The organism is Mesorhizobium sp. C372A, assembly GCF_030323245.1.
In the GTDB taxonomy this organism is placed as follows: domain Bacteria; phylum Pseudomonadota; class Alphaproteobacteria; order Rhizobiales; family Rhizobiaceae; genus Mesorhizobium.
Map to the genome: position 1 here is coordinate 4,985,019 of NZ_CP100475.1, position 55,837 is coordinate 5,040,855.

57 protein-coding genes and 3 pseudogenes (2 of these 60 only partly in view) are annotated in these 55,837 nt (G+C 62.8%); 19 read left to right on the plus strand and 41 right to left on the minus strand.

Features of this window, described 5'->3' with window-relative positions; genetic code table 11:
* The 15 genes and pseudogenes from NLY42_RS23905 to NLY42_RS23970 form a co-directional block, all read right to left on the minus strand.
* A protein-coding gene (locus NLY42_RS23905) for a site-specific integrase (RefSeq protein WP_050591155.1) crosses the window boundary here: on the minus strand, positions 1–14 show its 5' end (the start). The gene continues 1,174 nt to the left of window position 1, outside the view; the window shows 14 of its 1,188 coding nt (coding positions 1–14); the start codon lies at positions 12–14; its stop codon lies off the left edge, out of view.
* Positions 15–75: 61 nt separating this feature from the next.
* A pseudogene (locus tag NLY42_RS32035) lies at positions 76–218 on the minus strand (3-methyl-2-oxobutanoate hydroxymethyltransferase); the annotation flags it as partial.
* A gap of 52 nt (positions 219–270) precedes the next feature.
* Positions 271–563, minus strand: a pseudogene (locus NLY42_RS23910) (Rieske 2Fe-2S domain-containing protein).
* Positions 564–590: 27 nt separating this feature from the next.
* Positions 591–1,685: a fatty acid desaturase family protein gene (locus tag NLY42_RS23915; RefSeq protein WP_023685252.1), complete on the minus strand. Its 1,095-nt coding sequence runs from the start codon at positions 1,683–1,685 to the stop codon at positions 591–593.
* 118 nt (positions 1,686–1,803) lie between these two features.
* Positions 1,804–2,979, minus strand: a complete 1,176-nt coding sequence (locus NLY42_RS23920; protein WP_023756156.1) for an aldose 1-epimerase family protein — start codon at positions 2,977–2,979, stop codon at positions 1,804–1,806.
* A 10-nt stretch (positions 2,980–2,989) separates the two neighbouring features.
* A complete protein-coding gene (locus tag NLY42_RS23925; RefSeq protein ID WP_196814833.1) occupies positions 2,990–3,772 on the minus strand; it encodes an ATP-binding cassette domain-containing protein in 783 nt (260 codons plus the stop codon).
* On the minus strand, positions 3,769–4,773 hold the full coding sequence (locus NLY42_RS23930; RefSeq protein ID WP_050586906.1) for an ABC transporter permease: 1,005 nt from the start codon (positions 4,771–4,773) through the stop codon (positions 3,769–3,771). Before NLY42_RS23930 ends, NLY42_RS23925 begins: the two co-directional genes overlap by 4 nt.
* 61 nt (positions 4,774–4,834) lie before the next feature.
* Complete coding sequence (locus tag NLY42_RS23935; protein ID WP_023756158.1) at positions 4,835–5,776, minus strand: sugar ABC transporter substrate-binding protein; 942 nt, start codon at positions 5,774–5,776, stop codon at positions 4,835–4,837.
* A gap of 55 nt (positions 5,777–5,831) precedes the next feature.
* A complete protein-coding gene (locus tag NLY42_RS23940; RefSeq protein ID WP_286488853.1) occupies positions 5,832–6,746 on the minus strand; it encodes a sugar phosphate isomerase/epimerase family protein in 915 nt (304 codons plus the stop codon).
* Positions 6,747–6,800: 54 nt separating this feature from the next.
* A complete protein-coding gene (locus NLY42_RS23945; protein ID WP_286488854.1) occupies positions 6,801–7,889 on the minus strand; it encodes a Gfo/Idh/MocA family protein in 1,089 nt (362 codons plus the stop codon).
* A 35-nt stretch (positions 7,890–7,924) separates the two neighbouring features.
* Positions 7,925–8,986: an ABC transporter ATP-binding protein gene (locus tag NLY42_RS23950; protein WP_023689428.1), complete on the minus strand. Its 1,062-nt coding sequence runs from the start codon at positions 8,984–8,986 to the stop codon at positions 7,925–7,927.
* Position 8,987: 1 nt separating this feature from the next.
* Entirely contained in the window at positions 8,988–10,079 is a 1,092-nt protein-coding gene (locus NLY42_RS23955; protein WP_023753590.1) for an ABC transporter ATP-binding protein, read from the minus strand.
* Positions 10,076–11,032 carry a carbohydrate ABC transporter permease gene (locus tag NLY42_RS23960; protein WP_023753591.1) on the minus strand — a complete coding sequence of 319 codons (957 nt, stop codon included), beginning with the start codon at positions 11,030–11,032 and terminating at the stop codon, positions 10,076–10,078. The genes NLY42_RS23955 and NLY42_RS23960 overlap by 4 nt, the downstream gene beginning before the upstream one ends.
* Positions 11,029–11,889 carry a carbohydrate ABC transporter permease gene (locus NLY42_RS23965; RefSeq protein WP_023753592.1) on the minus strand — a complete coding sequence of 287 codons (861 nt, stop codon included), beginning with the start codon at positions 11,887–11,889 and terminating at the stop codon, positions 11,029–11,031. Before NLY42_RS23965 ends, NLY42_RS23960 begins: the two co-directional genes overlap by 4 nt.
* 81 nt (positions 11,890–11,970) lie before the next feature.
* Positions 11,971–13,584 carry an extracellular solute-binding protein gene (locus NLY42_RS23970; RefSeq protein ID WP_023753593.1) on the minus strand — a complete coding sequence of 538 codons (1,614 nt, stop codon included), beginning with the start codon at positions 13,582–13,584 and terminating at the stop codon, positions 11,971–11,973.
* Positions 13,585–13,939: 355 nt separating this feature from the next.
* Between NLY42_RS23970 and NLY42_RS23975 the strand changes: the two genes are divergently transcribed.
* Positions 13,940–14,968, plus strand: a complete 1,029-nt coding sequence (locus tag NLY42_RS23975; protein WP_023753594.1) for a LacI family DNA-binding transcriptional regulator — start codon at positions 13,940–13,942, stop codon at positions 14,966–14,968.
* A gap of 457 nt (positions 14,969–15,425) precedes the next feature.
* Here the strand turns inward: NLY42_RS23975 and NLY42_RS23980 are convergent, their stop codons facing one another.
* Together NLY42_RS23980 and NLY42_RS23985 are read right to left on the minus strand one after the other, a co-directional pair.
* Positions 15,426–15,830 carry an MAPEG family protein gene (locus tag NLY42_RS23980; protein WP_023682292.1) on the minus strand — a complete coding sequence of 135 codons (405 nt, stop codon included), beginning with the start codon at positions 15,828–15,830 and terminating at the stop codon, positions 15,426–15,428.
* Between the two features lie 194 nt (positions 15,831–16,024).
* Positions 16,025–16,957: a LysR family transcriptional regulator gene (locus NLY42_RS23985; RefSeq protein ID WP_023742812.1), complete on the minus strand. Its 933-nt coding sequence runs from the start codon at positions 16,955–16,957 to the stop codon at positions 16,025–16,027.
* 91 nt (positions 16,958–17,048) lie between these two features.
* On the opposite strand from NLY42_RS23985, the gene NLY42_RS23990 reads away from it, so the two are divergent.
* Positions 17,049–18,062 (plus strand): NADP-dependent oxidoreductase, encoded by a 1,014-nt coding sequence (locus NLY42_RS23990; RefSeq protein WP_023748840.1) that lies wholly within the window; start codon positions 17,049–17,051, stop codon positions 18,060–18,062.
* A gap of 61 nt (positions 18,063–18,123) precedes the next feature.
* Here the strand turns inward: NLY42_RS23990 and NLY42_RS23995 are convergent, their stop codons facing one another.
* The 5 genes from NLY42_RS23995 to NLY42_RS24015 form a co-directional block, all read right to left on the minus strand.
* Entirely contained in the window at positions 18,124–18,759 is a 636-nt protein-coding gene (locus NLY42_RS23995) for an SGNH/GDSL hydrolase family protein (RefSeq protein WP_023753595.1), read from the minus strand.
* A 130-nt stretch (positions 18,760–18,889) separates the two neighbouring features.
* A complete protein-coding gene (locus NLY42_RS24000; RefSeq protein ID WP_050591059.1) occupies positions 18,890–19,540 on the minus strand; it encodes an alpha/beta fold hydrolase in 651 nt (216 codons plus the stop codon).
* 405 nt (positions 19,541–19,945) lie between these two features.
* A complete protein-coding gene (gene rbsK, locus NLY42_RS24005) occupies positions 19,946–20,875 on the minus strand; it encodes a ribokinase (protein WP_023753596.1) in 930 nt (309 codons plus the stop codon).
* Between the two features lie 4 nt (positions 20,876–20,879).
* On the minus strand, positions 20,880–21,332 hold the full coding sequence (locus NLY42_RS24010; RefSeq protein WP_023669431.1) for an RbsD/FucU family protein: 453 nt from the start codon (positions 21,330–21,332) through the stop codon (positions 20,880–20,882).
* Between the two features lie 42 nt (positions 21,333–21,374).
* On the minus strand, positions 21,375–22,430 hold the full coding sequence (locus tag NLY42_RS24015; RefSeq protein WP_023753597.1) for an ABC transporter ATP-binding protein: 1,056 nt from the start codon (positions 22,428–22,430) through the stop codon (positions 21,375–21,377).
* Positions 22,431–22,702: 272 nt separating this feature from the next.
* Here NLY42_RS24015 and NLY42_RS24020 point away from each other — a divergent pair, with 272 nt between their 5' ends.
* From NLY42_RS24020 to NLY42_RS24030, 3 genes are all read left to right on the plus strand, one after another.
* A complete protein-coding gene (locus tag NLY42_RS24020; protein ID WP_023669429.1) occupies positions 22,703–24,367 on the plus strand; it encodes an ABC transporter substrate-binding protein in 1,665 nt (554 codons plus the stop codon).
* A 98-nt stretch (positions 24,368–24,465) separates the two neighbouring features.
* Positions 24,466–25,581: a carbohydrate ABC transporter permease gene (locus NLY42_RS24025; protein WP_023689462.1), complete on the plus strand. Its 1,116-nt coding sequence runs from the start codon at positions 24,466–24,468 to the stop codon at positions 25,579–25,581.
* Between the two features lie 9 nt (positions 25,582–25,590).
* Entirely contained in the window at positions 25,591–26,508 is a 918-nt protein-coding gene (locus tag NLY42_RS24030; RefSeq protein WP_023669427.1) for a carbohydrate ABC transporter permease, read from the plus strand.
* A gap of 231 nt (positions 26,509–26,739) precedes the next feature.
* Here the strand turns inward: NLY42_RS24030 and NLY42_RS24035 are convergent, their stop codons facing one another.
* Positions 26,740–27,483, minus strand: a complete 744-nt coding sequence (locus NLY42_RS24035) for a creatininase family protein (RefSeq protein WP_023753598.1) — start codon at positions 27,481–27,483, stop codon at positions 26,740–26,742.
* 3 nt (positions 27,484–27,486) lie between these two features.
* Positions 27,487–28,053 (minus strand): SIS domain-containing protein, encoded by a 567-nt coding sequence (locus NLY42_RS24040; RefSeq protein WP_023682302.1) that lies wholly within the window; start codon positions 28,051–28,053, stop codon positions 27,487–27,489.
* 184 nt (positions 28,054–28,237) lie between these two features.
* Between NLY42_RS24040 and NLY42_RS24045 the strand changes: the two genes are divergently transcribed.
* Positions 28,238–29,260 (plus strand): aldo/keto reductase, encoded by a 1,023-nt coding sequence (locus NLY42_RS24045; protein WP_023682303.1) that lies wholly within the window; start codon positions 28,238–28,240, stop codon positions 29,258–29,260.
* 90 nt (positions 29,261–29,350) lie between these two features.
* Here the strand turns inward: NLY42_RS24045 and NLY42_RS24050 are convergent, their stop codons facing one another.
* From NLY42_RS24050 to clpP, 4 genes are all read right to left on the minus strand, one after another.
* Positions 29,351–29,623, minus strand: coding sequence for an HU family DNA-binding protein (locus NLY42_RS24050; RefSeq protein ID WP_023669423.1), 273 nt, complete (start codon positions 29,621–29,623; stop codon positions 29,351–29,353).
* Positions 29,624–29,819: 196 nt separating this feature from the next.
* Positions 29,820–32,231 (minus strand): endopeptidase La, encoded by a 2,412-nt coding sequence (gene lon / locus NLY42_RS24055; protein WP_023682304.1) that lies wholly within the window; start codon positions 32,229–32,231, stop codon positions 29,820–29,822.
* 273 nt (positions 32,232–32,504) lie between these two features.
* Positions 32,505–33,779, minus strand: a complete 1,275-nt coding sequence (gene clpX, locus NLY42_RS24060) for an ATP-dependent Clp protease ATP-binding subunit ClpX (RefSeq protein WP_023682305.1) — start codon at positions 33,777–33,779, stop codon at positions 32,505–32,507.
* Positions 33,780–34,074: 295 nt separating this feature from the next.
* On the minus strand, positions 34,075–34,704 hold the full coding sequence (gene clpP, locus NLY42_RS24065) for an ATP-dependent Clp endopeptidase proteolytic subunit ClpP (protein WP_023682306.1): 630 nt from the start codon (positions 34,702–34,704) through the stop codon (positions 34,075–34,077).
* 308 nt (positions 34,705–35,012) lie between these two features.
* On the opposite strand from clpP, the gene NLY42_RS24070 reads away from it, so the two are divergent.
* Positions 35,013–35,603 carry a hypothetical protein gene (locus NLY42_RS24070; RefSeq protein WP_023753599.1) on the plus strand — a complete coding sequence of 197 codons (591 nt, stop codon included), beginning with the start codon at positions 35,013–35,015 and terminating at the stop codon, positions 35,601–35,603.
* Between the two features lie 107 nt (positions 35,604–35,710).
* Complete coding sequence (locus NLY42_RS24075) at positions 35,711–36,958, plus strand: cytochrome P450 (protein ID WP_023753600.1); 1,248 nt, start codon at positions 35,711–35,713, stop codon at positions 36,956–36,958.
* A 44-nt stretch (positions 36,959–37,002) separates the two neighbouring features.
* On the opposite strand, the gene NLY42_RS24080 is transcribed toward NLY42_RS24075, so the two are convergent.
* The 8 genes from NLY42_RS24080 to NLY42_RS24115 form a co-directional block, all read right to left on the minus strand.
* Entirely contained in the window at positions 37,003–37,305 is a 303-nt protein-coding gene (locus tag NLY42_RS24080) for a type II toxin-antitoxin system RelE/ParE family toxin (RefSeq protein ID WP_023753601.1), read from the minus strand.
* The gene (locus tag NLY42_RS24085) at positions 37,302–37,592 is read right to left on the minus strand and encodes a ribbon-helix-helix domain-containing protein (protein WP_023753602.1); all 291 of its coding nucleotides are present in this window, start codon (positions 37,590–37,592) and stop codon (positions 37,302–37,304) included. Before NLY42_RS24085 ends, NLY42_RS24080 begins: the two co-directional genes overlap by 4 nt.
* Positions 37,593–37,692: 100 nt before the next feature.
* Positions 37,693–38,025 carry a cupin domain-containing protein gene (locus NLY42_RS24090; RefSeq protein WP_502882124.1) on the minus strand — a complete coding sequence of 111 codons (333 nt, stop codon included), beginning with the start codon at positions 38,023–38,025 and terminating at the stop codon, positions 37,693–37,695.
* Positions 38,026–38,233: 208 nt separating this feature from the next.
* On the minus strand, positions 38,234–39,514 hold the full coding sequence (locus NLY42_RS24095) for an O-acetylhomoserine aminocarboxypropyltransferase (protein ID WP_023693295.1): 1,281 nt from the start codon (positions 39,512–39,514) through the stop codon (positions 38,234–38,236).
* A 167-nt stretch (positions 39,515–39,681) separates the two neighbouring features.
* On the minus strand, positions 39,682–40,203 hold the full coding sequence (locus tag NLY42_RS24100) for a CoA-binding protein (RefSeq protein WP_023669414.1): 522 nt from the start codon (positions 40,201–40,203) through the stop codon (positions 39,682–39,684).
* Positions 40,200–40,976 (minus strand): AAA family ATPase, encoded by a 777-nt coding sequence (locus NLY42_RS24105; protein WP_023693294.1) that lies wholly within the window; start codon positions 40,974–40,976, stop codon positions 40,200–40,202. Before NLY42_RS24105 ends, NLY42_RS24100 begins: the two co-directional genes overlap by 4 nt.
* Before the next feature lie 8 nt (positions 40,977–40,984).
* Positions 40,985–41,407: a VOC family protein gene (locus NLY42_RS24110; protein ID WP_023689472.1), complete on the minus strand. Its 423-nt coding sequence runs from the start codon at positions 41,405–41,407 to the stop codon at positions 40,985–40,987.
* A gap of 11 nt (positions 41,408–41,418) precedes the next feature.
* Positions 41,419–42,240: an enoyl-CoA hydratase gene (locus NLY42_RS24115; protein WP_023753604.1), complete on the minus strand. Its 822-nt coding sequence runs from the start codon at positions 42,238–42,240 to the stop codon at positions 41,419–41,421.
* A gap of 146 nt (positions 42,241–42,386) precedes the next feature.
* On the opposite strand from NLY42_RS24115, the gene NLY42_RS24120 reads away from it, so the two are divergent.
* From NLY42_RS24120 to rpsI, 3 genes are all read left to right on the plus strand, one after another.
* On the plus strand, positions 42,387–42,851 hold the full coding sequence (locus NLY42_RS24120; protein ID WP_023743589.1) for a PaaI family thioesterase: 465 nt from the start codon (positions 42,387–42,389) through the stop codon (positions 42,849–42,851).
* A gap of 217 nt (positions 42,852–43,068) precedes the next feature.
* On the plus strand, positions 43,069–43,533 hold the full coding sequence (gene rplM / locus NLY42_RS24125) for a 50S ribosomal protein L13 (protein WP_023669409.1): 465 nt from the start codon (positions 43,069–43,071) through the stop codon (positions 43,531–43,533).
* Position 43,534: 1 nt separating this feature from the next.
* A complete protein-coding gene (gene rpsI / locus NLY42_RS24130) occupies positions 43,535–44,017 on the plus strand; it encodes a 30S ribosomal protein S9 (protein ID WP_023669408.1) in 483 nt (160 codons plus the stop codon).
* 267 nt (positions 44,018–44,284) lie between these two features.
* On the opposite strand, the gene NLY42_RS24135 is transcribed toward rpsI, so the two are convergent.
* Complete coding sequence (locus tag NLY42_RS24135) at positions 44,285–45,184, minus strand: LysR family transcriptional regulator (RefSeq protein WP_023693291.1); 900 nt, start codon at positions 45,182–45,184, stop codon at positions 44,285–44,287.
* 91 nt (positions 45,185–45,275) lie between these two features.
* Between NLY42_RS24135 and NLY42_RS24140 the strand changes: the two genes are divergently transcribed.
* The gene (locus NLY42_RS24140) at positions 45,276–46,148 is read left to right on the plus strand and encodes an aldo/keto reductase family oxidoreductase (RefSeq protein WP_023753605.1); all 873 of its coding nucleotides are present in this window, start codon (positions 45,276–45,278) and stop codon (positions 46,146–46,148) included.
* Between the two features lie 200 nt (positions 46,149–46,348).
* Here the strand turns inward: NLY42_RS24140 and NLY42_RS24145 are convergent.
* Positions 46,349–46,568, minus strand: a pseudogene (locus NLY42_RS24145) (glycerophosphodiester phosphodiesterase family protein); the annotation flags it as partial.
* A 98-nt stretch (positions 46,569–46,666) separates the two neighbouring features.
* On the opposite strand from NLY42_RS24145, the gene speB reads away from it, so the two are divergent.
* From speB to NLY42_RS24160, 3 genes are all read left to right on the plus strand, one after another.
* Complete coding sequence (speB, locus tag NLY42_RS24150; protein WP_023669405.1) at positions 46,667–47,668, plus strand: agmatinase; 1,002 nt, start codon at positions 46,667–46,669, stop codon at positions 47,666–47,668.
* Positions 47,669–47,697: 29 nt separating this feature from the next.
* Entirely contained in the window at positions 47,698–48,624 is a 927-nt protein-coding gene (gene argC, locus NLY42_RS24155) for an N-acetyl-gamma-glutamyl-phosphate reductase (RefSeq protein WP_023700521.1), read from the plus strand.
* 61 nt (positions 48,625–48,685) lie between these two features.
* Positions 48,686–49,525 (plus strand): aminoglycoside phosphotransferase family protein, encoded by an 840-nt coding sequence (locus NLY42_RS24160; RefSeq protein ID WP_023739331.1) that lies wholly within the window; start codon positions 48,686–48,688, stop codon positions 49,523–49,525.
* 53 nt (positions 49,526–49,578) lie between these two features.
* Here NLY42_RS24160 and NLY42_RS24165 read toward each other — a convergent pair whose 3' ends face one another.
* Positions 49,579–50,703, minus strand: a complete 1,125-nt coding sequence (locus NLY42_RS24165; protein ID WP_023697425.1) for a COX15/CtaA family protein — start codon at positions 50,701–50,703, stop codon at positions 49,579–49,581.
* A gap of 151 nt (positions 50,704–50,854) precedes the next feature.
* Here NLY42_RS24165 and NLY42_RS24170 point away from each other — a divergent pair, with 151 nt between their 5' ends.
* Positions 50,855–51,070, plus strand: coding sequence for a DUF2842 domain-containing protein (locus NLY42_RS24170; protein ID WP_023669401.1), 216 nt, complete (start codon positions 50,855–50,857; stop codon positions 51,068–51,070).
* 15 nt (positions 51,071–51,085) lie between these two features.
* On the opposite strand, the gene NLY42_RS24175 is transcribed toward NLY42_RS24170, so the two are convergent.
* Positions 51,086–52,144 (minus strand): polysaccharide deacetylase family protein, encoded by a 1,059-nt coding sequence (locus tag NLY42_RS24175; protein WP_023753606.1) that lies wholly within the window; start codon positions 52,142–52,144, stop codon positions 51,086–51,088.
* Positions 52,145–52,235: 91 nt separating this feature from the next.
* Between NLY42_RS24175 and NLY42_RS24180 the strand changes: the two genes are divergently transcribed.
* Positions 52,236–53,465: a GNAT family N-acetyltransferase gene (locus tag NLY42_RS24180; protein ID WP_023753607.1), complete on the plus strand. Its 1,230-nt coding sequence runs from the start codon at positions 52,236–52,238 to the stop codon at positions 53,463–53,465.
* A 3-nt stretch (positions 53,466–53,468) separates the two neighbouring features.
* On the opposite strand, the gene NLY42_RS24185 is transcribed toward NLY42_RS24180, so the two are convergent.
* Positions 53,469–54,179 carry a GntR family transcriptional regulator gene (locus NLY42_RS24185; RefSeq protein ID WP_023697427.1) on the minus strand — a complete coding sequence of 237 codons (711 nt, stop codon included), beginning with the start codon at positions 54,177–54,179 and terminating at the stop codon, positions 53,469–53,471.
* Positions 54,180–54,443: 264 nt separating this feature from the next.
* Here NLY42_RS24185 and NLY42_RS24190 point away from each other — a divergent pair, with 264 nt between their 5' ends.
* Both NLY42_RS24190 and NLY42_RS24195 read left to right on the plus strand, forming a co-directional pair.
* Positions 54,444–55,544: an ABC transporter ATP-binding protein gene (locus NLY42_RS24190; RefSeq protein WP_023689478.1), complete on the plus strand. Its 1,101-nt coding sequence runs from the start codon at positions 54,444–54,446 to the stop codon at positions 55,542–55,544.
* A 34-nt stretch (positions 55,545–55,578) separates the two neighbouring features.
* A protein-coding gene (locus NLY42_RS24195; protein ID WP_023682324.1) for an ABC transporter substrate-binding protein crosses the window boundary here: on the plus strand, positions 55,579–55,837 show its beginning. The gene runs 1,031 nt beyond the window's last position; the window shows 259 of its 1,290 coding nt (coding positions 1–259); the start codon lies at positions 55,579–55,581; its stop codon lies off the right edge, out of view.

Consider the following 55,837-nt stretch of genomic DNA (forward strand, 5'->3'; position numbering starts at 1 on the left):
TTGATCTTACCCAAGGATCGCCAGCCTCGCTCTTGCAATGTCAATGCTAGACTGCGCGCCATATAGGGTTCAGCACAACTCCGGCGGCATCGAGACGATCGACCTCAGCCCGGTCGGCGGCCCTCGGCCACGTCCATGACCAGCACGCGCAGCATGGTCAGCTGGCGCTTACCCTCCATGGCGCGCCCGTCGGCGACGGTCTGTCTCTTTCGGCTCAGGAAAACGTCACTCTGAGTTTGCTAAACGCGGTGCTGGACCGGTTACCACGCGTCAGATCTGGATCATCACCTTGCCGGCCTCGATTCTCATCGGATAGATCGCGAGCTTGACGCAGACCGGCGCGCCCTTGACCTGGCCGGTCGCAGAGCGGCCAATGTGCTTCAAGGCATTCGATGACGTCGTCGATCACCAGCCCTTCGGCTAGATGCGCCTTCTCATGGGTCCAATATCCGTCGGTGGCGAAGAGCTCGTCATCGGGCGAGCGGCAAACCGCGAGGATCGAAGCAGATGACATCCTCTTCCTCGATGTCATCGACCGCGCACGCTTCAATCCAGTCGGCCATCTCCGGCTCCCGCACCATCCGCTATGGCTATTCAGCCGCCGCCGACATATCCACCTGGTGAAATTCGCCGCGATAGGGTCTGGCTGTCGGCGGCAATTCGCGCTTGAGATAAAAATCCTCGTACCGCAGCTGCTTCAGCAGCACCGGCCAGACCTCGCGATAGGCATGCCACATCGACGGGTTCGCTACCGGCAGGTCGTGCTTGATCAGCTCGTGCAGCCTCGGCAGCGCATGATAGGGCACCATCGGGAACATGTGGTGTTCGACGTGATAATTCATGTTCCAGTAGATGAAGCGGCTGACCGGGTTCATGTAGACGGTGCGGGTGTTCAGCCGATGGTCGACCACGTTGTCGGCCAGGCCGATATGCTGCAGCAACCCTGTCAGCACCATGTGCCAGCTGCCATAGAGGCGCGGCAGGCCGATCAGCACCAGCGGCAGCAGCGACCACGTGAACAGCGCCAGCCCGACTGTCGCCGCATAGATGGCGACATGCCAGCGCGCAGCGATCACCGCCTTGTGCTGCTCCATCTCGGGGATATAGCTCTTCTCTTCATCGGACAGCTTGCCGAACGCCTGGCGCACCAGCGCCGGCAGCGAATAGCGGAAATCGAGAATACCGGTGAAGGCGAGCGCCGCCCGCAGCAGATCTGGGGGGCGCATGACGGCGATTTCGGCATCGCGGCCGACGATGATGGTATCGGTGTGATGGCGGGCATGGCTCCAGCGCCATTGCACGGGGTTGCGCATCAGCATGAAGCTTGAGATCTGGTAGACGACATCGTTCATCCAGCGCGTCCGGAACGCGGTACCGTGGCCGCATTCGTGCCAGCGCGAGTCGCTGGACGAGCCGTAAAGCACGCCATAGACGAACAGGAACGGCACCACCCACCACGTGGCCCAGAACCATACGATGCCGGCGGCCGACACCAGGATCGCGGCGACCCAGATGATCGTGTCGCGGATCGCCGGCCCGTCGGAGCGTTGCATCAACTCCTTGATCGCCTTGCGCGGGACATCGGTGTGATACCATTCGGCCGAAGCCAATCCGGTCTCAATGGCGCGCTTGGTGCTTTCACCGACCAGGCTGTAGTCGCGCTTCCTGCTTGCCGTCATCGTCATCTCCGCTTTCCCGCCTGCGCTCCGCAAGGGCCGCCTGGGGCCGGCCGGGCCGCGCCTGCTTCCGTATTCCGGCGCACTTCCCGCCCGCCGCGGCAACCGATCGTGCGTTTCAAGCCGGTCACGCCTGCAGTCTCGCAAAAGCGCCCGACGGCGCAGGGTAATCCTGTTGCGGCTGCCGGGCGATCGACCCTATCCTCGCTTCCGCTTGGGCGATCTGGCCGGCACCGTCGAGCACCCGGAACACGGCGTCATAGGAGCGGCTTTCGCCATGGTCCAGCCAGATTATCTCGCCCCGTTCGCGCGCGGCGAGATTGCCCAGAACATGATGCGTCGAAGGTTCGATTCCCAACGCATATAGGCCGGCCTGGAAGTTCTGCCACTGATAGGTGCAGGGCAGCTGATCCTTGCGGGTAACGACCTCGAAGCCGAGGCCCAGGTGGTCATTGACGACGGCCACCGGCACCTCGCCCGCCGCATCGGCGCCAAGCTCGTGCTCCCAGACCTGCTCGCTGAACCCCAGCTGCGGCGCCGGCACGGTTCGGTAGCCGACTTTCTGCGCCTCGTAGCGTTCGCCGGCGTGCGCCGCCCAGACGACATCCCGGATCGGCGCCAGGTAGCGCGAACCCTCGTCGAGCAAGGGATGGCTGACATTGACGTGATAGAAATACATATGCGGCGTGCGGCTGAAACCGTGATTGACGACGCGGTCCGACAGGCGGATCTCGCTGCCGCCGACATCGGCCTCGATGCGGCGCAGCAACTGGAGATCCTCGCCGAACACGGTTGCCTGCTGGACAATGCCTTCCGCCCACAGCACGCACCGGTCGCCGTCCCAGGCCTCGCCGTAGCCGGTCAGCCGCGCCGGCACGGTGCCGATGCGGCCATGCAGCGAATGCAATACCCGCTTGCGCCCCGGATAATTGTAGCTTTCGGCCGGCACGTCTTCCCGGCCCAGTATATGGTCGAGGCCGCAGGTGACGAGCAGCCCCGAGAACGACCGGCCAAAGGCGAAGCCGTCCTCCCCTTCATGCTCGTGCAGTCCGGGGTGGCGAAAGCCGCTCGGCGAATGCCAGCCGATCGCCTGGCCCCGGAAGTCGCAATCGGCGATATCGAGCGCCCGGTCGACCAGCGCCGTGAAGCGCAGGCCGGAGCCGGTGCGGAACTCGAGCATCCGGATGCCGCGCTCCACGCCGTCGCCGAGCGTCATCAGCCGCACGCCGGCGAACTGCGACAGCATGCCGGACCGCTCGGCCACCTGCCTTCGCGACAGCGTCTTGCCGTAAAGCTCTACCATGCGACGTCCTTCACTTTGCCCTCGCCTCCTTGAGCAAGGCCGACATGTCGGCGCCGGTGATGATGCTTTCCACCGTCAACAGGTCGGTGTCGGCGACCGTCTGTTCCGCGACGATTTCGCCGCGGCGCATGACGATGATGCGGTCGGCGACCTGGAACACGTGGTGGATGTTGTGGGTGATGAGCAGCACCGAGTGGCCGGCGTCGCGCACCTCCTTGACGAAGCGCAGCACGCCGTGGGTTTCCTCGACGCCAAGATTGTTGGTCGGCTCGTCGAGTATGATCACCTTGGCGGCGAACTGCATGGCGCGCGAGATCGCGATCGATTGCCGCTCACCGCCCGAGAGGGTGCTCACCAGCGCATCTGCATCGAGCTTTTTCGAAATGCCGACCCGCTTCAGCAGCGCCGAGGCGGCGTTGCGAAGCTTGGCGAGGTCGAGGGGCGCGAACACGCCGAGCCAGCCGAAATTGACCGGCTCCCGACCCAAGAAAAGATTGCGCGCGATGCTGAGGTCCGGCGCGAGCGATGTGTCCTGATGGATAGTCTCGATGCCGAGGTCCATCGCGTCGCGCGTCGAGCGGATCGACGCCTTCTCGCCGCGCACGAAGATGTCGCCGTGGTCGGCCGGGAAGACGCCGGAGATCGCTTTGATCAGCGTCGACTTGCCGGCGCCATTGTCGCCAAGCAGGGCAACCACCTCGCCTTCGTTGAGGGTGAACGAGGCGTTCTTCAGCGCACGCACGTTGCCGAAGGACTTTTGCAGGTCTTGCAGACGCAGCACTTCCATCCTCAGCTCCTTGCGGCGTTCTTCTGCAGCAAAGCGTGCAGGATGAGCATGGCGAGGATGATGACGCCGACGAAGATGTTGTATGCCAAGCCCGGCACACCGATCAGCACGATGCCGTTGCGGATGGCGCGCAGCATCAGCGCGCCGACGATGGTGCCGAGGATGGTGCCGCGCCCGCCGGTGAGCGCCGTGCCGCCGACCACCACCATGGCGATCACTTCGAGTTCGTAGCCGGTGCCGGCCACCGGCGAGGCGGCCGAAATCCGGAACGCGCTGATCATGCCGGCCAGCCCGGCCACCACCGAGGTCAGGATGAACAGCCAGATCTTGACCGCGTCGGCCGGCACGCCGCGCGCCACCGCTGCGTTGCGGTTGCTGCCGATGGCGCTGATCCAGTTGCCGAGCTTGGCGTAGCGCAGGATGTAAATCGCCAGCAGCGACAGGCCGATGAACCACCAGAGCGAGGTGTAGAACCGGAACGAGCCTACATTGAAGCTGCCGGCAAGCAGCGTGACGAAGAAGCCGGGCTGGTCCCACGACTTCAGGGGGAATCCCTGCGTGATGTAGAGCGCCGCGCCGCGCACGACGAGCAGCATCGACAGCGTGACCAGGAACGAAGAAATGCCGATCTTGGTGACGATCAGCCCGTTGATGGCGCCGATCGCGATGCACAGCACAAGCCCGGCCAGGAGGGCGACGCCGATGTCGATACCGCCATTCTGCACCAGCAGCATCACCACGACGGGCGCAAGGCCGAACACGGCGCCGACCGACAGATCGAACTCGCCCGCCGTCAGCAGCAGCGTCATGCCGAGAGCGATGATGCCGAGCTCGGGCAGGAACGCCATCATGTTGGATATGTTGAGCGGCGACAGGAAGTTGCCGTCGGCGATGGCGAATACAACGAGCAGCACGATGAGGATGATGAGCGAGGAGAATTGCGGCGAACGCAGCAGCGCAGACCTGCCCTTCGCTCGCTGCGTGTCGTCGTCTGCTGTGATTGCCATATCTGTCAGGACCATGCGTTTCGTCCGGCGCCCGCCATTTCGGGGCGGGCGCCGATTGTCGTCACTTGTTGTAGAGTTTCAGGATCGGCTCGACGCTCGAGGCGTCGTAGAGGCTGAATGTGTGAATGTCGTAGCCAATCGGCTCGCCAGAGGCCGCAAGCCCGAGCAGCGCCACCGGCATGAAGCCCTGCGCCGACGGGTACTGCCAGGCCGCAGCATTGACGAAGCCGGACTTGACCGCCTCGGCCGTCTCCTTTGAGTTGCCCCAGCCGACGACCGGGACCTTGCCGGCCGACACACCGGCCCCGTCGAAGACGCGTTTGATGCTTGCTGCCACGGAATCGCCCAGTGCAATGATTGCCGGCGGATTGTTGGCGACCATGTAGTCGGTCATCTTGGCGATGATGCCGGCCGGGTCGGTGCCGCAATCGACCACGTCGTACTTGATGCCGAGCGGATCGAAGACGCTGGCGATGCCCTCGGTCTCGAGCTGCTGGTAACTGGCGCCCGGCACTTCGACCGGCAGGAACACCTTGTCGCCCTGCTTCACCATCTTGTGGTCGACGAGATACTTGGCCCAGATGACGCCCGCTTCCCTGAGGTCGGCCCCGACATAGGCCTGCCGCCCGATCGCCGGATCATCGGTGTTGAAGAACACGATCGGTATGCCGGCGGCCTTGGCGGCCTTCACCTCCTCCGTCCACAGGCCGGGCTGAGCCGAGGTGGTAGCGATGCCGTCCGGCTTGGCGGCGAGCGCCGAGTTGAAAGCCTCCTTCTGCGCCGCCATGTCGCCGCCGCTGAACGAGATCTTGCAGGTCACCTTGAGCTGGTCGCAGGCCTTGGTCGCGCCGGCATTCCAGTCGATCCAGAACGCGTCCGAAGGTCCACCATGCGACAGCAGATAGAAGGTCTTCTGGCCGTCCTGCGCGAATGCCGGCAGGCTCAAGGAGACCCCGGCTACCAGCGTTGCCGCGGCAGCCACTTTCAATGCGAATTTCAACATTCATTCCTCCCTTGGTTGGAGTTGCGCCGCCATGCGCCGGCGGCGCAACCGGCGCTCACAGGCCGTTGGCGCGGAACTTCCCGTCGAGGAATTTCTTCGCGCGCGGCACGTCGTCTTCCGAGAGATGCTCGATGATGACCGGGATGTTTGGGTGCTTTTCCGCCAGCCGCTGCAGATAGAGATCGTAATTCAGCGATCCCAGCCCGGGCGCCGGCAGCTCGATCTCGCCGACGCCGCGGAACGTGTGGCTCTCCATCGCATCCTCGTCGCCGATGTCGGCATGCTTTTCCGACTTGTCGCTGCCCGAACGCTTGACGTCCTTGGCATGCGCGATCTTGATCTTGTCGGTCAGCGTGTCGAACACCTGGTTGAGGATCTGGTCCATTTTGTCGATATTGTGGGTCTCGAAATAGTTGGTCGGATCCATCAACAGGCCGAGGCCGGGATGGTCGACCTGGGCGAACATCTTCACCGTCTCCTCGACCGAGCCCACGACGTTGTTGACGTAAGTCTCGAGGAGGAAGACCGCGCCGTGGTCGTAGGCGGTCTGGGCAAGCTCGGCGATCACCTTGCGGCATTCCTCGAAGCCTTCCTCGGTCTTGTTCTTCGGGTGATGCACCCAGTCGGATTCGGTGTTGTAGGTACCGGTCTCGGAGATCACGTAGGGCGAGCCGAAGCTGCGCGCATTGCGGATGATTTCCTTGAGATACCCGACGCGCTTATCGCGCTCGGCCTTGTCGGGATGAATGATGTTGGTGTAGCCCGACACGCAGCAGATCGGCAGGTTGTTGTCGCGGAAGACGTCGCGCACCTGCTTGGCCTTTTCCTCAGTGATCTGCCCGGCCGACAGATCGATATCCCTAAAATGCAGGTCGAGCTGCACCGTGTTGAAACCGAGCCCGCGGATCTTCTTTGCCGTCTCTTCGAGCCCGTACGGGAAATAGCCCGTGAAAATACCTGCCTGCATCATGATGTGAATTCCTCCCTGTAAGCGATTCAGCCGCCACACTATTCGGCGGCATGTTCAGTCGATCGATATCTCGGACATTTTGACGGTGCGGCCTTGCGCCATCGAGCGGTAGCCCGCCTCGACCAGTGCCATTGTCTTGACGTTATCGGCGACGGAGAGCGCCGGCGGCGCGCCTGTCTTCACCGCATGCTGCAATTGCTCCATCACGCCGATGAAGGCATGCGGGAACCACATCGTGTCCCAGCTCGGGCTGACCCACTTGCCATCCGTCGTCTCGGTCGAGGCATAGGTCAGCGTCGAGGCCACGCCTTTCGGCCAGCCGATCGTGCCTTTGGCGACACCCTTGGTGCCGTCGACGCGCCAGTTGATGTGCTGGTCGTCCAGATAGCCCTCCTGGCGCGGTCCGGACCAGACATCCTCCAGCGACACGGCGAGCACGCCGGAGGGAAAGCGCAGCGTCGAGACGGTGATGCCGTCGCAATGCTCGAATGTAGTGCGCGGGTCCTTGCGTGTCAGCGTGGCGATTTCCGAGGGATCGCCGAACAGGAAGCGCAGCACGTCGAGATGATGCACGCTCATATTGGCGAGCGTCAGCCGGTCGTAGTCCTGAAGGAACGTCTGCCAGTGCGGGATCGCATGCATGTCGATCTGCGCAAAGACGATGTCGCCCAGTGCGCCGCTGTCGATGATCTGCTTCAGGACGCGCATCGACTGGTCGTAGCGCATGTTCTGGTTGACCGAGAGGATCTTGCCGGACTTTGCGGCTTCGTCGCGCAGTTTCACGGCTTCATCGACCGACAGCGCCAGCGGCTTCTGCGCCAGGATCGCCTTGATGTGAGGCTGCTTCAGCGCATGGCGGATCAATGCCGGCTGCTGGTCGGGTGGAAAGGCAAGGTCGACGATCTCGATCTCGGGATTCTCGATCAGTTGTTCCGGCGTGTCGTGGACGGTCGGAATGCTCCAGCGTGCAGCTACCTTCTCGGCGCTGGCCTTGGTGCGCGAAGCGATGGCAACGACTGGGAAACCGGCCTGCCCATAGGCGGCAAGATGGCATTCGGCCATGATCATGCCGGCGCCGATGCAGCCGATCCGGTATTCTTTCGTGCGGACCTTCACGTCCGGCTCGAAGCCTTCGCTCGCCATGTCTTCCTCCCGCAATTCTGTTTTCGCAGCCGCGATCATCTGGCCAACGCGCCTCCGTCCTGCCCGAAATAATGCACCCGGGCCGGCTCGCAGGATATCGCTACCACCGCATCCGGCCTGATGTCGGGCTGGCCGCGCAGCAGCGCCTTCAGCCGCGCCTCTCCGGCGGCGAGCGTTACCACCGTGTAACCGCCAAGGGGCTCGACCTCGAATACGCGCGCCGGGCGGCCAGCGCCCCCGTCGACCCAGGGCCGGACCTTGATGTCCTCCGGCCTCAGCCCGATTTCGATCGCGTCGGCCGGAGCAGCGCGATCGTCGATGCTGACCGTGCCTTCGGCGGCCTCGACGCCATCTTCGCCGCGAACGGATTTGAGGATGTTCATCATCGGCGAACCAAGCAGTCGCGCCACATAGGTGTTCGCCGGGCGGTCGTAGATCTCGGACGGGGCGCCGATCTGTCGGATCCTCCCATTCTCCAGAATCGCGATGCGGTCGGCGATCGACATCGCCTCTTCCTGGTCATGGGTGACGTAGATCAGCGTCTTGCCGAGTTCGCGCTGGATGCGCTTGAGCTCGACGCGCGTTTCCTCGCGCAGCCGCGCATCGAGCGCAGAGATCGGGTCGTCCATCAGATAGGCGTTCGGGTCGCGCACCAGGGCCCGGGCTATGGCCACGCGTTGCCGCTCGCCACCGGAAAGCTGCGCCGGCGGCTTGTGAAGGATGTGGCCGATATGCAGCTTGGCGGCCACATCGGCGACACGCTTCTCGATCTGGGCCTCGGCGACCTTGCGCTCGACCAGCGGGAAACGCACATTTTCGCGCGCGCTCATATGCGGGAACAGCGCCAGGTTCTGGAACACCATGGCGACATTGCGCTCGGCCGGAGAGACGGTGTTGACCGGTTTGCCGCCGATCAGGATCTCTCCGGCGTCAGGCGTCTCCAGCCCGAGCACCAGGCGCAGGATTGTCGATTTGCCCGCCAGCGGCGGCCCGAAGAAGCAGAAGAATTCGTTGTCATTGACGGTGAACGAGGCGTCGTCGACGGCGAGCGTCGTGCCGTAACGCTTGCTGACATTGCGAAAGACGATATCGGCCATGTCAACCTGCCTTCATCGCAATGCCGCTGCGGGCATCGAAGACACGCACGGACGATGCCACGGGGGCGACGACGGCAAGCTCGCCGATCGACAGTCCGACAGCATTGTCGAACACCGCCTTCACGGCGGTCTCGCCATCGCCGAGATGGACGATGGTCCTCGCGCCGATCCGCTCGACGAAGCTCACCGGCATGGCGAGGCCCTGCCCGCTCTGCACCAGCGACACCTGTTCGGGCCGGAAGCCGTAAAGCACCTCGGAGCGCGATCCGCGCAAGGTGGCGGCCAGCGCATCCGGCAGCGTCGGCGTGACCCCCAGCTGCCCGAGATCGACCACCAGGCCCCGGTCGCTCTCCGCCGGCCTTCCCTTCAGCAGGTTCATGCCCGGAGCGCCGATGAAGCGGGCGACGAAGACATTGGCTGGATTGTTGTAGACTTCCAGCGGCGTTCCCACCTGCTGCAGCACGCCGTGATCCATGACGGCAATGCGGTCGGCCATGGTCATGGCCTCGAGCTGGTCATGGGTGACGTAGACCATCGTCTGCCTGAACTGGCGCTGCAGCTGCTTGAGCTCGGTCCGCATTACCGCCCGGAAGGCGGCGTCTACATTGGACAGCGGCTCGTCGAGCAGGAAGATCGCCGGCTCCATGATCGCCGAGCGTCCGATTGCCACCCGCTGCAGGATGTTGACCGAGAGCCGGTCGGCCTTGCGGTCGAGCAGCGGCGTCAACTGCAGCAGCTCGGCGATGGCGCCGACGCGGCGGTCGATCTCGGCTGTCGCCGCACCGCGCATCCGCGGCCCGTAGGCAAGGTTCTGGCGCACCGTCATGTGGGTGAAGATGGCGTAGTTCTGGAAAACGAAGCCGACGCCGCGGCGGCCCATGGGCACGCCGGCCATGTCGCGCTCGCCAAACAGGATCTTGCCGCTGGTCGGCTCTTCCATGCCGGCGATCATGTTCATCGTCGTCGACTTGCCGCAGCCCGAAGGCCCGAGCAGCGCCATGAACTCGCCATCGGCGATGTCGAGGTCCATGGTCTTCAGCGCCGTGAACTCGCCAAAGGTCTTGACCAGGTTGCGCAGCTGGATCGCGCTCATGCCGGCACCAGCCTTGCGCGCGCCATGCGCTTCATGGCGAATACGGCAACAATCGAAAGCACGACCAGGATGGCCAGCGCGATCGCCGCCACATAGCCCCAGATCAGCTCCTGCGTCGTGACCTTGTAGATGTAGACGGAGATCGTCTCCGTGGCGACGCCGGGGCCGCCGCCGGTCATGATGTAGAGCGTGTCGAAGATCTTGAAGTTCTCGATGACGCGGATCGCCAGCGCGATGATGATGATCGTCTTCATCTTCGGCAGCACGATGGTGACGAAGCGCTGCCACGGGTTGGCGCCGAGCAGGGTCGCCGCCTTGATCTGGTCCTGCGGCACGCCGACCAGGCCGGCAAGCAGGATCAGGAACATCAGCGGCGTCCACTGCCAGATATCGGCGATGATCACCGCGATCAGCGCCAGTGTGGGGTCAGACAGCCAGGCGATGGTGACGCGGGAACCGCTGAGTGCCGACAGGATGTCGTTCAGCGGCCCGCCCGACTGGAACAGCATGAAGAACATGTAGCCGGCCACCGCCGGAACCACCATCATCGGCATCAGCAGGATCGAATAGAAGATCCGCTTGCCCGGAAAATCGTCCGCGAACAGCGTCGCCAATGCCAGGCCAAGCAGGAATTCGACGGGCACGCACACGACCATGACGATGGCCGTGCGCCTCAGCGCGCTCCAGAAGCGCGCATCGGCGGCAAGGTCGGTGTAGTTGGCGAAGCTGTTCCACATCTCCCATGCGTTCCACCAGCCGAGGCCGGAGAGCGGCGACCACTCGGTGACGCTGATGTAGAACTGCATCAGCAGCGGGAAGACGGAGATGAAGAGCACCAAAACCTGCGCCGGCAGCGTCAGCCGGAATCCCAGCCGCGCTCCCTCGTCCCGCAGCGCGGGCTTGTCAAGCGCGGCCTTTGCGTCCTTTGAGACAGTCACGGTCACCGCGCTCATTGCTTGAGCGCGCCGAACGTCAGTCCGCGCACCAGATGGCGCTGGATGGCGATGCCCATGATGACCGGCGGCACCGCGGCGATAAGACCGAGCGCGGCCTTGGCGCCATAGAGCTGCCCGGTCATCGAGGAGGACAGCGAGGCCATGTAGACGGGGATCGTCACCCATTCACGCGTCGTCAGCAGCAGCGCGATCAGATAGTCCGACCAGTTGAGGATGAAGACGAAGAGGGCGGCGCTGGCCAGCGGTGCGCGCATCATCGGCAGCGTGATGCGCGTGAAGACGCGCAGCCGCGAACAACCTTCGACAAGCGCCGCTTCCTCGATCTCGCGCGGCATGTCGTCGAAGAAGGTCTTCATGAGCCAGAAAGCGAACGGCAGGGTGACGATGCCGTAGATCAGGGCCAGGCCAAACCAGCTGTCGGTGAAGTTCAGGAAGGCCCACATGATCATGACCGGGATCATCACCGCCATTGGCGGAAACAGCCTGAGCTGGATCAGCGCCAGCGGCAGGTTCTGGCCGGAGCCGAAACGCGACAGCCCGTAGGCCGCAGCCGTGCCCGCCGACATTGCGATCGCCGTGCCGAACACCGAAGACAGCAGCGACGACAGGATCGGCTTCAGCGCGGTGCGGTCGAGCGCCACGATCAGATTGTTGTTGGACTCGCCGAAGACGAACTGGAAATTGCCGAGCGTCGGGTTCTTCGGCCACCATGTCAGGTCGGCGCCGGTCGCTGACCATTCGGCGATCGGCTTGAAGGCCATCGACACCACCCACAGGATCGGTACCAGCGTCACCGCCATCGCCGCGAAGATCGCGGCGTAGCGGAATATCTCCAAGGGGACGGAACGCTTCATCTGGCTGCTTTGCTGGTGGCGTTGATTGCGGCGGGGAGGAACAGATGCTCCTCCCCTCCAGCGCTGATCCAGGGAGACGGATCAGCTGATCGGGTCGAGAACCGTCGGCCAGGCCTCCTTGTTCGTCCTGATGGCTTTGAGCAATTTGTCCTCGCCGATGCGGCGGGCGATCTTCTTCCACTCCGCTTCCGTGTCGGCCATCGCCTGTTCCGCTGTCTTGGCCTTGGTCAGCGACGCCATCAGATTTTCGTCCAATGCGTTGTGGAAGGCGGTGGCGCCGGGATAGTTGATCGTCGGCACCGTGCGGGCGACGGTCTCGCGCACCACGTCGATGTGGTAGGCGTGGTAGGTCTGGCGCACCAGCGGATCGGAGAAATCCGAGAGCCGGAACGGATCGAGATAGCCGCCCGGATTGGCGCTCATCCAGGCATAGATGCGGGCGGAGCCCAGCCACTGCAGCAAAAGGTAGGCGACCTCCTGGTTTTTCGACTGCGACGAGACCATGCCAGTCAGCGAGAACCACAGCACGGAACGGCTGATCAGCTTGCCGTCGACTTCGCGGCCGGGCGGCAGCATCGAGCCGATCTTGCCGGTGACGGCGGAATCCTTGTTGCCGGCATTGTCGAGGAATTTCGGCAGGTTCGAGAAGGCGCAGGTCATCGCCGCGCCGCCCTTGGCGAAATTTCCATACTGCTCCGGCCAGCCCCAGGAGATCGCGTCCGGCGAGTGATGAACGAGCGAGCCGACATATTCGTTGGTGGCGGCAATGCCGTGCTCGGAATTGATCAGCGGCTTGCCGTCGTCGCCGAACAGGAACTGATTGGGCGATGCCATCGAGACATAGCGCTGATACCAGTTGGTGTAGCCCCAACCCTGGTTGCGCAGGTCGGTGGAGCCGAACAGGCCCTTGTCGGGCCGCTGGAAGAAGCCCGCGATGTCACTGTGCTGCTTCCAGGTCTTCGGCGGCGCCAGATCGTAGCCGAATTTGTCCTTGAACGCCTTCTGCTCGGCGGCGTCGCCGAACAGGTCGGTGCGGTAGACCCAGGTCTGGAAGTCGCCGTCCAGCGACACGCCATAGTTGGACCCGCGATATTTGTTGAGCAGCGACACGCCCTTGGCGCCGTCGACATAGCCGGTCTTGGGATCGTCCCATTCGGGCTTGTACTGGGCGACGAAGTCGTCGAGCTTGGCGATGCCGCCGGTCTCGGCAAGGTCGCCGAGGCGGTTCCATTCCGTCGAGTAGATGTCATAGGCCCCACCCTTGGTGGAGATGTCCTGCATCGTCTTCGTGAATTCCTGGCCGTTCGGCAGGCCGACGATCTCAATCTGGATGCCGGTTTCCTTTTCCCACAGCTCCTTGATCGACGGCGCACCCGCCGGGAAAGGCTGTGTGAGTTGACCAATCGAGCCATCCGACAGGCCAAGCACGATCTTGGCCGGTGCCTTGCCAGCTCCCTTCAAGGCCTTGGCCGCCTCAACGGCACGGCCTTCCGGCGTGTCGGCGCCATATTGATAGCGCTGGGCGCCCTCGAAACCGGTGGGGCCGCCGACCATGCCTGGCGCCAGCGCGTCGGCCGCAAGGGCACGGCCGGGACGGATGAATTGCGGGGCGATACCTGCCGCGGCCACGAACACCGCCGCCTTTCCTCCGGACGCCAGCAATCGGCGTCGCGATATGCGGATCAGATCAGACATTGGAATTCCTCCCTCAGGGCCAATGTTTCCTCCACGAGCCCATTGAGGGATATTGACGGCAGCACCGGAAGGCTGTCAACATCATAAATACTCAAAATACATCGTAACACCGCAACCGCGGCGAAAATACGTCATGCAAAGGTCGACACACGGGCTCAATGCCTCGATATGATGGGAAATCTGCCTTTCTGGCACGCGACTATCACGCCGGGCGACGCGATTTAGCCCAACCTCCTTGCGCATCGGCTAAGGCTCGATACATCATTTCCCATCAGAATCGCTGATGGCTGGCAGTTGTGGCCGTCGGACGGGCTAGCGGCATTGTGCGATCTGACGCATTGAGGAGATGAAGACGGTGCGTTCCACCTTGACTGACATAGCCCGGGAAGCCGGCGTTTCGGCCGCCACCGTCGACCGCGTGCTGAACAACAGGCCCGGTGTGCGGGCGCGCACGCGTGAGATAGTGCTCGAAATGGCGCAGCGCCTCGGCTACATCGCGGAGGGCCCGAACGGAGCGCCGCCCAGGCCCTCACCTGGAGAGGTCATCCGTCTCGACTTCGCTCTGCCGGCCGGCACCAATTCCTTCATCAAGATGCTGCATCGACACATCGAGGCGCAGGCCTTGGCGCGCCCCGATCTCGACGTCCACATCGCCACCATAGAGGGCTTCAACCCCGACCGGCTCGCCCGCCTGCTGCAAGAATTGCGTGGACAGACACAAGGCGTCGGCGTGATCGCGCTCGATCATCCAACGGTGCGCGAGGCGATCCGCTCGCTGTCGGCCAATGACGTCAAGGTAGTGACCATCGCCTCCGACATCCTGCATGTTCCGAGAGTGGCCTATATCGGCATCGACAACCGCGCCGCGGGGCGGCTGGCCGGCTATCTGCTCAACCGATTCATGGGATCGGAACGCCCAAGCAAGGTGGCCCTGTTCGCCGGCTCGCTGTCCTATCGCGGCCATGAGGAACGCGAGATGGGATTCCGGCACATCTTGACCGAGGAGTCGCCCAATCTCGAGATCGTCGAGATGCGCGAAATGCTGGATGACCGAGAGAAGGCTTATTCGGAAGCATCAGCGCTTCTGGACCGGCACCCCGATCTTGCCGCGATCTACAATGTCGGCGCCGGCAACACCGGCATCGCTCGGGCGCTCAAGGAGCGTGGACGCGCCAAAGACATTCTCTTTCTCGGCCACGAGGTGACAGACGGCACCAAGGAACTTTTGTTGGATGGGACGCTCGATGCGGTCATAGATCAAAATCCGCGCGTCGAGGCGCGGGAAGCCCTCAACATTTTAAGCCACTCCGTCAGGCACCTGACCTATGAACCGCATCAACCACGACTTCAGGTGATCTTCAAAGAGAATATACCTGAAATCTGATCAATGGATCTGTGATCTTATCGCAAAGCACTGCGTTGGCGTCGCCACCGGTCCCAAATACCAACGAGAGCCCGAATGATCTCTTCAAAGCCGCCGATCTGGCACCATTCCGCGCGAAGTCGGAGGGCCGAGATCGGGTCGTGGTTGATGGTGCATGAGAAGGCCGCCGCCCGTTGCAACTCGGTCAGCCGTTCCGAACCTAAAAAGACCAAGTCCACTCATAGCACCTAGTCGCGAACGATTGGGGCGAAGAGGGTTCTGGATGCCGGCACGAAGCCGACGAATGGCATACGCCCGTCCGTCCGCGACGATCGCCTGAAGCATCGCACCGATCCAATGCGCTCGAGCAGATATGTTGCAGGCGACCTCGTGTGTTATACACGCACGCTGAGTTTTCGGGTCGGACACGAGATCGATGGTCGAGGGGCCCACTTTTGCGTCGGGGCTCCGCCACTCTTCAGATCAACAGCAACCAGCACCAATACGCACCAATCACCATTTGCACAGCGAACGCGGTGAACCTGAGACTGACCGCGAGTTGGCTGGTTGAGACGAGGTGGATCACCGACTGCACTATACGTGCGCCTAACATCGTGGAGGCCAAGGGATCCGTGACATCTGTCTTTGAAATGATGATCGCGACTCCGAGCAGACCTCCGAAGATTGGAAGCCCTTCAATGCAGTTGGCGTGGGCACGGGCTAACCTCCGCATAAACGGGGAGAGGGCTCCGTTATCTGGCGTAAAGCCGTTTGCCGGGACTTGCCCAGAGATCACCAGGTAGCTCCGGATAACTTCCATCACGATCAGCAGGGCCAGCGCCCACGAGATGAAGCCAGTCAATGCGTAAGCACTCGCCGACATGTGCCCTCCCCGTTGCTAGCACTCTAGGTCGTTGTAGCCGATCAACTAGTCTAATGCTATTCGACGAGGAGGGGCGGCCTGTAGTGGGGCCGAAACGGAATAGCAGCTTTTGGACGTTGTGCCCGGAATAGCTGCCGTTCAGCCAATCAGCAGGATTGACCGCTTTCGCCCTTTAGCGACCCTTCCGCGCCAGATCAGTCGATGCTTGAAGCTGCCATTCGCAGAGTGAAAGCGGCGTCGAGCATGGTCAGAAAGGCGCGCACGGCGGGGTTGGCGCGTCGGCTTGCCGGCCAGAGCACGGTGACATTGTTTCGCTCGACCGCGAACGTGGACAGCACTGGGACCAGTTCGCCGCGCTTCACATAGGGAGCCGCCATGAAGGAGGCGCCTATGCCTATCCCACCGCCGGCTGCCAGCATGATGAGCACGGCATCGCTGGCATCGGCGACCACACCGGAATTGGGCACGATCTCGATTTCACGGTCGCCAATCCGGAAGGGCCAGCGAAAGGCCTGGCCTGTGCTCTGATATCGAAGGTTGACGGTGTCGTGCCCTTCCAGGTGATCGGGATGGGTCGGTGTGCCGCGTTCCTCGAGATAGGCTGGCGAGGCGAAGCAGCAAAGCCGATGGGGTGCGATCTTGCGTGATAGTAGCCGGGTGTCAGCCAGATCACCGATGCGTATGGCGACATCGATCCCTTCCTCGATCATGTCCACCATCTGGTCACCCAGCCTGAGATCGACGATCAGGTTCGGATGGAGCCGACGGAAAGCCGGCAAAGCCGGAGCGATCAGATGCAGTCCGATCGGCAGCGACGCGGCCACGCGCAACGTGCCCGATGGTTCGGAGCGCGCGGTCATTGCCGCCTGCTCTATTTCCTCCGCCTCGCGTAGCAGACGCAGCGCGCGCTCATGCAGGTCGCGCCCTTCGGGCGTGAAGGTGAGCGAGCGCGTTGTACGGGTAAACAGCGACACTCCTAAATGCCGCTCGAGCCGCTGGACGCTCTTGCTGACCGCCGACGGGGAAATCGACAGCGCGCGCGCCGCTGCCGTGTAGCTGCCCAGCGATCCCGCACGCGCGAAGGCGATGATGCCAGTGAGCCGATCCAAAGTGATATGTTCCGCCATGGCATTACTTAACCGCCATCGGCACCGATTATCAACCGGCGGTCATGCCGCTAGATTCGCTCCAATGACATGGATGAGCGGAGATTTCACCATGAGCGATAAGATGAAGGCAGTCCGTCTGCACGCATTCGGTGGTCCCGAGATGCTGGTGTACGAAGACGCGCCTAGGCCGGGTGTGAAGCCCGGCGAGGTGCTTGTCCGAGTCCAGGCGGCCGGGCTTAATCCGCCCGACTGGTATCTGCGGGATGGCTATCGCGCACTGCCGCCAGAATGGCGACCCAACGCGTCCTTCCCACTGATTCTCGGCACGGACGTGTCGGGCGTCATTGAAGCGGTTGGCGCTGACGTCGCTGAGTTCAGCATCGGTGACGAGGTCTACGCAATGGTTCACTTCCCCGATAACTTGATGACGGGTAGCAATGCCTACGCGCATTATGTCAGTGTGCCGGCATCGCATGTTGCGTTGAAACCAGCCGGCATCGACCATATTCATGCGGCTGGTGCGCCGATGTCGCTTCTGACGGCATGGCAGTTCTTGATCGAACTTGGCCACGACGAGCCGAATCCGTTCCAGCCCTTACCGCATGAGCCGGTGCCCCTCGACGGCAAGACGGTGCTCATCAATGGTGCCGGAGGCGGTGTCGGGCATCTGGCCGTCCAGTTGGCGAAATGGCGGGGCGCGCGCGTCATCGCGGTGACATCGGCCAAGAACGAGGCGCTGATGCGCGATCTTGGCGTGGATCAATTCATCGACTACAAGACAACCGCGGCGGAAGATGTCGTTCGAGACGTCGACCTTGTCCTCGACGCGGTGGGCGGCGCGGACATGGAGCGCTTCTTCCATGTTCTGAAGCCGGGCGGCGCGCTGTTCCTGGTCAACCCACTGGGCTTCGCTGGTCACGAAGAGACAGAGAGGCTGGGGATCACGGTCTCATCCACACAGGTTCGATCCAATGGCGCGCAGTTGGCAAAAGCCGCCCGCCTGCTCGACGACGGCCTTGTGCGTGTCGTCATCGACAGCACATTCCCGCTGGCCGAGGCATCGCGCGCACACGAGCGCGCCGCCGACGGCAGTATTCAAGGCAAGATCGTGCTGGCCGTCTGAATTGTTGCTTTCAGTCCGACCGACCATCGGGAGTGCAGACGATCGGGCGCAATTACGCCGTTTAGCCGACGAAGACCACCGACCGACGTCCGGCTGAATCGTGCTCGACTACAAGTGCCGCGATGGCTGCCGCGATCTTCGCGCTGCCTTGCACTGACGGTTCGATGGGATTGGCGAAGTCCGCGTCATCATTCGATACCAAGCGCAGGTCGACGAGCGGCAAACCGCGCGAGAACGCCGCCCGGGTGATGACGTCGTTGAGGACCGTCAGGGCAGTTGCGGCAAGTCTACGACGCTGTGGGTCGGGAAAGCGCGCCTCGTAGATCGTGCAGACAGCGGTGGGTAGGTTTTGGCCCAGCGCCCCCTCGAGCATCGTACAGTAGTCGTGCTCGAATTCCTCCCGGATATCGCTGATCCTGTCCAGAACCTCGGCCACCGAACGGGCCCCCTGCTCCAGAATCCCTGCATGACGAAGAGCATCATTGCCACCGACGCTGACGACAAGATGGCTAGCATCCTGGGGGAGCCGTTCAAGCTGCCGCTCGACGCCGCTTGTGACGGCGCCGTCGACGGCGTTTAGCGTTGCACGCCACCCCTCCGGCAACCGCTCCCGCAGCTGCCGCACTACGTCGGGCCCGTGCGCGACATAGGCAGCGTTGTCAAAGATCGAATCCCCGAGAAGGACGACGTGTGGCATCGGATGCTCCGTTGAGGCCTCTGCCAATGCTGCATCAGCAGAGGAGGTAAGGTGGTGGGTTGTGACCGCGGCAGCGAGCACGGTCAGGAGATCAGGGCGAGTCAGGCCACCTACAGAACGGAACGGCATCTCAGCCGTCCAGGAACGCCAGAAGCGCGGCATTCACCGCGCTGGCCTCTTCGCGCAGTACCCAAGTCGCCTTCTCGAACGTCTGCAGGCCCCGATCGTTGCAAAGGGCCAGACTGCGCTCGGCCAGGCCATATTCCAGAGCTTGGTCCTGCATCCCCCACAGTACAAGGGTCGGCGTCGTGATCCGCTCCTTCAGGCTTGGGCGGAAGCGCAGCGCCCGATACCAGTTGAGCATGCCTGTCAGCGCCCCCGGCCGTTCCCAGGCCTGCCGATACTCTGCGATTTCCTCCGCCGTGAAGGCATCTGTTCGGCTGGATTTGATGAGCGCCCGTGCCAGCAGAGCCGAGCGCCCCGCCCCCAGAAAAGCCTCCGGCAGCAAGGGGAGCTGGAAGAAGGCCGCATAGCTGCTCCGCAGGAACTGGGTCGGAGATCGCAAGGAATGGGCAAGCAGCACCTCGGGATGGGGCGCGTTCAGGATGACGAGCCTTTCCAGGCGGTGCGGCAGCTTTGCGCCTGCGGCCCAGGCGACGATACCGCCCCAGTCATGACCGACGACGTGAAACCTTCCGATGCCGAGCGCGTCGGCGATGGCAACGACATCGCCGACGAGCTTGGGGAGCGTGTATTCAGGGTATGGCTTTCGGCTTGTCACTGGTGTTGTAGCCCCTCTGGTCGGGAACGATGACCCGGAATCCGGCGGTAGCGAGCGCATCGATCCAGAAGTCGCCGGGAGCAGTCTGTCCCGGTCCAGCCGCTAGGCTGGCAGCAGCGGAGGCGTCGATCAAAGTGAATACCTCGCGGAGTTGACGAGGAGTTCTGATAGGCAAGTTTCAATTTCGCGCTTTTTCCCGCAAATTCGAGAGCGTAAGGAATTGAATCAGTCGTTGATTAATCAGGCGTTTTCGCCGGCCTGTCACGCCGGAGGTCGCGGGTTCGAGCCCCGTCACTCGCGCCATTTCTCCTCAGGAGAAATGTGACATAATCGTCTAGAATCATGGTCTTGCATGAGGCAATTCAGATCCGGTCGGATCTGAACTCGATCTCTCCCGCAACGACCTCACCCCTCGGCCAGCAGCGCCTCGACCTCATGCAGCGTCGGCATGGATGGCGCCGTACCCGGCCGCGTCACCGAAATGCCGGCGACGGCGCAGGCGAAGCGGACGGCTTGCAGCGGCTCCACGCCTTTGGCGAGTGCTGCGGCCAGGCCACCATTGAAGGCATCACCCGCACCAGTGGTTTCAACCACCGGGCCAGCACTGACCACGGGAACATGGTCGGAACGGTTCGCCGTGTGCAGCAGCGCGCCTTTTTCGCCGAGCGTGACGATGACCGAGCCGACGCCCTTTTGTAGCAGGCTGTCGGCGGCGCGGCGGGCGTCGTCGATGGAGGCGACCTTGATGCCGGTCAGTTCCTCGGCCTCGGTCTCATTGGGGGTGACATAGTCGCAAAGCGTATAGATGCGGTCCGGCAGTTTTGCTGCCGGCGCCGGATTGAGGATGGTGGTCACCCCTGCCCCGCGCGCGATCTCGAGTGCGCGCAGTGCCGCGTCGATCGGCTGTTCGAGCTGGGTGACGAAGACGCCGGCTCCACGGATCAGGCCGGCATTGGCCTCGATGTCTTCAGACGAGATCAGCATCGCCGCACCCGGGCTGACGATGATGGCGTTGTTGCCGGTCGTCTCCTCGATGAAGATGTAGGCCGCGCCGGTATAGCTTTGCGGCGTGTCGATGACGGCGGATTTCACGCCCGCCTCTGCCCAGGTCGCCTTGGCCATGTCGGCGAAAGCATCGACGCCAAGCCGGGTCAGGAAAGTGATGTCGGCGCCGAGCTTGCCTGCCGCCACTGCCTGGTTCGAGCCCTTGCCGCCAGGTCCCAGCTTGAAGGAATTACCAAGAATGGTTTCACCCATGCGCGGCTGTCGATTGGCCCGGTAAGCGGTGTCGGCGACGAAAACGCCCAGAATGACGACAGGTTTGCCCGACGCCATGGCCCTACTCGGCGTCCGGCGGCACGACGCCCTTGCGAAAGGCGAAGCAGCCATAGAAGCGGCGCTCGCCGGTCTGGATGACGCAATAGGCTTTCTTGGCGCGCTCGTAGAAGGCGTAGCGCTCGACCGAGATCATCGGCCAGGCCTTGCCCTCGGCCTTGTCGATCTCCTTTTGCACCTCTTTTTGCACCGGCGGGATCTCGTCCGGCTTGCCGACGATCTCCATGCGCGCGGCCGCATCGTCGACGAAAGTGTCCAGCGGATAGAGCGACAGCACCGCCTTGACCACATCGGCCGCCGAGGCGTCGATGTGCAGCAGCTTGCCGAGCACGGTCTGCTTTGCCACCGAATCGGCGGGGAAATTGGTGTCGGCGATGATCAGATCGTCGCCGTGTCCCATTGCCCTGAGCGCCTGGAGCACATCGGCATTGAGCAATGGGTTGATCCCTTTGAGCATGGCAGTCCTCGTCAAACAGGTTTGGTCAAAGTCGATTGGAAATCAGAGCCGGTTGCCGGTCTCGGCGTCGAAGAGATGGACCTGGTCGAGGCGCGGCTTGAGATTGAGCGTGTCGCCGGGCTTGAAGTCGTGGCGCTGGCGAAACAGCGCCACCATCTCGCCGCTGTCGCCGAAGCGCACGAAGACCAGCGTTTCGGAACCCGTGGGTTCGACCACCGAGATCTTTGCCGGCACGCCGTCGGGATGGATTTCGAGATGCTCGGGCCGCACGCCATAGACCACGGCCTGGCCCTCCTTGGCGGCGCTGCCGGCAGCAATCGGGAACAGCGTGCCTGCTATCTCGACCTTGTCGCCCTTGCGCACCACGCCTTTGAGCAGGTTCATCGACGGCGAGCCGATGAAGCCGGCGACAAACAGATTGGCCGGCCGGTCGAACAATTCCAATGGCGCGCCGACCTGCTCGATACGGCCATCGCGCATGACGACGATCTTGTCGGCCATGGTCATGGCCTCGATCTGGTCGTGGGTGACGTAGATGGTGGTGGTCTTCAGCCGCTGGTGCAGTTCCTTGATCTCGGTGCGCATCTGCACGCGCAGCTTGGCGTCGAGATTGGAGAGCGGCTCGTCGAACAGGAAGACCTGCGGATTGCGCACGATGGCGCGGCCCATGGCGACGCGCTGGCGCTGGCCACCGGAGAGCTGGCGCGGATAACGTCTCAGGTACGGATTGAGGTCGAGAATGTCGGCGGCGCGCTTGACCCGCTCGGCGACCACGGCCGGATCGGTCTTGCGCAGCTTCAGCGCAAACGCCATGTTCTGCTCCACCGTCTTGTGCGGATAGAGCGCGTAGTTCTGGAACACCATGGCGATGTCGCGCTTGGCCGGCGGCAGATTGTTGACGATGCGCTCGCCAATGGCGATCGTGCCGCCGGAGACGGTCTCCAGCCCGGCCACCATCCTGAGCAGCGTGGACTTGCCGCAGCCCGACGGGCCTACCAACACCACGAACTGGCCATCGGCGATATCGACGCTGACCTCGTGCAGGACCTTGACGGTTCCGAACGCCTTGGCCACATTGCTGATCGCGACTTGAGCCATCGTCCCCCCTTTTCTCGCGGTGAAGCTAGCCATTGCCAACGGCAAGGGCAAGTCGGTATGTTATCGATAAAAAGCCATTCGTGTTGACAAGGTAATCGATTACGCAAATATTAGCTGTTGCCAATCCGGCAGTCGGATTTTTATCCGAAAATCGGAGCTCCAGGCGACGCAGGGTGGGGTCCCACGTCCCCGTATGATAAAGGAGAACCGCCGACGTTTCGGCGTCGGAGGGATTGGCATTTAATTCACGACTGTTGTTCTGGGAGGAATAGATGAGAGTCGGTCTGTACGAAAAACTCGTCCGCGCGGGTGCCACCCGGCGTGACATACTCAAAGGCGCGGCCTCGATGGCCGCGATCGCCGCCGCATCGGGCGCTGGGCTCGGCGCTTTCACCCGCCCGGCTGAAGCCGCCAGCGAGCTACGCTCCAAAATTCTGCAGATCCCCGGCGTCGGCAAGGGTCAGCCGACGGATGCCGATTTCCAGAAGGTCGGCGAACTCTGCCTGGAAGCCACCAAGGCCAACGTCAAGGAAGGCGAATTCGCCGGCGTCGAGCTCACCTTCATGGGCCTCAACAACCAGAACCTGCACAATGTGCTGTTCCGCGGCTTCCTGAAGCCGTGGGAGGCCTATACCGGCGCCAAGATCAGCTGGATCGACCTGGCGCAGGCCGACTACAATGCCCGCCTGCAGCAGTCGATCGCCACCGGCACCGTCGACTTCGACATCATCGAGATGGGCGCGCCCTTCGAAGGCGATGTCTGCGGCAAGGGCCTGACGTCCGAGATGCCCGACTGGGTCAAAGAGCAGATCGACATGAAGGATGTCGTGGCCTATCTGCAGCCGCCGGTCGGCACCTGGGACGGCAAGCAGTACCGGATCACCGTCGATGGCGATGCGCACAACTTCAATTACCGCACCGACGTTTTTGCCGATGCCGACCTCGCCAAGGCGTGGAAGGACGGCGGCGCGGCCACCGAATGGGGTGTGCCGAAGACCTGGCAGGAAGTCCAGGCCGTCACAAAATTCCTCAAGGGCAAGAAGTTCAAGGATCAGGACGTCTTCGGCTATCTCGATGCGCCCAAGGCCTGGGGCGGTTTCGGCTTCTACTTCCTCGGCAGCCGCGCCACCGCCTATGCCAAGCATCCCGACGACAAGGCCTGGCTGTTCGATGCCGACACGATGAAGCCGCGCATCAACAATCCGGCCTGGGTGCGCGCCATCCAGGACGTCATCGACGCGCTGCCGTCGGAGCCCGCCGACCAGATCAACGCCGACCCGAACACGACAGCCTTCCAGCAGTTCCTGGCCGGCACCGGTTCGATGGTCACCTGGTGGGGCGACGTCGGCTCCAACGTCAAGACCAATGATAGCTCGGTCATCGGCGACGTCACCGGCTTCTCGATCCTGCCGGGGTCCGACGACGTCTACAATGCCAAGACCGGCGCTTGGGACAAACTCGCCAGCGGCCCGAACTATGCGCCGAACTGCGCCTATCTCGGCTGGGGCGTCTACGTCATGGCCCGCGTCGATACTGACGAAAAGAAGAAAAAAGCGGCATGGTCGGCCGCCGCTCATCTCGGCGGCAAGGACCTGTCAATCTGGACGGCGATGTATCCGTCCGGCTTCCAGCCCTACCGCAACTCGCATTTCGACATTCCCGAATGGGTGGCGGCAGGCTACGACGAGGCGTTCATCACCTCGTATCTGAAGTCGGAAGCCGACAGCTACAACCATCCGAACGCGGCGATCGAGCCGCGCATCCCCGGCATCTTCCAGTATTATTCGGCTGCCGAGGACATTCTGGCCAACACATTCGCCGGCAAGATGAAGGCGCAGGAAGGCGCCGACGCCATTGCCGCGGCCTGGGAGAAGCTGACCGACCAGATCGGCCGCGAAAACCAGATCAAGCTCTACAAGGCCTCGCTCGGCGTGTAGGCTGATCCTATCGTGACAACAGGTCCGGCGGTGCAAGCCGCCGGACCTGACCGGCTCGGGCCGGTCGCAGGCTTGATTTTTTAAACGGACGGGGACGCGTGGCAGACCAGACCACCAATGCATGGCCGGCCAACGCCGGCCCAGCCGATCTGATCTCGCCGGCCCGCAAGCGGGCGGGTTTTGCCCTGATGGCGGCCGCCACGCTTGGCCTGCTGGCGGTGATCGCGTTTGAGATCCTCTACAAGAACGAGATCACCACGCTCGGCTTCGAGACCTGGCGTCCGATCGTCTACGCCTATGTTCTGTGGGGCGTGGCGCTCGGCATCGGCCAGGTGCTGACGCGCGGCGAGGACGGCCAGCGCGCGCTGTTCCTGCTGCCGGCGCTGCTGTTCACCATCGCCATGGTGATCTTCCCGACGCTGTTCGGCTTCTATATCGCGCTGACCGACTGGAACCTGTCGTCCTTTTCCGGCCGCAAGTTCAACGGGCTCGACAATTTCTGGCAGATGCTGGCCGATCCCTACTACCGCAACGCGCTGTTCAACATGGTGCTTTATGTGCTCGCCGTGCTGGTTGAGTATGTGATTGCCTTCGGCCTGGCGCTGCTGCTCAACGCGCAGATCCGGGCGCGCAAATTCTTCCGAGTCGTCTTCCTGATGCCGCTGATGCTGTCGCCGGTCGCGGTATCCTGGATGATCGGCAAATCGCTGATGGAATACCGTTTCGGGCCGGCGGCGACGCTGGCGCGCCATCTCGGCTGGGAGAACCCCGCCTTCTTCTCCAACCCGATCACCGCCCGCATCTCGATCATGGTGCTCGACGCCTGGACCTTCATCCCGTTCATGATGATCATGCTGCTTGCCGGCCTGCAGGCGATGTCGCGCGACGTGCTGGAAGCGGCGCGCGTCGATGGCGCCACGCCCTGGCAGACTTTCTGGCAGGTCACCTTCCCGCTGATGCTGCCGGTGTCGGTCACGGCGGTGATCCTGCGCATCATCTTCAAGCTGAAGCTCGCCGACATCATCATTACCGTCACTTCCGGCGGGCCTGGCGGCGCCACGGATTCGGTGTCGAGCTTCATCTACCGCGAATACCGCGACCGTTCGAATGTCGGCTACGGCACCATGCTGGCGATGGCCTATCTCGTCATCATCGTCGTGTTCGTGACCTGGCTGTTGAAATTCGCCAATCGCTTCGTGCGCAACGTGAACTGACGAGGCACAATGAGCGTCCAGACCACCGACTATGCTGCCTCGGAAATCCGCTCACCGCTGGGTTTTCTGGCCAATCGCATCTTCATCTATGGCGCGCTGGCGTTCTGGGCCTTCATCTGCCTGTTCCCGATCTACTGGACCATCACCACCTCGTTCAAGACCGCGGTCGACGTCACGCAAGGACACCTCATCCCGTTCGTCGACTTCCAACCGGACTGGAAGGGCTGGCGCTCGCTCGGCCTGTCGCCGGATTCGATCTTCCAGACCTCGACGGTGCGGGAGGAGTTTTTCAAGCGCTTCATGAATTCGGTCATCACCTCGGTCGGCGCGTCGAGCCTCGCCATCGTCATCGGCAGCCTCGCCGCCTATGGGCTGACCCGGTACCGCTATCAGTTCGCCTGGTTCAAGAACGAGGACATCTCCTTCTTCTTCCTGTCGCAGTTGATCCTGCCGCCGGTGGTGCTCGCCCTGCCCTTCCTGGTGCTCTACCGCGAAGTCGGTCTGCTCGACACACGCATCGGCCTGATCCTGCTCTACACGCTGATGGTGCTGCCGATCGTCATCTGGATCATGCGCGACCAGTTCAACTCGATCCCTGTCGAACTCGAGGAGGCAGCGCTGGTCGACGGCCTGTCGATCTGGGGCGCTTTTTTCCGCATCGTCATGCCGATTGCGCTGCCGGGCATGGTCGCCGCTTTCATCCTGGCGATGGTGCTGTGCTGGAACGAGTACTTTTTTGCGGCACTGCTGACCTCGACGGACGCCAAGACCATCCCGGTGATGGTGGCGAGCCAGACCGGCTCGCAAGGCATCAACTGGTGGTCGATGGCGGCGCTTGCCACCGCCGCGATCGCACCGCTGGCGGTCATCGGGATTGCGCTTGAACGCTATCTCATCATGGGCATGACGGCTGGCGCGGTGAAGTAGGGCGAGAGGCGGCGTGCCCCTCTACTGTTGACCTCGGCGGGACAGCACCCCCCTCTGGCCTGCCGGCCATCTCCCCCGGAAGGAGGGAGATCGGCAGCTTTGGCTGCATCGCTTTTCTTGCGACGTAGGTGATTGGCGAAAGCGGAAATGACATCTGATCGCCCCCTTGCGGGGGAGATGTCCGGCAGGACAGAGGGGGTGTGAAGGATCGCTACAGAGCGACTTTGTCTGCTAGCGCCTCAATATCGCCCTCAGGTGATCCATGATCATCGCCACACCCTTTCGCCCCAGCTCCGCCGAGGCCTCCGGCGCACTCGCCGTATACCACGCGGTATTCTCGCCAAAACGCCCGGCATCGACCGCTTCCGGACACAGTGCCAGCATCAATGATGTCTCGCCAACACCGGCGTGATCGAACGGATACTTCCCGTTCATGGCAGCCGACATCAGCGGGTGCACCTGCACCCAGTTGAAGAAATTCTCGCCGGCGGCGTGCCCGGCATAATAATCGGCCATCTCGTCTGAGCCCCACCAGCCCTCGCCGCGCTGCTTCTCGAGGAAGCGGAAGATCGCCTGGCGGCCGGCGGCCTTGAAGGCGAGATCGGTCGGCATGCCGGCGGCAAAGTTCTCGGTCTGGTGGTGGATGATGGCGTTGATGTTGCGAAAGCCGATGCGCAGAAGGCTGTAGAACAGCTCCTCGCCAAACGGCGCCAATTGATTGCCGCCGACCTGCACCGAGCCGCTGCCTTCGGGTGCTGCCACCGCATAGCTCGCCGCACCGTAGTAGAAAGCCGGCAGGACGACGATGTCGGCCTCCTTCTCGTAGAGCTCCAGCGTCTTGACGACGGCCAGCGTGTCCATGCCGACGGCCATGTGCTCGCCGTGATATTCGAGCACGCCGAGCGGGAGAGCGACCGGCCAGTTCTCGGCGATCGCCTTGCGGATCTGGTGCGGCAACATCAGTTCGTAGCGCATGATCTATTCCATGTTGGTGTGGCGGGTGCGCATGGCCTCGGACGACTGGCCGGTCAGCGCCTTGAGCTTCAGCACCATCACCTCGAACAGCAGGAACAGCGCCCCTTCGAAGACCGAGCCCATCGGCAGCAGCGATGTCTTTTGTGGCCCCTGGTCACGCGCCATGGTCTGCGCCGGGATCAGCAAGGTGAAGTCGGCAAGCGCGACCGCACTACTGCCTGCCTCGGCGGTGAGCAAAAGCACGGTGGCGCCGGCCTGGCGGGCGACTTGCATCAAGGTAAGCACCGTCGTCGTCTCGCCCGGGCCGGAACTGACCAGGAAGACATCGGCTGGGCCAAGCGGTGGCGTGTTCATGTCGCCGACCACCGACACCTCAAGGCCAAGGTGATAGAGGCGCATGGCGAAACCCTTGAGCTGCAAGGCCTCGCGGCCGCAGCCATAGACGACGATCTTTTGCGCGCGGGCCAGGGTTTCGCAGGCGGTGTAGATGCCGGCTTCGTCGACGCGCGCCAGTACGGCGCCCAGCTCTTGCAGGGCGGTCGAAAACATATCCGAGCCGGCATTCGTCATGAGAGTCCCATCTGTCCGGCTGGGTTTGTGGCCGGTGATTTCGGGTTGCGCGCTTTCGGAAAAAGGCTTGTTTTTGTTCATGCTATCACCGCGAAAATGCCTGTCCAACGGCCATGGCGGCTTTTGCTGAGCCAGCGGCGTGATAGTGTCATGTCAGACAATCAATCCAGGAAATCAGCACGACATGAAGACACGGCATTTCGACCGCATCGGCAATGGCGGCCTCGACTTTACCGAGCTTGGCTTCGGCAGCGCGCCGCTCGGCAACCTTTACCGCGCCGTCCCCGACGAGGATGCCAACGCGACGCTGGAGGCGGCGTGGGCGACCGGCTGCCGTTACTACGACACCGCGCCGCTCTATGGCCTGGGCCTTGCCGAAACACGGCTCAATGCCTTCCTGCGCGGCAGGAAGCGCGACGATTATGTGCTGTCGAGCAAGGTCGGTCGCCTGTTGCGCGCCTGCCCGCCGGAGGAACGAACCGGCATCGGCAAGTTCTTCGACACACCGACGCGCAAGGAGGTCTACGACTACAGCTACGACGGCGTCATGCGCTCGTTCGAGGCGTCGCTGGAACGGCTTGGCGTCGACCGCATCGACATCCTTTTCGTCCATGACCTCGACATCTTCACCCATGGCAGCAAGGAGGCGTCAGACCAGCGCATCGAGGAATTCATGGCCTCGGGCTACAACGGACTGGTTGCACTGCGCGACCAGGGCGTGATCAAGGCCTTCGGCGGCGGCATCAACGAATGGGAGGTTTGCCAGACGCTGGCGGAGCGTGGCGACTTCGACCTGTTCCTGCTGGCCGGGCGCTACACGCTGCTGGAACAGGAAGCGCTTGCCACCTTCCTGCCGCTCTGTGAGCAACGCGGCATCGGCATCGTTCTCGGCGGTCCTTACAATTCCGGCATCCTGGCGACCGGGCCGAAGCCAGGCGCCTATTACAATTACTCCGAGGCGCCAAGGGACATCATGGATCGCGTCGGGCGCATCGAGGCCGTCTGCCAGCGCCATGGCGTCAGGCTGATCGAGGCGGCGCTGCAGTTTCCGCTGCTGCACCCTTCCGTGGTGTCGGTCATCCCCGGCGGCCAGCGGCCGAGTGAAGTCGAAAGCAACCGCGCCCTGCTCGATGCCAAGCTGCCTGCGGCGCTGTGGGCGGACCTCAAGCAGGAAGGCCTGATGCGCGCGGATGCGCCGGTGGGCTGAAGGCTCGCCTCAGCAGGCTGACGGCCTGCCGCCATCGAGGCAAAAGAAAAGCCGGGCGAACCCGGCTTTTCAACATTCTCTGAAAAATTTTTAGTTGACCGCGTCCTTGAGGCCTTTGCCGGCCGAGAACTTCGGCACGGTACGCGCCGGAATCTTCACTTCCGCGCCAGTCTGCGGGTTGCGGCCAGTCGATGCCGCACGCTTGGAGACGGTGAAATTTCCGAAGCCGACGAGCCGTACATCGCCGCCCTTCTTCAGTTCGCCAGTGATGACGGAGAACACCGCCTCAACCGCCGACTGTGCGTCACCCTTCGAAATGCTCGCGGATTCAGCGACAGCGGAAACCAGTTCGTTCTTGTTCATAAAAATTCCCTTCCATGAGAAAACCGGAACTTTCGACTCATCCGGCAGGAGAGGGACTTTAGAAAGAAGCGCTCGCAAACCCAAGTCAAAAAGCCGGAAAAAAGTTGAAAAAAGCCCGGAAATGGTGGGTTTTTCACATGAAAAAGCCGGGCTCAAGGCCCGGCTCTCTCTTTGTGCACTGCAACTTTAGTAGTTTCTAATGTGCAAGCGACTTTCCAGCATCGTCAACGGTATCGGTGGAAGCCGGCGGATTGACCGGCTCGACCCACTCGATTGGCTCCGGCATGCGCACCAGCGCGTGCCTCAGAACCTCGCCGACACGTGAGACCGGAATGATCTCCATACCGTTCTTCACATTGTCCGGTATCTCCGCCAGATCCTTGGCGTTGTCTTCCGGGATCAGCACCTTCTTGATGCCGCCGCGCAATGCGGCGAGCAGCTTCTCCTTGAGGCCGCCGATCGGCAAGATGCGGCCGCGAAGCGTTATCTCGCCAGTCATCGCCACATCGGCCCGGACCGGAATACCAGTCATGACAGATACGATGGCCGTCGCCATGGCAGCACCTGCAGACGGACCGTCCTTCGGCGTGGCGCCTTCGGGCAAGTGGACGTGGATGTCACGCTTGTCGAACAGCGGCGGCTCGATGCCGAAATCGATGGCCCGCGAGCGGACATAAGAGGCCGCCGCCGAGATCGATTCCTTCATCACGTCGCGCAGATTGCCGGTCACCGTCATGCGGCCCTTGCCGGGCATCATGACGCCTTCGACCGTCAGCAGCTCGCCGCCGACTTCCGTCCAGGCAAGACCGGTGACGACACCGACCTGATCGTCAGCCTCGACCTGGCCGAAGCGGAAGCGCGGAACACCGAGGTAATCGGCGAGGTTCGCCGCCGTGATGCTCACCGTCTTCTTCTTCGTCTTCAGGATCTCGGTCACCGCCTTGCGCCCGAGCTTCATCAGCTCGCGCTCCAGGCTTCTGACGCCCGCTTCACGGGTGTAGGTCTGGATGATGCCGCGGATCGCGTCCTCGCCGACGGAGAATTCCTTCGGCTGCAGGGCATGATCGCGGATCACCTTGGGCATCAGGTGACGCTTGGCGATCTCGATCTTCTCGTCCTCGGTGTAGCCGGCGATACGGATGATCTCCATGCGGTCCATCAGGGGCGCAGGGATGTTCAGCGTGTTCGCCGTCGTCACGAACATCACGCTCGACAGGTCGTATTCGACCTCGAGGTAATGGTCCATGAACGTCGAGTTCTGCTCGGGATCGAGCACCTCGAGCAAAGCCGATGACGGATCGCCGCGGAAGTCCTGGCCCATCTTGTCGATCTCGTCGAGCAGGAAGAGCGGGTTGGACTTCTTGGCCTTCTTCATCGACTGGATGACCTTGCCGGGCATCGAGCCGATATAGGTGCGGCGGTGGCCACGGATCTCGGCCTCGTCACGCACGCCGCCAAGCGCCATGCGGATGAACTCGCGGCCGGTCGCCTTGGCGATCGACTTGCCGAGCGAGGTCTTGCCGACGCCGGGAGGGCCGACGAGGCACAGGATCGGCCCCTTCAGCTTCTTCTGGCGGCTTTGCACGGCGAGATACTCGACGATGCGGTCCTTGACCTTATCGAGGCCGAAATGATCGGTGTCGAGCACGTTCTGCGCAAACGCCAGGTCCTGCTTGACCTTGGAGTTCTTGCCCCACGGGATCGACAGGATCCAGTCGAGATAATTGCGCACGACGGTCGATTCCGCCGACATCGGCGACATCGTCCGCAGCTTCTTCAACTCGGCTTCCGCCTTTTCGCGGGCCTCCTTGGAGAGCTTGGTCTTCTTGATGCGCGCCTCGATCTCGGCGGCCTCGTCGCGGCCGTCCTCGCCTTCGCCGAGCTCCTTCTGGATCGCCTTCATCTGCTCGTTGAGGTAATATTCGCGCTGCGTCTTCTCCATCTGGCGCTTGACGCGCGAGCGGATGCGCTTCTCCACCTGCAGGACGGAGATTTCGGCTTCCATGAAGCCCATCGCCTTTTCCAGCCGTTCCTTGACGGACAGCGTGGCCAGCATCTCCTGCTTCTCGGGGATCTTGATGGCGAGGTGCGAGGCAACCGTATCGGCGAGCTTGGAATAGTCGTCGATCTGGCTGGCGGCGCCCACCACTTCAGGCGAGATCTTCTTGTTCAGCTTGACGTAGTTTTCGAAGTCGGTGACGACCGAACGGGCGAGCGCCTCGACCTCGACCTCTTCCTCCTCCGGCTCGACCAGCGCCGTGGCGGTAGCTTCGTGGAAGTCCGGACGGTCGGTGAACGAGACGATCTTGGCACGCGAAGCGCCTTCGACCAGCACCTTGACGGTGCCGTCGGGCAGCTTCAGCAATTGCAGCACATTGGCGAGCGTGCCGATGTCGAAGATCGCATCGGGCTCGGGATCGTCATCGGCGGCATTCATCTGGGTGGCAAGCAGGATCTGCTTTTCCTGACCCATAACCTCTTCCAGCGCCTTGATCGACTTTTCACGCCCGACAAAGAGCGGAACGATCATGTGCGGGAACACCACGATGTCGCGCAGTGGGAGGACTGCGAAGACGCCGTCGCTGGGAGCCTTGGATATTTTGGCCATTGTCCAACCTTTCATGTCGCGGCCGCTAATTGAGCCAACCGCGAATCTCATATTAACGACCGGTGATCGTTCCGCCTACCACCGTTTGTGACGGGAGTTTTACAGCACAGAATTCGGCACCTCGGCCTTCCGATGTTAGTTGGATGCACGAGAGGCAAAGATCAAGGGTCGACACGTTCGTTCATCCACTCCGTCACAAGGATCGGTACCTCACCACAGCAAAACGGCGCCCCGCGGGCGCCGTTCCATAAAAAGGTTAGGCCAGATGCCAGATCAGGCGCTGACGTTGCCCTTCTTTTCCTTCTGCTCGGAATAGATGTAGAGCGGCCGGGCGCTGCCGGTCACCACTTCTTCCGAAATCACCACTTCGCGCACGCCTTCCAGAGCGGGCAGTTCGAACATGGTGTCGAGCAGGATCGCTTCCATGATCGAGCGGAGGCCACGGGCGCCGGTCTTGCGCTCGATGGCGCGCTTGGCGATCGCCGACAGCGCATTCTCATGGAAGGTCAGGTCGACACTCTCCATCTCGAACAGCCGCTGATACTGCTTGACCAGCGCGTTCTTCGGCTCGGTCAGGATCTGGATCAGCGCCGGCTCGTCGAGGTCTTCAAGCGTCGCCAGGACCGGCAGACGGCCGACAAACTCGGGGATGAGGCCGAACTTCAAGAGATCCTCGGGCTCGACCAGGCGGAACACGTCGCCGGTGCGACGATCCTCGGGCGAAGCCACGATGGCGCCGAAGCCGATGGAAGTCTTCCTGCCGCGATCCGAGATGATCTTGTCCAGCCCGGCGAAGGCGCCGCCGCAGATGAACAGGATGTTGGCGGTGTCGACCTGCAGGAACTCCTGCTGCGGATGCTTGCGGCCGCCCTGCGGCGGCACGGAGGCAACGGTGCCTTCCATGATCTTCAGAAGCGCCTGCTGCACACCCTCGCCCGACACGTCGCGGGTGATCGATGGGTTGTCGGACTTGCGCGAAATCTTGTCGATTTCATCGATGTAGACGATGCCGCGCTGGGCGCGCTCGACATTGTAGTCGGCCGACTGCAGCAGCTTCAGGATGATGTTTTCGACGTCCTCGCCGACGTAACCGGCTTCGGTCAGCGTCGTCGCGTCGGCCATGGTGAAGGGCACGTCGATGATGCGGGCCAGCGTCTGGGCAAGCAGCGTCTTGCCGCAGCCGGTCGGGCCGATCAGCAGGATGTTGGACTTCGCCAATTCGACGTCGTTGTTCTTGCCGGCATGCGCCAGGCGCTTGTAGTGGTTGTGGACAGCCACCGACAGCACGCGCTTGGCGTAGGGCTGGCCGATGACATAGTCGTCGAGAACCTTCAGGATCTCCTGCGGGGTCGGCACGCCCTCGCGCGACTTCACCATCGAGGTCTTGTTCTCCTCGCGGATGATGTCCATGCATAGCTCGACGCACTCGTCGCAGATGAACACCGTTGGGCCGGCGATCAGCTTGCGCACCTCGTGCTGGCTTTTGCCGCAAAACGAGCAATAAAGCGTGTTCTTCGAATCACCGCTGTTGTTGCCGACTTTGCTCATTTTCCTGTCCTTTCATGGCCGCCCGCCGATGGTCTGGCTGAAAGGGCGCATATTCTATCTATCGCGGGAATTCGCCGCCGCCAGTGTCCCGGCTCCCGCAACGCATTCCGTACGAAACACAAATCAGAAAACGTCGCAATGATTCGCGCCAACCCTGCACAAAGCTAAGCCGTCGAAAATCAACATAGCCTTAACGTAGGCAATCCCATCCACCGAGGGAACAGCCAATTGTGGCCGAAATGCCGCAAATCCCAGCAAAAGCGCGTTATCCAGCCACGCAACTGCCATGCAGCGCTTATGCCGCAGCGCCTTCGACCGGCTCGCGCGACGAAATGACCTTGTCGATGAGGCCGAAATCCTTGGCTTCGTCGGCTGTCATGAAATGGTCGCGGTCAAGCGTCTTTTCAATGTCTTCGTAGCTCTTACCGGTGTGTTTGACGTAGACCTCGTTGAGGCGGCGCTTCAGCTTGATGATGTCCTGCGCGTGCCGCTCGATGTCGGAGGCCTGGCCCTGGAAACCGCCGGAAGGCTGGTGAACCATGATACGGGCGTTCGGCGTGGCAAAACGCATGTCCTTGTGGCCGGCGGTCAGAAGCAGCGAGCCCATCGACGCCGCCTGGCCGATGCACAGCGTCGACACCGCCGGCTTGATGAACTGCATGGTGTCGTAGATCGCCATGCCCGAGGTCACCACGCCGCCCGGCGAGTTGATGTAGAGATTGATCTCTTTCTTCGGGTTCTCGGCCTCGAGGAACAAAAGCTGTGCACAAACCAGCGTCGCCATACCGTCTTCGACCGGGCCGGTGATGAAAATGATGCGCTCTTTCAGCAGGCGCGAGAAAATGTCGTAGGCCCGCTCGCCGCGATTGGTCTGCTCGACCACCATCGGAACGAGGTTCATGTAGGTTTCGACGGGGTTCTTCATGGACTACCCTTTTTGGAGATGGGGATTCCGGCGCCGGGAAATCGGGCAGAATCGGTTCTTGATGGTTAGAATGTAAATAGGATGCCGGCTCACCCTAGCGCAAGGCCGCCTCTCCTAGCCATCTGGTTAAGTCGAATCAAGGTTTCCGCGCAAGGGAAGCCCGAAGGCGGCCAACGGCGTTTTTGCGGTGTAGCAATTCCTTAACCCCGTCGCTTAACGAAACGCGGCGAAACCGCTTTCCCCCGGAGAACCATCCCCTACAATTCAACATTGAACCTCACGTTTCGGGTTCAAACAGGGGGAGTGCCATGATCAGGAAAACTGCTTGCCTCGCCATCCCCGGCCTTGCCGGTCTCGGCATGGTGTCCGATGCGGTTGCCGGCGGCCGGGCCGCCGAATGCTATGAGCCGGTGCACAGGCCGGCGCTCTATGACACCGTCTATGAAGACGTCATGGTCAGTCCCGGCGGGCAGTTGGTCGACTATGATCCGCCGATCTATGGCACCATGGAGCGCGTCGAGCAGATCGCGCCGCCCCGAGTCACCTATGACATCGTACCGGCGAGAACCCGCACCGTTTACCGCACGGTCCAGGTCGACGATGGCGGCTATGCCTGGGAATGGCGCGTCATCCACGGCCGCAAGGTGCTGTGCAAGGTGTGGCGCAAGGCCCGCTACGCGCGTGTGGCCGAAACGGTGGTGGTTGAACCGGAGCGCACCCGCCGGGTTGTGCTGCCGGCCGAATATGAGAGCGTCGCCCATGAAGTGCTGGTGCGGCCCGAGCGGCGGCACGTCACCCAGATAGCGCCGTCATACCAGAGGATGGCGCGCCGGGTGGTGGTGCAGGAAGGCTCGACCAGCTGGCGCCGCGTGCATATTGCCAGGCATTGCGAGGACTAGACTTCGGTACTTCGCCGAGGTCCGCCTCGGTTGGCTCAATCCATAGGGCCGTCGGGTGCCAACATCCGGTCTGGCACCAAGCCGGCAAGCCGCGGTAATGGTCTGGCATGACCACATCCATGCCGCCCTACCTCGCCTTTGATCCAGCCACGCGCCGCCTGCGGCTCGATCCGCACGAACCGGCGTTTTTCCAGAACCCCTACGACGCCTATGCCGTCCTGCATGGCGCATCGAATGCCTTCTTCTGGGAGGAATTCGGCTTCTGGTGCTTTGGCGGCTTCGACGACGTCAACCGGCTGTTGCGCGACCGCCGCTTCGGTCGCCAGAACCCGGCCGGCATTCCCGACAGCCGCGGCATCGGCGAGGATCGCTCGCACCTCATCGCCTTCGACGGCATCGAGACCAATTCGATGCTGGAGCTGGAGCCGCCGGTGCACACCAGGCTCAGAACCCTGGTCAACCGCGCCTTCGTCTCGCGCCAGGTAGAGCAGCTGAGACCGCGCGTCGAAGCGCTGGCCAATGAACTGATCGACCGTTTCGAACCGCGCCAGGTCGATCTATTGCCCAGCTTCGCCGCGCCTTTGCCGATCACCATCATTGCCGGAATGCTTGGCGTGCCGGTGGAAATGGGGCCGCAACTGCTCGACTGGTCGCACCGGATGGTGGCCATGTACATGCATGGCCGGACGCGCGAGACCGAGGAAGCGGCCAATCGCGCCGCGCGCGATTTTTCCGACTTTTTGCGTGGCTATGTCGCTGAGCGGCGCAAGAAGCCTGGCGACGACCTGCTGTCGCTGCTGATCGCGGCGCAAGAGGATGGCCAGAAGCTGTCGGAAGACGAGTTGGTCTCGTCCGCCGTTCTGTTGCTCAATGCCGGCCACGAGGCGACCGTCCATCAAACCGGCAACGCCGTGCGCACGTTGCTGGCGCAAGGCGACGACCCCGGCCGTTTCTTCACCTCGCCGGAAGCAACCGCTGCGACGGTCGAGGAGTGCCTGCGCTTCGACGCGCCGCTGCACATGTTCACCCGCTACGCCTATCAGGAGGTCGAGGTGACATCCGGGGTTGTCGTACAACCGGGGGAGACGGTCGGCCTGCTGCTCGGCATGGCCAATCATGATCCGCTTGCCCTTGCCGAACCTGGCGCCTTCCGGCCCGGCCGACCAGACCAGAAGAATGTCTCGTTCGGCGCCGGTATCCATTTCTGCATCGGTGCGCCGCTGGCGCGGCTGGAGTTGCAGGTGTCGCTGAAAACCCTGTTCGAGCGGCAGCCGCAACTCCATCTTGCGGAGGAGCCGCGCTTCCGCGACACCTATCATTTCCATGGGCTGGAAAAGCTCGCCGTCGGGTTCTGACGCGAGGATGGGGGTTCTATGCAGGCGGCAACCAGCCCCTTGGCTCAATCCTCGCCGGAAAGCTCAAGCGTACGCCCGGCGTAGAGAATCCGCAGTATGATCACCCTGTCACCGGTGACTTCAAATGCAATGGTAGCGCGACGGCGCCAGCCAACGGTGCGCAAGCCAGGAGCAATCGCGTCATGACGTGTTCCCCGCTCGGGCAATGTCTCGAAGCTCAGGCAATAATCAACAATCCGTCCGACAAAGTTCAGCGCCGTATCGACGCCCGCCCTTGGCGCTAATTCGGCCAGCAACTCGGCAATGTCTTGCTGTGCCGCGGCGTGAAACCTCACCCGATGTTTCATGCACCGGTGCGCGGCCTTGCAGTGACTTTTCGAGCGTAGTCGGAAAGGTTCTTGCGTACCTCTTCGGCCGTCAAAAGGCGCTCGGGATGCTCGCGAGCATCCTCAAGGGCCGGCACCACTTCCTCCAGCAGCCAACGCTGCATGGCCGAATCGCGCGCTACCAGGGTGCGCAAGCCATCGCGGATAACTTCGCTTTCGTTGGCGTATTTGCCTGAGGAAACCTTGTCCTTCACCATCTGCGCGAGGTCGTGCGGCAGGGTGATGGTCAGCGGTTGGGTCGTTCGCATGGTCGCATCCTTCCGAACCCCAAACTATAGCATAGTGTATGACTTAGTCATACACTATGTCGAGATCGGATCGCTGGGCCAGAACCCTTGCGCCGCGAGATCAGAGCTTGACCACATACTCCTTGCGGGTCGTTTCAAGCACTTCCCAGCTGCCCCTGAAGCCTGGCCTGAGCACGAAACTGTCGCCGGCCCGGACCGTGCGCGCCTCGCCGCCATCCTCGGCAACCACCGAGACGCCGGACAGGATGTGGCAGAACTCCCATTCGTCATATTCGATGCGCCATTTGCCCGGCGTCGCTTCCCAGATGCCGGCATAGAGGCGGCCATCGCGCTCCTCGACATTCCAGGTGCGGAACTTCGGATCGCCCGCAATCAGACGATCCGGCGCCGGGGCGCCAATCTCGGCGTCGACGCTGTCGGTCGATATTGCCAAGTAATGCGCGGACAGGGTTTGCCTCCAACAGATTAGTGACTAGTGAGTAGTGCAGAGTAGTGACTAGTGAGTAGTGAGTAGTGAGTAGTGAGCGGAAAGCGCTCCCTCGAGCGGGTGGCTGATCACTAATCACTGCTAACTAGTGAATACCGACTACTACTCACTACTCACTACTCACTACTCACTACTCACTACTCACTAAAAAAATTCAAACCTTGGTCAAAGCCTGTTCCAGATCGGCGACGATGTCGTTGACATCCTCGATGCCGACGGAAAGCCGGACCGTGTCCGGTCCGGCACCCGCCTTGACCTTCTGCTCGTCGGAAAGCTGGCGATGCGTGGTCGAGGCCGGATGGATGACCAGCGACTTGGTATCGCCGACATTGGCGAGGTGCGAGAACAGTTCGAGCGCCTCGACGAACTTGATGCCTGCGTCGTAGCCGCCCTTCAGGCCGAAGGTGAAGACAGCACCGGCGCCTTGCGGCGAGTATTTCTTCTGCAGCGCGTTGTTCTTGTCGCTGGGCAGGCCGGGATAGTTGACCCAGGCGACCTTGGGGTGGTTGGACAGCCAGCCGGCTACGGTGATCGCATTGTCGCAATGGCGCTGCATCCTGAGTGGCAAGGTCTCCAGCCCGGTCAGGATCAGGAAGGCATTGAACGGCGAAATCGCCGGGCCGATGTCACGCAGGCCAAGCACGCGCGCGGCGATGGCGAAAGCGAAATTGCCGAAGGTTTCGTGCAGGACAAGGCCGCCATATTCGGGGCGCGGCTCCGACAGCATCGGATATTTGCCGGATTTCGACCAGTCGAACGTGCCGCCATCGACGATGGCGCCGCCGATCGAATTGCCGTGGCCGCCGATGAACTTGGTCAGCGAATGGACGACGATGTCGGCGCCATGCTCGATCGGCCGCACCAGATAGGGCGAGGCCAGCGTGTTGTCGACGATGAGCGGCAAGCCGTGCTTGCGGGCGATGTCGCCGATTTTCTCTATGTCGACGAAGGTGCCGCCGGGATTGGCCAGGCTCTCGATGAAGATCGCCTTGGTCTTGTCGTCTATCTGGCTTTCGAAGGTGGAGACGTCGTTGGTGTCGGCCCAACGCACCTCCCAGCCGAAATTCTTGAAGGCATGGCCGAACTGATTGATCGAACCACCGTAAAGCCTTGTGGCGGCGACGAAATTATCGCCAGGCCGCATGAGATTGTGGAACACGATCACCTGTGCGGCATGGCCGGAAGCAACGGCAAGTGCAGCCGTGCCGCCTTCGAGCGCCGCGATCCGCTCTTCCAGCACCGCCTGGGTCGGGTTCATGATGCGGGTGTAGATGTTGCCGAAGGCCTTCAGCCCGAACAGCGAGGCGGCATGGTCGGCATCGTCGAACACAAAGGAGGTCGTCTGGTAGATCGGCGTGGCGCGTGCGCCCGTCGCCGGGTCGGGCTTGGCGCCGGCATGGACGGCGAGCGTGTTGAAACCGGGCGTGCGGGTCATCGAAAACCTCCCTGAGCGGTAAACGTGTGAATGATGAAATGGTCAATGGTGAGCGATGAATGGTGGTCGCAAAGTCGGCCAGTCCCACCTTGATTGCAAGCCGCTCATATGCGGCTTTACCCGGCTTCCAGGAAAATCCTTCTATTCACCATTCACCATTCACTGCCTTACTTCTGGCGCACACCGAAACTCTGGAATCCCGACCGCATCAGCGGCTTCTTCGACGAAAGCACACCGGAGTTGACGCCGGTCCAGCCGATCTCGCCCGACAGCTTGCCATATTCGATCTTCGGGCAGCGGTTCATCACCACCTTGATACCGGCCGCCTCGGCACGCGCGGCCGCCTCGTCATCGCGCACGCCAAGCTGCATCCAGACGACTTTCGGCAAGGGGTCGAGCTTCAGCACCTCATCGACAATGCCGGGCACCGCTGCGGAGGCGCGAAAGATGTCGACCATGTCGACTGGTTCAGGCAGATCGGCAAGGCTGGCATAGGTCATGCGGCCGAGGATTTCCTTGCCGGCCTGCCCCGGATTGATCGGAAACACCGAAAAGCCCTTGGCCAGCAGGTATTTCAGCACGAAAAAGCTCGGCCTGACATCGTTGGCCGACGCGCCGACCATGGCGATGGTCTTCACAGAATTGAGGATGCCGCCGATATAGGCATTGTCGTAGCTATCGTGATTCACTCGTCGGTCTCCCTCAGTGCTTCCTCCATAAAGGACTGCGGGTCCGTGCAGAAGTCGCGCATCATGCGAAAATGATCGGTATCGGTGAAATCTGTGGGGTCGAGGCCGAAGCGGCTGATGCGGAACAGCCGCGCGCCCGGACAGGCCATCAGCAGCGGCGAGTGCGTCGCCATGATCACTTGAGCCGTGCCGGACCGGTCCATGCGCCGCAGCATCTTCAGCAGCTCGATCTGCCGCGATGGCGACAGCGCGCTTTCGGGCTCGTCGAGGATGTAGATACCTTGCCGGCGGCAGCGCTCCTCGAAGAAGCGGATGAACCCTTCACCATGCGACCAGGACAGGAAATCCGGCGGCGCCCCGCCAGATTCCAGCGCCGCCTGATCGAGATAGCGGGCAACCGAGTAAAAAGATTCGGCGCGGAAGAACCAACCCGCTGTGACCTTCGGCAGCCAGTGGCCGCGCAACGTGTCGGCAAGCGCTGCACCACTCTCGTCGATGGCGCCGGAGTGGTCGACGGGCATGTAGCCCTTGCCGCCGCCGGCTTCGTCGTAACCGGCCAGCGCGCCGATCGCTTCCAGCAGCGTCGATTTGCCGGTGCCGTTTTCGCCGACAATGATGGTGATCGGCGTGGTGAATTCGAGCTCGAATTCGCGGCCGCGGAACAGAGGCAGGTTCCAGGGATACTTGTCCCAATCTTCCACGCGCTCGGGGTCAATCAGGATGCGTTTGAGATAAGGCGCCTTAAGCCGGGTCAGTTGCTTGCGATAGCCCATGCGGACGCTCAGTCCGGCAGCGAGATGGTGCCGTCATCCGCGATCGGGAAGGCCGGATTGTGTGCGACTTCCCAGACATGGCCGTCGGCATCGGCGAAATATCCATACCAGCCGCCCCAGAAGGCGCGGCCTGCCGGCTTGACGATCCTGCCGCCGGCCTTCTCGGCGGCCGCCAGCACGTCGTCGACTTCGGCATCGGAGCGGGTGTTGTAGGCGAGGTAGACCGCCGACGGTGCTGCGGCGAAGGCAATGCCTGAATCCTCCTCGGCGCTTGGCCTCGGGAACAGGCCGAGAATGGCGCCGCCCATCTGGAAGAAGGCGACGCCATCGGTGATGCCGGCGTGGCGCTTCAAGCCCATGCCTTCGTAAAAGCGCACGGCGCGCTCGAGATCGTCGGTGGCGATGGTGATGATGGAGATGCGCGGTTCCATGGATCGAAAACCTATTCGTCCGTCCATTCCGGTTTGCGCTTGCCGATGAAGGCGCCGATGCCTTCCTCGGCGTCGCGGGCCAGCATGTTCTCGACCATGACGCGGCCGGTATAGGCATACGCGTCCGCCAATCCCATCTCGGCCTGCGCGTAAAAGGCTTCCTTGCCGGTCTTGACCACCAGAGATGATTTGGAGGCAATGGTTTGCGCGTATTTGGTGACGATCTGATTCAGGTATTCGCGCGGCACGACGCGGTTGACCAGGCCGAATTCCTTGGCGGTTGCGGCATCGATGGTCTCGCCGGTGAGCAGCATTTCCATGGCGTGCTTGTGAGACACGTTGCGTGACAGCGCCACCATCGGCGTCGAACAAAACAGGCCGATATTGACGCCCGGCGTGCAGAAGGTCGCTTCATGCGAGGCAATGGCGAGGTCGCAACTGCAAACCAGTTGCAGCCCCGCAGCGGTGGCTAGGCCATCGACTTCGGCGATGATCGGGAGCGGATGGCGCACGATCTGCTGCATCAACGCCGCGCAAGCCGAAAATGTCTGCTCGAAAAACCCCTTGCCCTTGTCGGCGTCGGCGCGGCGCGCGGTCATTTCCTTGAGATCGTGACCGGCGCAGAAGACTTTCCCGGCGGCCGCCAAGACGATGACGCGGACCGATTTGTTGGCCTTGGCACGGTCGAGCTCGGCGCTCAATCCCGCCATGACGGAAAGCGACAAGGCATTGGCGGGCGGATTGGCGAGCGTCAGGCGCAGCACGCCCTTGTCCAGCCCGGCGATGACCGGCCCGTCTATGGCAACAGGTTTGATCGAAAGGATTTCGGCCATGACAAGGGTCTCCGCGATTCCGCCGGGCGCCGCCAGACTATCTAATATCGGATCGAGTTTCATCAACACCCATCGCTTGCGCCAGAGGTGTTGCCAGAAGCGCATCATTGCGTTCATACAGGCCCGGCATAGAACGAGAGACCGACATGCCCGCCCAGGACAATCTCAAGCCGGTGCTGACGGCGGCTGAAGTCAATGCGCTGATGGCCAGCGTCTACCCCCAGCTCAACGACGAGTTCACGTCGTATGAGGCGCTCGATGTGTTTCCCGGCGGCTGCACGGTGCGGCTCAACGCCAGCGAACGGCATTTGCGTCCCGGCGGCACGGTGTCCGGGCCCTCGCTGTTCACGCTGGCCGACATTGGCGGCTATGTCTGCGTGCTCAGCCATGCCGGGCCGGATGCGCTTTCGGTTACGGTCAACCTCAACATCAATTTCGTCCGCAAGGCCGAGGCCGGCCCGATCGACGGCCATTGCCGCATCCTGAAGCTGGGCAAGAGTCTGATGGTGTTCGATATCGACATCGTCGCCGGACCGAAGGAACACACGGTTGCGCATGCGACCGGCACCTATTCGATCCCGCCGAAGCTCGCCGCCGATGTGGTAAAATAATACCTTTTAGTCAAACCTTTGTTTTTATTGCACTTTACGAGCAGACGTGCTTTTCCCGCGCCTTGACGTGCCCACTCCCCTCGCCTATAAGCCGTCACGAAGCAGCGGCCCGCAAAGGCCGCCGTTTTTGTTATTGGCGGCGGGCAAGTGCCTTGTCGCCAATCCAAGCAACAAGAAACGCCTTCTTCGGAAGGTCAAAATCGAAAGCAGAAAATCCATGGCAACCTTTTCGCAGAAGCCTGCGGATGTGGTGAAGAAGTGGGTGCTGATCGACGCCGAGGGTCTCGTCGTCGGCCGTCTCGCCACTGTCATCGCCAATCATCTTCGCGGCAAGCACAAGCCCACCTTCACCCCGCATGTCGACGACGGCGATAACGTCATCGTCATCAATGCCGACAAGGTGGTGTTCACCGGCAAGAAGTTCACCGACAAGGTCTATTACTGGCACACCGGTCACCCCGGCGGCATCAAGGAGCGCACCGCGCGCCAGCTGCTCGAGGGCCGTTTCCCCGAGCGTGTCGTCGAGAAGGCCGTCGAACGCATGATCCCGCGCGGGCCGCTCGGCCGTCGTCAGATGAAGAACCTCCGCGTCTATGCAGGCACGGAACATCCGCATGTCGCCCAGCAGCCCGTCACCCTCGACGTCGGCGCGCTGAACGCCAAGAACAAGAAGGTTGCATAAGATGGCTGAGCTTTCCTCGCTCGCAGAATTGGGCGCCGCCACCGGCAACACCAACACCCAGCCGGCAGCACCCGTCCATGTCCAGAAGCTCGACAAGTCGGGCCGCGCCTATGCCACCGGCAAGCGCAAGAACGCCATCGCCCGCGTCTGGGTGAAGCCGGGTTCGGGCAAGATCGTCGTCAACGACAAGGAATTCGCGACCTATTTCGCGCGTCCGGTCCTGCAGATGATCCTCAACCAGCCGATCATCGCTTCCAACCGCGCCGGCCAGTACGACATCGTCGCCACCGTCATCGGCGGCGGCCTGTCCGGCCAGGCCGGTGCCGTTCGTCACGGCATCTCCAAGGCGCTGACCTACTATGAGCCGGCACTGCGCGCCGTGCTCAAGAAGGGCGGCTTCCTGACCCGCGACAGCCGCGTCGTCGAGCGCAAGAAGTACGGCAAGGCGAAGGCCCGTCGTTCCTTCCAGTTCTCGAAGCGCTAAGCGCTGCGACGTTCCAGACATCGAAAGGCCGCCTCCGGGCGGCCTTTTCTTTTGGGTCTCGGCAGTCACCCCACCCGGCGCTTCGCGCCGACCTCCCCATCGAGGGGAGGTAGGAGGTCGCGGCAGTTTTGCCGCCCGGACAATCCACGATGGTCCAGCGGCTAGCAAACCAGTTCGACCATAAAAACGCGGCACCCTACCTCCCCTCGATGGGGAGGTCGGCGCGAAGCGCCGGGTGGGGTGATGGCGCCGGCCTCGGTTCAAGTCTCAGAACTTGCCGGCCTTGATGTAATCGATAAACGCCCGTAGCGGCGCTGGAACCAGACGCCGTCCGGGATAGTACAGAAATGGTCCGGGAAAACTCTGCCACCACGGTTCGAGCACGGGCTCCAGGGCGCCGCTTTCGAAGTGAGGGCGAAGCCAGCCCTCGAAGAGAGCGACGATGCCGCTGCCGGCAATGGCCGCATGGACGGCAAGATCGCTCGCCCCGCCGATCCGCACGATCAACGGCCCCGTCGTGTCGACACGCACCACCTCGCCGTCGCGCTCGAATTCCCACGGCAGCATCGCACCGCTGGCAAAACGACCGCGCAGACAAGCATGGCCAAGCAGGTCGCTCGGGTGCTGCGGCCGCCCATGGCGCTCGAGATAGGCGGGGCTGGCGCCAGTGGCGAAGCGCTGGACGCGCGGTCCGATCGGCACCGCGATCATGTCCTGCTCCAGTCGCTCGTCATAGCGGATGCCGGCGTCGCAGCCCGCCGCCAGCACGTCGACGAAGTTCTCATCGGCGATGACCTCCAGCCGAATGCCGGGATAGGCGGCGAGGAAGCCCGGAACGATGTCGGGCAATATCAGCCGCGCGGCGCTGACCGGGACGTTGAGGCGCAGCGAACCAGCCGGCCTGTCGCGAAAGCCATTGACCACGTCGAGGGCCGCCTCCACCTCCGACAGCGCCGGGCCAAGCCGTCCGAGCAGGCTGAGACCTGCGTCGGTCGGAACGACGCTGCGTGTCGTGCGGTTGAACAGCCTGACGCCGAGCTGCGTCTCCAGGCGGCGCACCGCTTCGCTCAGGCCCGACGCGCTGCCGCCGCCGGCGCGAGCCCCTTCGCGAAAGCCGCCGGCACGCGCCACCGTCACGAAAGCGTTCAGATCGCCAAGGTCCATCATTGTTCGCCATTCCGCACAAGCTGTAGGGATTGTACCTTATTATCCCGAGGTTGAGCAGCGTCTATCTTCGCCTCCTCAAAGGAGACCGACCATGTCCACCATCCAAAAATCCGGCACATTCACCCTCGGCAGCCACACCGTGAAACGGCTCGGCTACGGCGCCATGCAACTTGCCGGCCCGCACGTTTTCGGTCCGCCGAAGAATCATGACGCGGCCATTGCAGTGCTGCGCGAAGCGGTGGCCTCCGGGGTCAACCACATCGACACCAGCGACTATTATGGCCCGCATGTCACCAACCAGCTGATCCGCGAAGCGCTGGCGCCCTATCCGCAAGACCTCGTCATCGTCACAAAGATCGGGGCGCGGCGCGGCAGCGACGGCTCATGGCTGCCTGCCTATTCCGCCAAGGGACTTGAGCAGGCCGTGCACGATAATCTCAGGAATCTCGGTCTTGAGGTGCTGGATGTCGTCAATCTGCGCATCATGTTCGGGGTGATGGGTCCCGCCGAGGGCTCGATCGAGCCGCAGTTGACCGCGCTTGCCGAACTGCAGCGCAAGGGTCTGGTGCGCCATATCGGCCTGAGCAACGTCACCCCAGCGCAGGTCGAGGAAGGCCGTGGGATCGCCGAGATCGTCTGCGTGCAGAACCAGTACAATCTGGCGCATCGCGACGACGACGGGTTGATCGATGAACTGGCGCGCGCCGGTATCGCCTACACGCCGTTCTTCCCGCTCGGCGGTTTCAGCCCGCTGCAGTCGTCGACCTTGTCGGATGTGGCCGCGCGGCTCGGCGCCACACCCTTGCAGGTTGCGCTCGCCTGGCTGCTGCGCCGCTCGCCGAACATCCTGCTGATCCCGGGGACGTCGTCGATCGGGCATTTGAGAGAGAACCTGGCGGCGGCGGAACTGGAGCTGTCGGCCGATGTGCTAAGGGAATTGGATGGGGTGGCGAAAGCGGCGTGAAGATTTTGCGGGCGGCGCTGTCACCCCACCCGCGCCTTCGGCGCGACCTCCCCATCGAGGGGAGGTAGGAGGTCGCGGCAGCCTTGCATGCCTCGCAATCGCTACGACTGTCGGAATCTAAAGCGCCAACGCCCTACCTCCCCTCGATGGGGAGGTCGGCGCGCAGCGCCGGGTGGGGTGATGGCGCCGACGTACGATTACTAATTGATACTCGCCGTATTCGCGGCTCGGCCGGCTTCGCCTCATCCACATAAGGCACCCTAAACCCGTTGGCCCCCAGCCAGCCAATGGCAGCCTTCGGTTCGTCGGTCTGGATGATGGTGGCGCCGCGTTCGGCCCAGAAACCGTGGTCTCGGCCGGCATGCCGGCCTGCACCGCCAGTTCATCGCCGCAGCCGCCGGAGAGGAAGCCGCCGGGCCTTGCACCTTGGCGATACAAGTCCTTCGCCAAGCTGTGACTGGCATCTTGCGTGCCGGTTCTGTAGTTGTGGCAGCCCGATGAACAAAGAAGGACCCGTAATGGCGAACCAGACCATCGACAACGCGTTCACCGCCCGCTCCAAGACGGGGCCTTCCTTCGAGCCGACCTATGCCGGCGCGCTCTCGTTCATGCGGCGCAAATACACCAAGGATGCAAAGGGCGCGGACGCCGTCGTGTGGGGCATTCCGTTCGATGCCGCCGTCACCAACCGGCCGGGCGCGCGCTTCGGGCCGCAGGCGATCCGCCGCGCCTCGGCGATCCTCGACAACGACCCGCAATATCCGTTCTCGCGCGACCTGTTCGAGCATCTCGCCGTCATCGACTATGGCGATTGCCTGCTCGATTCGGGCAATCACCAGAAGACACCAGGCACGATCGAGCGCGAGGCGGCGAAGATCCTGAAATCGGGTGCCTTCCTGTTGTCGCTCGGCGGCGACCATTTCGTCACCTGGCCGCTGCTCAAGGCGCATGCCGCCATCCATGGGCCGCTGGCGCTGGTGCAGTTCGACGCGCATCAGGACACCTGGCCTGACGATGGCAAGCGCATCGACCACGGTTCGTTCGTCGGGCGCGCCGTCAATGAGGGCATCATCGATCCTGATCGTTCGATCCAGATCGGCATCCGCACGCATGCCCCCGATACGTTCGGCATCAAGATCCTTTACGGTCACGAGATCGAGGAGATGCGGGCTTCCGACATCGCCTATGCGATCGTCGACCGCACCGGCGGCAGGAAGACCTATCTCACCTTCGACATCGACTGCCTCGACCCGGCCTTTGCGCCCGGCACCGGCACGCCGGTTGCCGGCGGACCGTCCTCGGCGAAAATCCTGTCGACGCTGCGCCAGCTCGGCCAAGTCGATATTGTCGGCGCCGACGTCGTCGAGGTTGCGCCGGCCTATGATCACGCCGATATAACGGCGATCGCCGGCTCGATGGTGGCCATGCACTATCTCGGCCTGGTGGCCGAGCGAAAAGCGCGGGCGGAAGAGCTGAACAGCGGCAACCATGGCGCGGCAAACCATGGCCAGGGCATATAGGCCTGAATTAGCAGGGAATTGACGGGCACATGAAACCGAAAATCTTCATCGATGGCGAACACGGCACCACCGGCCTGCAGATCCGGGCGCTGCTGGCCGAGCGCGGCGACCTCGAGATCATCTCGATCCCGGCCGAGCGCCGCAAGGAAACGGCGGCGCGCGCCGAGTTCCTCAATGCAGCCGATGTCGCCATCCTGTGCCTGCCGGATGCGGCTGCCAAGGAAAGCGTATCGCTGATTGCCAACGACACCACCAAGGTGATCGACGCCTCCACGGCGCATCGCGTAGCCGAGGGCTGGGAATATGGCTTTGCCGAGATGGAAAAGGGCCAGGCCAAGATCATCGCCAATGCAAAACGCGTCGCCAATCCCGGCTGCTGGCCGCAAGGACCGATCGCGACACTGCGGCCGCTGGTCGCCGCCGGCCTGCTGCCGGCGGATTTCCCGATCACCGTCAATGGCATTTCGGGCTATTCGGGCGGCGGCCGGCCGATGATCGAGGACTATGTCGCCAAGGGCGAGGATGCCTCTGAATTCCAGGTCTATGGGCTGACCCTGCAGCACAAGCATGTGCCGGAGCTGCGCACCTATGCGAAGCTGTCGCACGATCCGATCATGCAGCCGGCGGTCGGCAATTTCGCCCAAGGCATGATCACAGTGGTGCCGCTGCAGCTCGGCGGGCTCGACCATGTGCCGGTCGGCGCCGAACTGCACGCGGCAATCGCCGACCATTTTGCCGCCATCAAGGGCGGCGTGGTCGAGGTAGCTCCTTACGAGCACGTGGAGCGCCTGCCCGAGATCAATCCCGAGGTCTATAACGGCACCAACCGCATGAAGGTCTATGTCTTTGCCAATGACGACAGGGCGCAGGCGCTGCTGATTGCGGTCTATGACAATCTCGGAAAGGGCGCCTCGGGTGCTGCCGTTCAGAACATGGATCTGATGCTCGGCCTTTAATTCAGTTGGAGAGAGCATGTTGCCCGAAAACCGCTTAACACTTTTCGGCATCACGCTCTGAATGGACGCGCCTGCATTTCCAAAGCGCTGGAAGATCAGCGCGCCCGAGCTCATTGCGGAGACGTTTTCGAGCCGCATCTGGAAGGTGCGGCGTGAGGACGGCTCGCCGGCCATCGTCAAGGCGCTCAAACCATTCGACGATGTCGAGGACGAGTTGCGCGGCGAGCACTATCTCGCATGGCGGCGCGGCGAAGGCGCGGTGCGGCTGCTTGGCCGGGACGGCCACCGCATGCTGCTCGAATATGCCGGCGACACCCTGCTTTCCGACGTTCTGGCCAAAGAAGGCGACAACGCCGCGACCGCAATCGCGGCCGAGTTGATGGGGAGACTGTTCTCGCCCACAAGACACCCTGCCCCGCCGGACCTGCAGCCGCTGCGGACACGGTTTGCCAGCCTGTTCAAAAAGGCCGGAGCCGATCGCGACGCCGGAGAGCACAGCCTCTATATCGAGGCCGCCGAAATCGCGGACCGGCTGCTCGATGCCCCGCATGCGGTCAAGCCGCTGCATGGCGACCTGCATCACGACAACATTTTGCACGGTGCGCGCGGCTGGCTGGCGATCGACCCGAAGGGCGTGGTCGGCGATCCCGGCTTCGACGCCGCCAATCTGTTCTACAACCCACTGGGGCGCGACGACCTCTGCCTCGATCCCGAGCGCATCGCGCATATGGCCGAGATCTTCGCCAGGACACTCGGCCAGACGCCGGCTGCCATTCTCGACCATGCCATCGCCTATGGCTGCCTGTCGGCCGCATGGCATCATGAGGACGAGAATGCGGTCGACGAGAACCGCGAGCTGTCGGTTGCGGGAGTGATCCGAAAGGTGCGGCTCAGCTTCTGACCGGCGCAGCCTCGCGCGTTAGACGTAGCGAGGCAGTTCGTTCGCGAAATAGATTATTGCGACGGCCAAGACACCGTAGACGATGTACCTGCGTTCATGGGCGGCCGCGTTGGCAGTGGATAGGCGCCTTTGGTGCCGCGCCAGTGGGCGGCGGCAAATCCCAGCAGGACAAGCGCGAAGGCCTGATGGGTCAGCGCCATGTGCAGCGGCACCTGCATCAGCAGCGTGCCGATGCCGATCGAGGCCTGGACCAGCACCAGCAGAAACAGCAGCGTCGCGCGGCGTGCGTGTGTCGTGCCTGGTAAACGCCGGCGTGTCGCGATCATGTGCCAGAGCGCGACGGCAAAGACCGTGTAGGCGCCCAGTCGGTGGACGAACTGCACCGTCTTCGGGTTCTCGAACAAGTTGCGCCAGGCCGGCTCGAGCAGAAGCAAATCTGACGGGATCACCTTGCCGTCCATCAGCGGCCAGGTGTTGTAGCTCAGGCCGGCGTCGAGCCCTGCGACCAGGCCGCCGAGATAGATCTGGATCAGCGCCAGCAGCACGATGAAGCCGGCCAGCCTTTGTGTCGGCCGGTCGGCGGCAGGCTCCGAATGCGGCGCCAGCCCGCGCGCGACCACCATGGTGGCAGTGAAGATCAGGGCGGCAAGCGTCAAATGCGTGGCCAGCCGGTACTGGCTGACGGAGACGCGGTCGACCAGGCCGGAGGCCACCATCCACCAGCCGATGGCGCCTTGCAGGCCACCAAGCAGCAGAATACCGACCAGCTTTGGCCCAAGGCCGCGCTCGATGCGGCGCGTCGCCCACAAGACCAGCAACGGCAGGCCGAAGACCAGGCCGACACTGCGCGCCAGGATACGGTGCGCCCACTCCCACCAGAAGATCGACTTGAAGGCATCGAGGCTCATGCCCTTGTTGAGCTCGGCATATTGCGGAATCTTCTGGTAGAGCTGGAATTCCTCCTGCCACTCCGCGTCATTGAGCGGCGGTATCACACCGTGGATCGGCTTCCACTCGGTAATCGACAGGCCGGAATTGGTGAGCCTGGTGGCGCCGCCAACCAGCACCAGCGCAAACAGCACCAGAAGCACGACATAAAGCCAGCCGCGCAGCAGAGCCCGGTTTTGCAGATCGCGATCGCGGTCAATGTAAGGCGCGGCGGCTGATATGGCGGCCATGGGCTGGTCCCGGCAGGTTGACGTGGCGGATTGGTGAACCATCGCAACCCGGCTGACAAGACCGGACGGCGCGGCACGCCGTCGCGCCGCAAGTCACGGGTTGCACGCGCCCCCGGTTGGGCCTAAGCGGAGGCGATCAACGAGAACGCTCATGCCCATCCGCCTGAAAAAGCTGATCGGAACCTTCCTGCTGGTGGCGCTTGTCATCATCTATGCGCTGGTCGCGTCGATCATAGCGGTCGCGCAGCTGTCGCAATCCAGCCCGCTGGTGCATTTCCTGTTTTTCCTGTTCAGCGGCCTGTTCTGGGTGCTGCCTGCGATGGGCATCATCAAATGGCTGATCCTGGAGCCGCCGCCGAAAGGCTGAAGCGCCCGACCCAGGTTAGATGGTGACGACCATTTTGCCGGCATTGGCCAGCGGCGTCGTCACGCCCGACAACATGGTGCGGATATGGGCGACACTCTGGTAGCGGCCGTTGACCGAAATGCGCGGCAGCGCGTGCAGGAAGCCGGCGTGCTCGGCGTGCAGCACGCCGTGGCGAGTGGTCACCGCCGAGGCGTAGCCGGCGTCGCGGGCAAAGCCCACTTCGCGGCAGCCGACAGCGCTGGCGTAACCATAGGGGTAAGCGAGATGACGTGGGTCTTCGCCGAGCTGCGCCTGCAGCTGGCGCCTGACGTCGACGATTTCATGGCGCGCATCGGCTTCGTCGAGCCGCTTCAGATTGCGGTGGTTGACCGTATGCGCGCCGATCGTCACCAGCCTGTGCCCGGCCACGGCGCGGATATCGTCCCAGGTCATTAGCGTGCTTGGGCGCAAGCCATCGAGGTCGATGCCGTTCGAGCGCGCCAGATCGCGCAGCACGGCGCGCTGATCCTCCTCGCGCACCTCGAGCGTCAGATAGGCATGCAGACGCGCATTGGCGTGGAGTTTCTTGCCGTGGGTCGAGCAGTCGATGGTCACCGGCCCCTTCGGCATCGCCAGCGTCAAACGCTCCCGCGCGTTGACGATATCCTCGACCACGTCCCACCATAAATCGGCGCTGCCGTCGATCAGACCCGGCGCGACATAGATGGTGATCGGCGCGTCGTGCTTTTCCAGCACTGGCAGCGCTTCGGTCATGTTGTCGCGATAGGCGTCGTCGGCGGTGATGGTGGCGAACTGGCCGTCCTTGCCGCCGGCCTTGATGCGCTCGATCGCCTCGTCGAGGGTGACGAAGGCATAGCCCCTCGCCTTCATGTCGGCGACGAGAGCGTCGAGAAATCGCGGGGCGATGTTGAGGTGGCGGTTGACGCCGTCCGGCTTCTCCGGCGTGGCGGTGACCCGATGCAACATGAGGATTGCGCCAATGCCGCCGACGAACGGCTTGGCCAGCGGTGCAAGGCCGGTAAAGCGGGCGATATTAAGCGCCAGTTTCCGAACTGCCTCACCACCGTCGATCATTCATTCACCTTTTGCGCCTAGGCTCGATCCAAGCACGGAACGCGCCGACGCGAACTCCTGATCGCGACGAATACGCCTTAAGGATTGAGGTATGGTTGACGCCACCGCGTCATTTGACGGCAATCGGCTCGCCGCAAGCAAGGCGTCTGCGCGCACGCCGGATGCCGACCAGACCAGTCTGTCGGTGTCGATCGCAGATGCTGCCGCGCTCGCCTCTTACGGCGAATTCTGCCGTTCGGCGCTGTTTGCGCCGGCGCAAAGCGCGGCCTGGGTTCGTGCCTGGACGGCGCAGGCCAATCCCGATGCCGTCATTGCCACGCTGACAATCGAGGACAGGCCGGTCTTTGCACTGGCACTGGAAATCACGCGAACTGGTCCATTCCGCGTCGCCCGCTTCATGGGCGGGCGCCATGCCAACGGCAATTTCGCCGCCGCCGATCCGGCATGGCTGGCAAAGGCCGATGCCGGGGGGATCCGCAGGCTGGTGACGGCGATCGGCAAGGCGCGTCCCGACATCGATCTCGTTGCCTTGGAAAGGCTTCTGCCCGACCTCGATGGCGTTGCCAATCCGCTGGCGGCGTTCTCCAACTTTCCGAGCCCAAACCTGTCGCTCGCCGTCAATCTCGACGGTGGTTTCGATGCGCTGCTGTCGCGTGTGGGCGGCAAGCGCAAGCGCAAGAAGCACCGTTCGCAGACACGCAAGTTCGAGGCGGTCGGCGTTCATCGCCGCATCGAGGCGCAGACACCCGAAGACGTGAACCGGCTGCTCGACGCTTTCTTCGAGATGAAGGAGTTCCGCTTCGCCAAGATGGGCATCGCCAATGTCTTCGGCGAGCCGGAGGTGCGGGCTTTCTTCCGTGCCCTCTTCGCCGGCGCGCTGGCCGAGGAGAAACCGGCCTTTGTGCTGCATGGGCTCGAAGTGGCCGGCAAGCTGCGCGCAATCACCGGCTCGAGCCGCTCGGGCAAACGCCTGATCTGCGAATTCGGCGCCATCGCCGAGGACGATCTCGGCCACACCAGCCCCGGCGATTTCCTTTTCTTCGACATCATCGAGGAAGCCTGCCAAACAGGCTTCGATGTCTATGATTTCTCGGTCGGCGACGAGCCCTACAAGCGGCTCTGGTGCGATATCGAGACCCAGCATTTCGAGGTGCTGGCGCCCCTGACGCTGAAGGGACGCGCCCTGGCGTCGGCGCTGCGGCAGGGCGCACGGGCGAAAGCCTTCATCAAGAACAACCCGACGGTCTGGAAGCTGACCAAGATGCTGCGCCGCAAGGCCGCCGGACAGGCAGCGCCCGCTCCCACGGACGACGAAAACTAGCGTTCAGAAATTCAGCGCTTCGCGGAGCGCCGGGCCGGCCCTGACCCGCAGGTCGAGATCCGCCTCGATGTGGTCGATATGGTGCAGCATCAGCCGGCTCACCAACCCGCAATCGCCGCTTTCCAGCGCGCCGACCATTTCCGTGTGCTCACTGTGTCCGCAGGCCGACACGCCGGATCGTCCGTAAAGGGCGATCACCAGCGACGAACGCGCCACCAGCTCCTCCATGAAGCGCTGCAGGATGGCATTGCCGGCGACGGAGGCGAGCAGCAGGTGGAAATCGCCTGATGCCTTGATTTCGGAGCGCCGCGCGGTTGGGCCGCGCTCGGCGATGAAGCGGCCTTCCTCGTCGAGCTGCGCGCGGAACGCAGCGATATCGGTGGCTGTGACCCGCCCGCAGGCGGCAATGGCGATGCCCGGCTCGATCAGCCGGCGCGATGCGAACACCTGGCGCGCTTCCTCGGGCGTAGGGTTGGCGACGAAGGCGCCACGGTTGCGCTCGGTACGCACCAGCCCCTCGAAGGACAGCATCTGCAGCGCCGCGCGCGCGACCGTGCGCGAGACGTCGAACAGCGTGCCGACCTCGCCTTCCGACAGCTTGGTGCCGGGCGTCAGCCGACGGTCAACGATGGCGTCCCGCAGATTGTCGCGAATCGCCTGGGCGCGATCCTGGTTGGCGCTGTCGGCGGAATGGATCTGATCGGCAATGTTCATGGCGATGATGGTTCCCAGCCTCTTTCTAGCGCAACTCGTCGCCTGCGCACGAGAGGCAAAGTGGACACGAAGCCAAAAAAGATTGCATACGATTCTTGCGCGGATCGCGCACAATCGCCCATAATTTGTGCAATGCACAAGATAGCCCACCGGCTAGGCAGTGGGCACGAATTCCGATTTTGCTGATGATTCAAACGCTTGGCCGAATCTCGCCGATTGGCACGCATAATGCATTGGTTGACGCGACCAAACGGGGAAGCCTGAATGTCCAAAGCCGCCGAGATCGACATCGTCTCCGTTTCGAAAGTGTACGGAACGACGACTGCCGTCGAGGCCATCAGCCTGAAGATACCGGCAGGCACCTATTGCTGCCTGCTTGGCCCCTCCGGCTGCGGCAAGACCTCGACGCTGCGCATGATCGCCGGCCACGAAAGCATTTCGTCGGGCGATGTCCGCCTCGGCAACATCGTCGTCACCGACTTGCCGCCGGCAAAGCGTGGCACGGCGATGATGTTCCAGTCCTATGCGCTGTTTCCGCATCTCGACCTTGTCGACAATGTCGCCTTCAGCCTGAAGATGAAGGGCGTCGACAAGGAGCAGCGCCGTGCCAAGGCGCTCGACATGCTCAAGCTGATGCAGATGGAGGCCTATGCGACGCGCCGGCCGGCGCAGCTTTCCGGCGGCCAGCAGCAGCGTGTTGCACTCGCCCGCGCTCTGATCACCGATCCCGAGGCGCTGCTGCTCGACGAGCCGCTGTCGGCACTCGACCCGTTCCTGAAGATACGCATGCGCGCCGAGCTGAAGAAATTGCAGACCTCGCTTGGCATCACTTTCGTCCACGTCACCCACAGCCAGGAAGAGGCCATGGCCTTGGCGGACCTGATCGTGGTGATGAATGACGGCCGCATCGAACAGGCGGCGCCGCCGCGAGATGTGTTCGAAAGGCCGGCCACCGCCTTCGTCGCGCGCTTCATGGGTGACCACAATGTCATCTCCGGCCGGGTTACCGGCGCGCGCGACGGCATGGTCGTCTTCGACGTCAATGGTGGCGCCTCGCTCGCCGCCCGCGGGCAAGGCCGGGAGGCGGGCCAGGAGGTGGGCACGCCGATCGACATCGCCATCCGCACCGACCATGTGCGCATCGGCGAAGCACCCTCTCCCGGCCTCGGCTTCACCGGCATCGTCTCCAACATCGAATATCGCGGCGCCACGGTGAAGCTGTCGGTCACCGGCGGCGGCATCGACGATTTCACCGTTATCATCGACGATTCCGACTTCTTCGCCAAACCCGTCGCCCTTGGCGACGCCGTACCGCTCGCCTGGGATTCCGAGGACGCCATCGTCCTCGGCCGCCTTCATTCATGAATTCAACGAAGCAAAACAAAACAGGGGAATAGGAATGACAAAAACAGTAGAAACAAAGACCGGAATTTCGCGACGTTCGTTGCTCAAGACAGGTGCGGCCGCCGTCGGCCTCGCCGCAGGCTCGGGCGCCATTACAGGCTTCCCGACCATCTGGGCGCAGTCCAACATCACGCTGCGCCAGTTCGGCACCGGCGTTTCGAACCTGAACGCGATCGCCGACAAGTGCAAGGCCGACCTCGGCATCACGCTGGAAATGACGGCGACCGATTCCGACGCGGCCGCCCAGCGCGCCG

Coding starts and splice junctions, on each gene's coding strand:
- NLY42_RS23915 (WP_023685252.1), bottom strand. CDS start 1,685: ATGACGATGACGGCAAGCAGGAAGCGCGACTACAGCCTGGTCGGTGAA.
- NLY42_RS23920 (WP_023756156.1), bottom strand. CDS start 2,979: ATGGTAGAGCTTTACGGCAAGACGCTGTCGCGAAGGCAGGTGGCCGAG.
- NLY42_RS23930 (WP_050586906.1), bottom strand. CDS start 4,773: ATGGCAATCACAGCAGACGACGACACGCAGCGAGCGAAGGGCAGGTCT.
- NLY42_RS23935 (WP_023756158.1), bottom strand. CDS start 5,776: ATGTTGAAATTCGCATTGAAAGTGGCTGCCGCGGCAACGCTGGTAGCC.
- NLY42_RS23940 (WP_286488853.1), bottom strand. CDS start 6,746: ATGATGCAGGCAGGTATTTTCACGGGCTATTTCCCGTACGGGCTCGAA.
- NLY42_RS23945 (WP_286488854.1), bottom strand. CDS start 7,889: ATGGCGAGCGAAGGCTTCGAGCCGGACGTGAAGGTCCGCACGAAAGAA.
- NLY42_RS23950 (WP_023689428.1), bottom strand. CDS start 8,986: ATGGCCGATATCGTCTTTCGCAATGTCAGCAAGCGTTACGGCACGACG.
- NLY42_RS23955 (WP_023753590.1), bottom strand. CDS start 10,079: ATGAGCGCGATCCAGCTGCGCAACCTGGTCAAGACCTTTGGCGAGTTC.
- NLY42_RS23960 (WP_023753591.1), bottom strand. CDS start 11,032: ATGAGCGCGGTGACCGTGACTGTCTCAAAGGACGCAAAGGCCGCGCTT.
- NLY42_RS23965 (WP_023753592.1), bottom strand. CDS start 11,889: ATGAAGCGTTCCGTCCCCTTGGAGATATTCCGCTACGCCGCGATCTTC.
- NLY42_RS23970 (WP_023753593.1), bottom strand. CDS start 13,584: ATGTCTGATCTGATCCGCATATCGCGACGCCGATTGCTGGCGTCCGGA.
- NLY42_RS23980 (WP_023682292.1), bottom strand. CDS start 15,830: ATGTCGGCGAGTGCTTACGCATTGACTGGCTTCATCTCGTGGGCGCTG.
- NLY42_RS23985 (WP_023742812.1), bottom strand. CDS start 16,957: ATGGCGGAACATATCACTTTGGATCGGCTCACTGGCATCATCGCCTTC.
- NLY42_RS23990 (WP_023748840.1), top strand. CDS start 17,049: ATGAGCGATAAGATGAAGGCAGTCCGTCTGCACGCATTCGGTGGTCCC.
- NLY42_RS23995 (WP_023753595.1), bottom strand. CDS start 18,759: ATGCCACACGTCGTCCTTCTCGGGGATTCGATCTTTGACAACGCTGCC.
- rbsK (WP_023753596.1), bottom strand. CDS start 20,875: ATGGCGTCGGGCAAACCTGTCGTCATTCTGGGCGTTTTCGTCGCCGAC.
- NLY42_RS24010 (WP_023669431.1), bottom strand. CDS start 21,332: ATGCTCAAAGGGATCAACCCATTGCTCAATGCCGATGTGCTCCAGGCG.
- NLY42_RS24015 (WP_023753597.1), bottom strand. CDS start 22,430: ATGGCTCAAGTCGCGATCAGCAATGTGGCCAAGGCGTTCGGAACCGTC.
- NLY42_RS24020 (WP_023669429.1), top strand. CDS start 22,703: ATGAGAGTCGGTCTGTACGAAAAACTCGTCCGCGCGGGTGCCACCCGG.
- NLY42_RS24030 (WP_023669427.1), top strand. CDS start 25,591: ATGAGCGTCCAGACCACCGACTATGCTGCCTCGGAAATCCGCTCACCG.
- NLY42_RS24035 (WP_023753598.1), bottom strand. CDS start 27,483: ATGCGCTACGAACTGATGTTGCCGCACCAGATCCGCAAGGCGATCGCC.
- NLY42_RS24040 (WP_023682302.1), bottom strand. CDS start 28,053: ATGACGAATGCCGGCTCGGATATGTTTTCGACCGCCCTGCAAGAGCTG.
- NLY42_RS24045 (WP_023682303.1), top strand. CDS start 28,238: ATGAAGACACGGCATTTCGACCGCATCGGCAATGGCGGCCTCGACTTT.
- NLY42_RS24050 (WP_023669423.1), bottom strand. CDS start 29,623: ATGAACAAGAACGAACTGGTTTCCGCTGTCGCTGAATCCGCGAGCATT.
- lon (WP_023682304.1), bottom strand. CDS start 32,231: ATGGCCAAAATATCCAAGGCTCCCAGCGACGGCGTCTTCGCAGTCCTC.
- clpX (WP_023682305.1), bottom strand. CDS start 33,779: ATGAGCAAAGTCGGCAACAACAGCGGTGATTCGAAGAACACGCTTTAT.
- clpP (WP_023682306.1), bottom strand. CDS start 34,704: ATGAAGAACCCCGTCGAAACCTACATGAACCTCGTTCCGATGGTGGTC.
- NLY42_RS24070 (WP_023753599.1), top strand. CDS start 35,013: ATGATCAGGAAAACTGCTTGCCTCGCCATCCCCGGCCTTGCCGGTCTC.
- NLY42_RS24075 (WP_023753600.1), top strand. CDS start 35,711: ATGACCACATCCATGCCGCCCTACCTCGCCTTTGATCCAGCCACGCGC.
- NLY42_RS24080 (WP_023753601.1), bottom strand. CDS start 37,305: ATGAAACATCGGGTGAGGTTTCACGCCGCGGCACAGCAAGACATTGCC.
- NLY42_RS24085 (WP_023753602.1), bottom strand. CDS start 37,592: ATGCGAACGACCCAACCGCTGACCATCACCCTGCCGCACGACCTCGCG.
- NLY42_RS24095 (WP_023693295.1), bottom strand. CDS start 39,514: ATGACCCGCACGCCCGGTTTCAACACGCTCGCCGTCCATGCCGGCGCC.
- NLY42_RS24105 (WP_023693294.1), bottom strand. CDS start 40,976: ATGGGCTATCGCAAGCAACTGACCCGGCTTAAGGCGCCTTATCTCAAA.
- NLY42_RS24110 (WP_023689472.1), bottom strand. CDS start 41,407: ATGGAACCGCGCATCTCCATCATCACCATCGCCACCGACGATCTCGAG.
- NLY42_RS24115 (WP_023753604.1), bottom strand. CDS start 42,240: ATGGCCGAAATCCTTTCGATCAAACCTGTTGCCATAGACGGGCCGGTC.
- NLY42_RS24120 (WP_023743589.1), top strand. CDS start 42,387: ATGCCCGCCCAGGACAATCTCAAGCCGGTGCTGACGGCGGCTGAAGTC.
- rplM (WP_023669409.1), top strand. CDS start 43,069: ATGGCAACCTTTTCGCAGAAGCCTGCGGATGTGGTGAAGAAGTGGGTG.
- rpsI (WP_023669408.1), top strand. CDS start 43,535: ATGGCTGAGCTTTCCTCGCTCGCAGAATTGGGCGCCGCCACCGGCAAC.
- NLY42_RS24135 (WP_023693291.1), bottom strand. CDS start 45,184: ATGATGGACCTTGGCGATCTGAACGCTTTCGTGACGGTGGCGCGTGCC.
- NLY42_RS24140 (WP_023753605.1), top strand. CDS start 45,276: ATGTCCACCATCCAAAAATCCGGCACATTCACCCTCGGCAGCCACACC.
- speB (WP_023669405.1), top strand. CDS start 46,667: ATGGCGAACCAGACCATCGACAACGCGTTCACCGCCCGCTCCAAGACG.
- argC (WP_023700521.1), top strand. CDS start 47,698: ATGAAACCGAAAATCTTCATCGATGGCGAACACGGCACCACCGGCCTG.
- NLY42_RS24160 (WP_023739331.1), top strand. CDS start 48,686: ATGGACGCGCCTGCATTTCCAAAGCGCTGGAAGATCAGCGCGCCCGAG.
- NLY42_RS24165 (WP_023697425.1), bottom strand. CDS start 50,703: ATGGCCGCCATATCAGCCGCCGCGCCTTACATTGACCGCGATCGCGAT.
- NLY42_RS24170 (WP_023669401.1), top strand. CDS start 50,855: ATGCCCATCCGCCTGAAAAAGCTGATCGGAACCTTCCTGCTGGTGGCG.
- NLY42_RS24175 (WP_023753606.1), bottom strand. CDS start 52,144: ATGATCGACGGTGGTGAGGCAGTTCGGAAACTGGCGCTTAATATCGCC.
- NLY42_RS24180 (WP_023753607.1), top strand. CDS start 52,236: ATGGTTGACGCCACCGCGTCATTTGACGGCAATCGGCTCGCCGCAAGC.
- NLY42_RS24185 (WP_023697427.1), bottom strand. CDS start 54,179: ATGAACATTGCCGATCAGATCCATTCCGCCGACAGCGCCAACCAGGAT.
- NLY42_RS24190 (WP_023689478.1), top strand. CDS start 54,444: ATGTCCAAAGCCGCCGAGATCGACATCGTCTCCGTTTCGAAAGTGTAC.